Below are 56,203 nucleotides of genomic sequence, written 5' to 3' on the forward strand. Positions count from 1 at the left end.
CCCCGGGTCGCTCATGGCTGCGTACGGCGGCAGGTGTCCCCATCACGGCCTGCCGACTTGACTGCTCGCTGAGACACTAACGCACGCACGCGCAAAACTCTTCCCATTTCCCCGGCGGAAAGCCCCCTCGGGACCGTAGCGATGCAGGTGAAAGCGCAGATTGTGGCGGTCGCGGGGTTCTCGGCGCGCCGTCACGGGGCATATGCGGCCTGTAATGGACCCAGGTTGTTTGCCGTGCCGCGAAAGGGGACCTATGCTGCCCGCACTGCCTGTCGAGGAGACCAGCGCGAGGGGGGCCGACATGGCCGGCGCGGGGAGAGGCGAGCATCCGGTCGCCCGCGTATCCAGCTCCCAGAGCACAGCCGCCGCGACGAACACGTCCGGCCCATCCGGCACGTCTGGAACGTCCGGCGCGCCGGACACCGCCCCCGCCGCCAAGCGCGCCAAGCCCTCCGACAAGCCGGCCAAGGAGGCCGCCAAGCGCGCCAAGCCCGCGGCGAAGACGCCGGCGGCCAAGCGCGCCAAGCCGTCCCGCGGCTCGTCCGCGCGCGGCACGGAGGCCGAGAAGGCCCCCGCGGGCCGCTCCGCGGAGGAGGGGGCCACCGAGCACCACGTCCGGAGGGCCGCGCCGGCCGGTACCGCGCGGCCCGGCGGCGGGGCGGCGGCCAAGGCCGCGACGCTGCCCGTCCGCGAGGGCGAGGACCGCTGGACGGCGGCCGAGCTCGCCGAGGTGCGGGCCGGGCTGGAGCGGCAGATCGCCGCGCTGGAGGCCGAGATCGCCGCCTCGACGAGCCAGATCGCCGAGGGCGACGCCGCCGACGGCGCGGGCGACGACCAGGCCGACACCGGCGCCAAGACCTACGAGCGCGAGCACGAGCTCGCCTTGACCTACAATTCGCGTGACCTGCTCGCCCAGTCCGAGCGGGCCGTCCAACGGATCGACGCGGGCACGTACGGGATATGCGAGTCCTGCGGGAAGCCGGTAGGCAAGGCGCGCCTGCAGGCCTTCCCCCGTGCGACGCTATGCGTGTCATGCAAACAACGCGAGGAACGTCGCTGAACGACGAAGACAACCCCAAGAGCGAGTCCGGGGGATCCGCCGGATCACCTCGGCCGCGCCGTGTCGGAGTACTGATCGCGGTCGCCCTGGTCGCGCTGTCCCTGGACGTCGTGACCAAGGTCACCGTGGTGGCCACGCTCCAGGACCGCGAGCCCATCCGGCTGCTGGGCGGCCTGCTGACGCTGCACGGCGCCACCCGCAACAGCGGCGCCGCGTTCTCCATCGGCACCGGCTACACGGCCGTGTTCACGCTGATCGCCACCGGAGTGGTGATCGCCATCCTGCGCACCGCCCGCAACCTGCGCTCGGCGCCCTGGGCGGTGTGCCTGGGCCTGATGCTGGGCGGCGCGGTCGGCAACCTGATCGACCGGATGCTGCGCGCCCCGGCCCCGCTGAAGGGCCACGTCGTCGACTGGATCGAGGTGCCGAACTGGCCGGTGTTCAATCTGGCCGACTCGGCGATCGTCTGCGGCGGTGCGCTGGCCGTGCTGCTGGCCGCCCGCGGCCTGCAGATCGACGGCACCCGGGTCACCGGCAAGGAGGGCGAGCAGGACGCCGACGAGCCCGGCGAGACGAGTGACACCGGCGAGCCCGGCGAACCCGGCAGACCCGGAGAGCCCGCCGAGCCCCGCGGGGACGGCGGGAAGGGCGACGGCGCGGACGCAGATCCCGATTCCGCCCCGGCATCGGGGGAGAAGGGCTGATGGCGGACATGCGCAGCCTCCCGGTCCCCGACGGCCTGGAGGGCGAGCGGGTCGACGCGGCGCTGGCGCGGCTGTTCGGCCTCTCCCGCAGCCGGGCGGCCGAGATCATCGCGGCCGGTGACGTCCTGCTCGACGGCGGCACGGTGGCCAAGTCCGACCGCGTGCACGGCGGCGCCTGGCTGGAGGTGACGCTCCCGCCGCCGCCGACCGCGCCCGCCCCGGTGGCCGAGCCGATCCCGGGCATGGCCGTCCTCTACGAGGACGACGACATCGTCGTGGTCGACAAGCCGACCGGCGTCGCCGCCCACCCCACCACCGGCTGGAACGGCCCCACCGTGCTCGGCGGGCTGCTCGGGGCCGGGCACACGGTCGCCACCAGCGGCGCCGCCGAGCGGCAGGGCATCGTCCACCGGCTGGACGCCAACACCACCGGGGCGATGGTCGTCGCCAAGAGCGAGGTGGCCTACTCCCGGCTGAAGCGGGCGTTCAAGGAGCGCACCGTCGACAAGCGCTACCAGGCGCTGGTGCAGGGGCATCCCGACCCGTTCCGCGGCACCATCGACGCCCCCATCGACCGGCACCCCTCGGGCGACGGCAGGTTCGCCGTCGTGGCGGGCGGCAAACCGTCGGTCACCCACTACGACACGGTCGAGGCGTACCGGGCGGCGACACTGCTCGACATCGACCTGGAGACGGGCCGCACCCACCAGATCCGCGTGCACATGTCCGCCGTCCGCCACCCGTGCGCGGGCGACCTGGCGTACGGGGCCGACCCGACGCTGGCCGCCCGGCTGGGGCTGCGGCGGCAGTGGCTGCACGCGGCGCGGCTGGGCTTCGAGCACCCGACCACGGGTGAACGGGTCGAGTTCGTGAGCCCCTACCCCGACGATCTCGCCCGCGCCCTGGAGATCATCCAGGCCGAGTCGTAGCCGGCGAGGCCGGGCGGCCGCTCAGGCGAGCAGGCGCAGCCCGGCCGCGACGGCGGCGGCCGCGGCGAGCACGACCAGGAACGGCGCCCGCAGCAGCAGCGCCGCGACGGCCGCCGCGAGCCCGGCCAGCCGCGGGCCGTCGAACTCCAGCGTCCGGCCGTCCGGGGCCAGCGCCTGGACGGCGATCAGCGCGGTCAGCAGCGCCACTGGGACCAGGTCGGTGAACCGGCGCACGCGCGGGTCGTCCAGCACCCGCTGAGGGGTGACCAGGCCGCCCAGCTTGAGCAGGTAGCAGCCGACCCCGGTGGCGATCACCGCGATCCACACGCTCATGACCCCGCCCTCTCGCCGGGCCGGACGACAGCGATCAGCGCCGCCACCGCTGCGAGCATCACCGGGACCCCGGCGGGCAGCAGCGGGGTGGTCGCCAGCGCGATCACCGCGGCGGCGCCGGCGACCCGGCCCTCGGTACGGCCCGCGGTGAGCCGCGGCCACAGCAGCGCCAGGAAGACCGCGGGGCCGAGCACGTCCAGCCCGAGCGCCTCGGGGTCGCCGAGCCGGGCCGCGCCCAGCCCGCCCAGCAGCGTGGTCAGGTTCCAGGTGAGGTAGATGCTGATCGCGGTGACGTAGAAGCCGATCCGCGCGGTGGCCCGGTCGGGCTGCGCACCGGCGACCGCGGTGGTCTCGTCGATGACCACGTGCGCGGTGAGCAGCCGCCGCACGCCCCGTACCCGCAGCAGCCCGGCCAGCCGCAGCCCGTACAGGGCGTTCCGGCCGCCGAGCAGCACCGCGCCCAGCGCGCCGGTCGCCAGGTTGCCGCCGGCGCCGATCACGCCGACCAGGGCGAACTGCGAGGCCCCGGTGAAGGCCAGCAGGCTGAGCGCGCACGCCTGCGCCACCGTCAGCCCGGCGGTGATCGCCGCCGCCCCGAAGGCCAGGCCGGAGACCCCGACCGCCAGCCCCACGCTCAGGCCGTCCCGTACCGCCGCGGACTCCCCCGAACCGGCCGATTCCATCACTTCCATGCCGGGGACGCTAGCCGCCGGCCCCGGCCGGGTCTTGAACGTTCTTGCACTCCGAATGCGACGGGCACAGCTCTCCGGCGCCGGCGCGCTCGCGTTCGGCGGCGTCCAACCCCGCCTCGATGACCGCGTTCATGATCCGCGCGAGATGGCCGGGGTCGAGCGAGGGCGCGTGCGGGGACATGGCGGCGACGATCCGGCGCTCGCGGTCGGGGTCGCGGCCTGCGAAGCCGCCGACGGGCTTGAGCCGCTGGACGACCCCCGCCACCGCGGCGCGGCGCTCCAGCAGGGCGGCGAGCACGGTGTCGATCCCGTCGATGGCGGCGCGGGCGTCGTCGACCGTGGCCAGGTCCTCGGTACGGGGGAGCGCCACGGTCAGCTCGTCCCGGGCGGCCGTCGGCCCGCTGGGGGCCCTGTGGTCGGTGGTCATGGCGGGTGTCCCTCTCTCGGGGCGGCCCCGCCGGAGAGGGTGGTGCCCGTCCATGCCCGGGGCCGCGGTCTCGAACGCGAAAGGCGGAGCCCCTCGCTGAGGGCTCCGCCTTTGGCCGGCTCCGGGGTCGTCGCTCAGGTCGCGCCGACCGGCTCGCCCGGAGCCGGCTGCGTAAACCTGGGATAGCGACGTTCCACGCCCTCGATCTTAGGCCCCGGGGCCGCCCGCCGCCGACCAACGGGACGATCGTCCCACTCCATGAGACGGCGATGGGGCGGCGACGCGCCGGGCCCGGTGGCTACGATGACCGGCATGACCGGCGAGGTCGCGCATTATTGGAGCAACTCGGCGCTGCCCGGGGTCGACCTGCTGCGCGCCCGCTTCGTGACCCACCGGTTCAGCAGGCACGCCCACGACGGGTACGCCATCTTCCTGATCGAGTCCGGGGTGGAGGAGTTCGAGCACGGGGGGAGCGTCGAGCGCGCCGGGGCCGGGGCGCTGGGGGCCGTCAACCCCGGCGTCGTGCACACCGGGTACGCGGGGGTGCCCGAGGGCTGGGCCTACCGCGTGCTGTACCCGTCGATCGAGGTGATGAGCGGCATCGCCGCCGACCTGGGCGCGCCCGCGGGCACGCCGTTCTTCCCCGACCCGGTCGTCCGGGATCCGGAGGCGGCCAGGCTGCTGCGCGCCGTGCACCGGTCCGGCGAGCACGGGGACGCGCTGGCGACCTCCTCGCTGTTCCGCGCGGCCGTCGCGGGCCTGCTGCGCCACGCGCGGCCCCGCACGGGCATCGGCGGGGAGGCCGGGGGAGTGGCCGAGCGGATGCCCGCGGCCGTCCGGGCCGCGCGGGAGATCCTGCACGCGGACCTGCTGGACCCGCCCTCCCTGGAGGCGCTGGCCGAGGCGGTCGGCGCCGGCGCGTTCCCGCTGCTGCGGGCGTTCCGGGCGGCCACCGGCCTGCCGCCGCACGCGTACCTGAACCAGGTCCGGGTGCGGGAGGCGCGGCGGCTGCTGGACGCGGGGCTGCGTCCGGCGGAGGTCGCGGCCCGCACCGGGTTCGCCGATCAGGCCCATCTGACCAGGCATTTCAAGCGGACGGTCGGTGTCCCTCCCGGCGCGTACCGGGAGGCCCGCGCGCCGTGGTGACCGTCCGGCCGGCGCATTTCCGAGGGACCGAAACCGGACACGAATCGTATCTGCGTATGAGCCACATGTAACGGTCCGTCGGGGTTCAACCGGGCATCGGAGTGTCGGGGCCCGAGGGCTCGACCCGGAGGGTTAGGCTCTCAGGACCGCGTCATCCCGGACGCCGATCCGGGGTGGCGATCTTCCCCCGGGACCGGATACCGCCGCACGTGCCAGCCGCACGTGGGCGGTCGCATGCGACGACGCAGCACGACGCAACGGAGGCGCACGAGGCATGGCCGACTCGTTTGTCCATCTGCATGTTCATACGGAGTACTCGATGCTGGACGGTGCCGCCCGGCTGAAGCAGATGTTCGAAGAGGTCGGCCGGCAGGGCATGCCCGCGATCGCGATGACCGACCACGGCAACATGCACGGCGCCTACGACTTCCACAAGCAGGCGATGGCGGCCGGGGTCACTCCGATCATCGGCATCGAGGCGTACATGGCGCCGGAGTCGCGCTTCCACAAGAAGAAGGTCCAGTGGGGTGAGCCGAGCCAGAAGCGCGACGACGTCTCCGGTGGCGGCCTGATCAACCACAAGACGCTGTGGGCGCGTAACAAGGACGGCCTGCACAACCTGTTCAAGCTGTCCAGCCGCGCGTTCACCGAGGGCTTCGTCTTTAAGTACGCGCGGATGGACGAGGAGCTGCTGGCCGAGCACGCCGAGGGGCTGATGGCCACGACCGGCTGCCCGTCCGGCAAGGTCCAGACCCGGCTGCGGCTGGGCCAGTTCGACGAGGCGCTCAAGGCCGCCGCCACCTTCCAGGACATCCTCGGCAAGGAGAACTACTTCCTGGAGCTGATGGACCACGGCCTGGACATCGAGAAGCAGGTCCGGCAGGGCCTGATCGACATCGGCAAGAAGCTGAACATCCCGCCGGTGGTCACCAACGACTCCCACTACACCCATGAGAGCGAGGCCACCGCGCACGACGCGCTGCTGTGCGTCCAGGTGGGCAAGCAGCTGGCCGACCCCGACCGGTTCCGGTTCAACGGCAGCGGCTACTACATCAAGACGGCCGACGAGATGCGCGGCATCGACTCCTCCGACATCTGGGCCGAGGGCTGCCGCAACACGATGCTGATCGCCGAGCGGGTCGACGCCAAGGGCATGTTCGAGGCGCACGACCTGATGCCGCGGTTCCCGGTGCCCGAGGGTGAGACCGAGGAGACCTGGTTCCGCAAGGAGGTCTGGAAGGGGCTGGAGCGGCGCTTCCCCGGCGGCATTCCCGACGAGTACCGCAAGCAGGCCGAGTACGAGATGGGCGTCATCCTCGGCAAGGGCTACCCGTCGTACTTCCTCGTCGTGGCCGACTTCATCATGTGGGCCAAGGAGAACGGCATCCTGGTGGGCCCCGGGCGCGGCAGCGCCGCGGGCTCGCTGATCGCGTACGCGATGGGCATCACCGACCTCGACCCGCTCCCGCACGGGCTGATCTTCGAGCGGTTCCTCAATCCCGAGCGCGAGTCCATGCCCGACATCGACATCGACTTCCCTGAAGACCGGCGGGCCGAGGTCATCCGCTACACGACCGAGAAGTGGGGCGCCGACAAGGTCGCCTTCATCGCCACCTTCGGCACCATCAAGGCGAAGGCCGCCATCAAGGACGCGGGCCGCGTCCTGGGCTTCCCGTACGCGCTGGGCGACAAGATCTCCAAGGCGTTCCCGCCCGCCGTGATGGGCAAGGACATCCCGCTGTCGGGGATCTTCGACGACAAGCACCCCCGCCACGGCGAGGCCGGGGAACTGCGCAAGCTGTACGAGGAAGAGCCCGACGTCAAGCAGATCATGGACCTGGCGCAGGGCCTGGAGGGGCTGATCCGGCAGACCGGCGTGCACGCCGCGGGGATCATCATGAGCGGCGAGACCATCACCGACCACGTCCCGATCATGCGTCGGGACGCCGACGGCGCGATCATCACGCAGTTCGACTACCCGACCTGCGAGACGCTGGGCCTGCTGAAGATGGACTTCCTGGGCCTGCGCAACCTGACGATCATCGATGACGCGCTCAAGGGGATCAAGCAGAACAAGGGCATCGACGTCAACCTGCTCGAACTGGAGCTGACCGACCCGAAGACCTACGAACTGCTGGGCCGCGGCGACACCCTCGGGGTGTTCCAGTTCGACGGCGGCCCGATGCGGTCGCTGCTGCGGCTGATGAAGCCGGACAACTTCGAGGACATCTCCGCGGTAGGCGCCCTCTACCGGCCCGGCCCGATGGGCGCCAACTCCCACACCAACTACGCGCTCCGCAAGAACGGCCAGCAGGAGATCACCCCGATCCATCCCCAGCTCGAGAAGCCCCTGGAGGAGATCCTCGGCACGACCTACGGCCTGATCGTCTACCAGGAGCAGGTCATGTCGATCGCCCAGAAGGTCGCGGGCTACACGCTCGGACAGGCGGACCTGCTCCGCCGGGCGATGGGCAAGAAGAAGAAAGAGGTCCTCGACAAGGAGTTCAAGCCGTTCTCCGAAGGCATGCGCGAGAACGGCTACAACGACGAGGCCATCAAGACGCTGTGGGACATCCTGGTCCCCTTCTCCGACTACGCGTTCAACAAGGCGCACAGCGCCGCCTACGGCCTGGTGTCGTACTGGACGGGCTACCTCAAGGCCAACTACCCCGCCGAGTACATGGCGGCGCTGCTCACCTCCGTCGGCGACGACAAGGACAAGAGCGCGCTCTACCTCAACGAGTGCCGCCGCATGGGCCTCAAGGTGCTGCCGCCCGACGTCAACACCTCCGCCGCCGACTTCACCCCGATGGGCGACACCGAGATCCGCTTCGGCCTGTCGGCCGTCCGCAACGTCGGCACCAACGTGGTCGAGGGGATCATCGCGGCGCGCAAGGAGAAGGGCGCCTACACCGACTTCAACGACTTCCTCAACAAGGTCCCGCCGATCGTGTGCAACAAGCGGGTGGTGGAGTCGCTGATCAAGGCCGGGGCGTTCGACGAACTGGCGCACAAGCGCAAGTCGCTGCTGATGGTGCACGAGCAGGCGATCGACTCGGTCATCGACATCAAGCGCAAGGAAGCGATCGGCCAGGACTCGCTGTTCGGCGCGCTGGAGGACGACGGCGGCGAGGACGCCTTCGCGGTCGCGATCCCCGACGGCGACGACTGGGACAAGTCCACCCTGCTGGCCTTCGAGCGGGAGATGCTGGGCCTCTACGTCTCCGACCACCCGCTGCTGGGCGTCGAGCACATCCTCGACAAGGAGGCCGACGCCGGCATCGGCACCCTGACCGAGGGCGGCGCGGCCGACGGCACGATCGTCACGGTCGCGGGCCTGCTGTCGGGCCTGCAGCGCAAGGTGACCAAGACGGGCAACTCGTGGGCGATGGCGAGCCTGGAGGACCTGTCCGGCGTCATCGAGGTGATGATCTTCCCGTCGTCGTACCAGCTGTGCTCCACCCTGCTGGCCGAGGACGCGATCCTGGTGGTCAAGGGCAAGCTGGACCGGCGCGAGGACGTGCCCAAGCTGATCGCGATGGAGGTCACCCAGCCCGACCTCACCATCACCGACGCCCAGGGCCCGTTCTCGGTCACCCTCCAGATCGGCCGCTGCACCCCGCCGCTGGTGTCGCGGCTCAAGGAGGTCCTGGTCACCCATCCGGGCACGTCCGAGGTGCACCTGCACCTGCAGAACGGGCCACGGACCACAGTGGTCCGCCTCGACGACAGGCTGCGCGTCGCACCGTCCCCCGCACTGATGGGCGACCTGAAACAACTCCTCGGCCCATCCTGCCTGAGCTGAAAGTGCCGCGTCACCTGGGGGCTGTGTCTATCCGGGGGGCCACCCCCCAGCCCCCTGCAACCCCCGGCAGGGGCTCCGCCCCCACACCCCCGTGGGGCTTCGCCCTTTAGAACACATCCATCCGTAAGGGGCCCAGCCCTTCGCATCCTGGCGGGGCGGGGTCAGAGGCCGGCGGGGGTGAGGTGGGCCTGCCAGTCGATGAACCGGCCCAGGCCGTCGAAGAGGGCGCGGGCGGTGCCGCCGCCGGGGAGCCGGATCTCGGTCACGCCGTCGCCCTCGCGGTAGGCCACCCGGTGCCGGCTGAGCAGCCGGGCCAGCGTCAGCCGCGGCTCGTGCGGGAACAGGCTGACCGCGTTCATCAGCAGGCGGGGGACGGGGACCGGGTCCCACGCGGCGGGCGGCGCCTGCGGGTCGTCCACGTGCAGGTAGGCCGAGCCGCCGTCGTATCCGGCGCCGATGTAGCCGCTGCCGCCCAGCACGCCGCCGGCCGCCATCGCGATCAGTTCGCCGCCGTGCCCGGCGGGCCCCTCGTACCAGCTGAGGTCGACCTCGGGCGTGGTGAACTCGGGGATGCCCAGCCGGCGGCCGAGACCGCGGATGGCCAGGGTCGGCTCCACCGCGGGATGGTCGTCGCCGAACTGCGGATTCGCCCAGCCCCACAGCCAGGTGCGCTCGCGCGCCGCGTAGCTGCCCAGCAGCGACACCCGCACCGTGACCCCGCCGCTGGAATAGGTGCGGGCGGTCAGGTCGGCGCTCCAGTCCTCGCGGGGCAGGAACTCGGCGAGGGTCTCCTGCTGCTGGAGGACGACCGCGGCCAGGGCGGCGCCGAGGCGTTCGAACGCGGGACTGAATCCGGACATGTCGGGCACATTATCTCAGAGAATCGGGCCGCTCTGCGGCGTGAATCGGGCACCATTCGGTTGTCGATGGGCTGACCCGGTCAGGTTAGGCTTTCGCTGTCCCGGCCAACCGTCAAAGGAGCGAACGAAGTGCGGCGACCGACATGAGGCCCGTGTGGACCTGGGCGGTCACCACTCTGATCATCGCACTTCTCGGGCTCCCGGCCGGGCTGTTGTGGACGGAGATCTCCCCGAAGGTGACCTACATCGTCGTCCAAGGTCAGGCGCTTCTGGCCGAACCGGAAGGCCAGGGCCCGATCGGGGTGGACGGCCGGTTCGCGCTGATCGCCGTCGTGGCGGGCGTGCTGTGCGGCGCCGCGGCCTACTTGGCCGGCGGACGCGGCAACGACCTGCCGCTGGTCCTCGGGCTGGCGGCCGGCGGGCTGGCGGCGTCCCTGCTGGCCTGGCGGCTGGGCCACCAGATCGGCCTGGACGCCTTCCAGCGCGCGGTGCGGCGGGCGCCCGACGGCCGCACGGTCACCGGCGTCGCCCAGCTGCGCGCGACCGGGATCCTGGTGTTCTGGCCGCTGCTGGGCGTCGCCGTGTACGGGGTGCTGGAGGCGCTGGTGAAGCGGCTACCCGCGGGCGACCGGGGCGAGGCCGGCATCGGTCAGCCGGACCAGATCGGCGGGGGCCAGTTCGATCTGCAGGCCGCGCCGGCCGGCCGAGACGTAGACGGTCGGGAAGGCTGAGGCGGAGGAGTCCAGCACCGTCGGCAGCCGGCGGCGCTGCCCCAGCGGGCTGATCCCGCCGACCACGTACCCGGTGGCGCGCTCGGCGTCGCGCACCTCGGCCATCCGCGCCTTCTTCCCGCCCGCCGCCGCGGCGAGCGCCTTCAGGTCCAGCGACCCCGACACCGGCACGACCGCCACGGTGAGCGTCCCGTCGACGTCGGCCACCAGCGTCTTGAACAGCCGCTCGCGAGGGACGCCGAGCGCGTCGGCCGCGGCCTCACCGTAGGACTCGGCGGCGGCATCGACCTCGTACGGATGCAGCGCGTACTCGATCCCCGCCTTGGCCGCCGCCACCGTCGCGGGCGTCCCCTGCCCCTTGCCGTTCTTCGCCATGCCCCTCAGTCTGCAGTCAGTTGGGGTGGAAGGCGGCATCCAGGAACTGGCCCGCCGGGACGGTGGGCATCGCGTTGAGGAGGCGGTTCTCCCGGATCAGCAGGTGGTGCTCGGCGCGCAGCCGCAGCGCGGCGTCCTCGGCCTCCAGCAGGCGCTGCTTGTCGTGGCCGTCCAGCACGACCGCCGCGGCGATGAGGTAGGACAGCCGCACCGGGTCCTCGGGCAGCTCCACCGGCTCGGTGACCTCCGCGCCCGCGGCCGCGAGCCGGTGCCGGTACAGCTGGAACAGCAGCCGCACCCGGTGCGCCACCGGACCCGGGTCGGTACCCGGCTGCTCCGGCAGGAACTCCACCTCGCCGCACAGGTACGGCCGTGCCCGGTCCAGCTCCTTGATCCGGAACCGGGAGGCGCCGACCGTGACGAGGTCGTACCGGCCGTCGGGACGGCGTTTCACCCCCTGCAACTCGGCCACGCAGCCCACCTCCGCCAGCCGCAGCCCGGCGGTGTCGCCGACCTCGTGGCCCAGCTCGATGCCCACGACGCCCAGCCGCCGCGGCTCGGGCCGCTCCAGCAGGTCGCGCATCATCAGCAGGTAGCGGTCCTCGAACAGGTGCAGCGGGAGCACCAGGCCCGGGTACAGCACCGTGCCAAGCGGGAACAGCGGAAGCCGCTCGGTCACCGCATCCCCCACCCTCGCCTTCTGGCGTGCGTTCTTCGAAAGAGCGCTTCGCGGTCAGGGTACGTCCGCCGCGGCGATCTCGGTGGACGGGAATTCTCATAGTCTGAAGGAGGCATCGCGCATGGTCACCCCGGGCCAGATCGCCGCAAGCCGCCCGCCAGGCGGCCGGGAGCCCGTTAGCGTCGGCCCGAAACACACTGGAGGCCGCCGTGATGTGGCTCAACCTGATCTTCCTGAGTGTGGCGAGCCTGACCGTCGGATTCGTGCTCGGCTGGTTCGTCGCCTCCCCACGCCGCTGGACCGACCGCTTCGAGCCCGCGGAGCAGACGGACGACCTGTCGTCCTTCACCCGGCGCGCCTGACCCCGACCGGGCCACTCGCTCCGATTGGCCATGTTGCGCGAGATGCCGCCGGGCTAGCGTCGGCGGCATGCGAATACTCGTCGTCGACGCCTTCACCGACCGGCCCTTCGCCGGGAACCCCGCGGGGGTCTGCCTGCTGGACGTGCCCGCCGACCCCGCGTGGATGCAGCGGGTCGCCGCTGAGATGCGCCACTCGGAGACCGCCTTCGTCCGTCCCCTGGATGACGAGTTCGAGCTGCGCTGGTTCACCCCGACCGTCGAGATCGAGCTCTGCGGCCACGCCACCCTGGCCGCGGCGCACGCCCTGTACGAGACCGGTACCGTGCCGGACGGCCGCCCGATCCGTTTCCGTACGCTGCACAGCGGCGTGCTGACCGTGCGCACCGGGGCGACCGGCCTGCTGGAGATGGACTTCCCCGCCACCCCGCCCGAGCCGGTGCCGGTACCGGAAGGGCTGGCGGACGCGATCGGCGTCCCACCCGTCTGGACGGGCCGGAGCGCCCAGAACGACCTGCTGCTTGAACTCCCCGACGAGAAGACCGTACGGGAACTGGCCCCCGACATCCCAGCCCTGGCCGCCCTGGACGCCCGCGTTGTGATCGTCACCGCCCGGCCGGACCACCCGGCCGGCGGAAGCGACTTCGTGTCGAGGGTCTTCGGCCCGCGGGTCGGCTCCGATGAGGACCCGGTGACCGGCTCGGCGCACTGCGCCCTGGCCCCGTACTGGACAGGCAAGCTCGGCCGCCCTGACCTGCAGGGCCACCAGGTGTCCGAACGCGGCGGCCTGGTCCGCACCGAGCTGCGCGGCGACCGCGTCCTCCTCTCGGGCGACGCCGTCACAGTCCTGGACGGAGAACTAAGAGCCACCCCCGATACCAACAACACATGAACCCCGGGGTGGGTGTGCCCTGGAGCGAGCTTCCAGGCGAGCGCAGGGGTGCGCCCGCCCCGCCCGGGTGGTGTGGAGGGTCGCCCCTCCACAATGAATAGACTGTCCTGGTGATTTCCCGTATCGACCTGCGCGGGTCACTGCCCGGTGACCTGCGCTCCGTGCTGCCACGCGCCGAGTTCGACGTCGAGGCCGCCCTTGAGAAGGTGCGGCCGATTTGCGAGGGCGTGCGGCATAGGGGCTCGGCCGCGGTGCGGGAGTACACCAAGGACTTCGACGGCGTGGAGCTGGAGCGCGTCCGGGTTCCGGTCCAGGCGGTTCACGAGGCGCTGTCGGGGCTGGACCCGGCGGTGCGGGACGCGCTGGAGGAGGCGATCCGGCGGACCCGTGCCGTGCACCGCGATCAGCGCCGCGCCGATGTGACGACGCAGGTGGTGCCGGGCGGCACGGTGACCGAGCGGTGGGTGCCGGTGCGGCGGGTGGGCCTGTACGTGCCCGGCGGGCGGGCGGTCTACCCGTCCAGCGTGATCATGAACGTGGTGCCGGCGCAGGAGGCCGGGGTGGAGTCGCTGGCCGTGACGTCGCCGGCGCAGGCCGAGTTCGGCGGGCGGCCGCACCCGGTGATCCTGGCGGCGTGCGCGCTGCTGGGCGTGGACGAGGTGTACTCGGCGGGCGGCGCGCAGGCGGTGGCGATGTTCGCCTACGGCACCGAGGAATGCCCGCGCGCGGATCTGGTGACCGGTCCCGGCAACGTGTACGTGGCGGCCGCCAAGCGCCTGCTCAAGGGCGTGATCGGGATCGACTCCGAGGCGGGGCCGACCGAGATCGCGATCCTGGCCGACGGCACGGCCGATCCGGTGCACGTCGCCGCCGACCTGATCAGCCAGGCCGAGCACGACGTGCTGGCGGCGGCGGTGCTGGTGACCGACTCGCCGGAGCTGGCCGGGGCGGTCGAGCGCGAGCTGGCCGAGCAGGTCGCCCGGACCAAGCACGGCGAGCGGATCACCGCGGCGCTGGCGGGACGGCAGTCGGCGATCGTGCTGGTCGCCGACCTGGAGGACGGCCTGAAGGTGGTGGACGCCTACGCCGCCGAGCACCTGGAGGTCCAGACGGCGGGGGCGCGGGAGCTGGCGGCGCGGGTCCGCAACGCGGGCGCGATCTTCGTGGGGCCGCACGCGCCGGTGTCGCTGGGCGACTATCTGGCCGGGTCCAATCATGTGCTGCCCACGGGCGGGTGCGCGTGCCATTCGTCGGGCCTGTCGGTCCAGTCGTTCCTGCGCGGCGTCCATGTCGTGGAGTACGACGAGGCCGCGCTGGCCGAGGCGACGGCCCGCGTGGTGACGCTGGCCGAGGCCGAGGACCTGCCCGCGCACGGCGCCGCCATGAAGGCCCGCTTCGACTGGGAGATCCCGACCCGATGACGTCCCTGGACGACCTGCCCATCCGCGACGACCTGCGGGGGCGTGAGCCGTACGGTGCGCCCCAGCTGGAGGTGCCGGTCGCGCTCAACACCAACGAGAACCCCTACCCGCCGTCCGAGCGCCTGGTGAAGGCGCTGGGCGAGGCGGTCGCCGACGTGGCGGGTTCGCTGAACCGCTACCCCGACCGCGACGCCGTGGCGCTGCGCGAGGACCTGGCCGCGTTCCTGAACGAGGACACCCCGGGTGCGGGGCTGACGTCCCGCCAGGTGTGGGCGGCCAACGGCTCCAACGAGATCATCCAGCAGATCCTGCAGGCGTTCGGCGGTCCGGGCCGCGCCGCGATGGGGTTCGAGCCGTCGTACTCGATGCATCCGATCATCACCCGGGTGTCGGGCACCCGGTGGATCGACGCGCACCGCGACGAGGACTTCGGTCTGGAGCCGGCGCGGGCGGTCGCGGCGATCGAGGAGCACCGTCCCGACGTGGTGTTCCTCACCTCGCCGAACAACCCGACCGGCACGGCGCTGCCGCTGGAGTCGATCGAGGCGGTGCTGGCGGCCGCACCCGGGATGGTCGTGGTGGACGAGGCGTACGCCGAGTTCCGCCGGGCCGGCACCCCGTCGGCGCTGACGCTGCTGCCCGGCAACCCGCGGTTGATCGTGACCCGGACGATGTCCAAGGCGTTCGCGATGGCGGGCACCCGGCTGGGCTACCTGGCCGCGGACCCGGCCGTGGTCGACGCGCTGCTGCTGGTGCGGCTGCCGTACCATCTGTCGGCGGTGACCCAGGCGGTGGCCCGCACCGCCCTCGCGCACGGCGCCGAGCTGCTGGGCACCGTCGACCGGTTGCGCCGCGAGCGCGACGATCTGGTCGGCTGGCTGCGCGGCGAGGGCTTCACGGTGGCCGACTCCGACGCCAACTTCGTCCTGTTCGGCCGGTTTCCGGACCGCGGGAGGATCTGGCGCGGCCTGCTCGACCGGGGCGTGCTGATCCGGGAGGTGGGCCCGCCCGAGTGGCTGCGGGTGAGCGTCGGCACCGCCGAGGAGATGGCCGCGTTCCGAACCGCGATGAAGGAGAGCGTGTGACGCGCAAGGGAAGGATCGAACGCGGGACCAAGGAGACCCAGGTCCTGGTCGAGATCGACTTGGACGGCACCGGCACGGTCGACGTGGCCACCGGTGTCGGGTTCTTCGACCACATGCTGGCCCAGCTGGGCAAGCACGGCTCGTTCGACCTCACCGTCAAGACCTCCGGCGACCTGTACATCGACGCCCACCACACCATCGAGGACACCGCGATCGCGCTGGGGCAGGCGTTCCGGGAGGCGCTGGGCGACAAGGCGGGCATCCGCCGGTTCGCGGACGCGTCGATCCCGCTGGACGAGGCGCTGGCGCAGGTGACGGTGGACGTGTCCGGCCGGCCGTACCTGGTGCACACCGAGCCCGAGGGCATGGCGCCGATGATCGGGCCGGAGTACGACATCACGATGACCCGGCACATCTTCGAGTCGTTCGTGTCGAACGCGCAGGTCGCGCTGCACGTTCACGTCCCGTACGGGCGCAACGCGCACCACATCGTGGAGGCGCAGTTCAAGGCCCTCGCCCGGGCGCTGCGGGACGCGGTCGCGTTCGACCCGAAGGTGCACGGCATCCCGTCCACCAAGGGGGCGCTGTAACCGTGAACATCGGCGGCCTGGAGTTCACCTACGGCAACGTGCTGATGTTCGGCCTGGCGGTGTTCCTGCTGATGGGCGTGATCAGCTTCATCAAGCAGGGCCTGAAGATCGCCGCGGTGGTGGTCTTCGTGCTGACGGCCCTGGCGTTCACGGCGGGGGTCATGCTGCTGTGACCAAGAAGATCGTCATCTTGGACTACGGCTCGGGCAACCTGCGGTCGGCCGAGCGCGCGGTGGCGCGGCACGGCGCCGAGGTCGAGGTCACGTCCGACTGGGACGCCGCGCTGGACGCCGACGGCCTGGTGGTGCCGGGTGTGGGCGCGTTCTCGGCGTGCATGGAGGGCCTGCTGTCGGTGCGCGGCGCGCAGATCATCGGGCGCCGGCTGTCCGGGGGTCGTCCGGTGCTCGGGATATGCGTGGGCATGCAGATCCTGTTCGGCGAGGGCATCGAGCACGGCGTGACCACCGAGGGCTGCGGGGAGTGGCCGGGCGTCGTCGACCGGCTCGAGGCGCCCGTCGTCCCGCACATGGGCTGGAACACCGTCGACGCGCCCGAGGGCACGGTGCTGTTCCGCGGCCTCGACCCCGGCACCAGGTTCTACTTCGTGCACTCCTACGCCGCGCGCCGCTGGGAGCTGCGGCCCGACCCGACCGGCACGATCAAGCCGCCGCTGGTCACGTGGGCCGAGCACGGCGACCGTTTCGTCGCCGCCGTCGAGAACGGCCCGCTGTGCGCGACCCAGTTCCACCCTGAGAAGTCCGGCGACGCCGGCGCCGAGGTCCTCCGGAACTGGCTCTCCACTCTCTCCTGACGCTTCGCGACCCCTGGATAAGGTTCTTCATATGACACTCACTCTCCTTCCGGCCGTCGACGTCGCCGACGGCCAGGCGGTGCGCCTGGTGCAGGGCGAGGCCGGCACCGAGACCTCCTACGGCGCGCCCCTGGACGCCGCGCTGGCCTGGCAGGACGCGGGAGCGGAGTGGATTCATCTGGTCGACCTGGACGCGGCGTTCGGGCGCGGCTCCAACCGGGAGCTGCTGGCCGAGGTCACCGGCACGCTGAAGGTCAAGGTCGAGCTGTCGGGCGGCATCCGCGACGACGCGTCCCTGGAGGCGGCGCTGGCGACCGGGTGCGCGCGGGTCAACATCGGCACCGCCGCGCTGGAGGACCCCGCCTGGTGCCGCAAGATCATCGCCGAGTACGGGGACCGGATCGCGGTCGGGCTGGACGTGCGCGGCACCACGCTGGCCGCCCGCGGCTGGACCCGTGAGGGCGGCGACCTGTGGGAGGTCCTCGCCCGGTTGGAGGACGACGGCTGCCCCCGCTATGTCGTCACCGACGTCACCAAGGACGGCACGCTGCGCGGCCCCAACACCGAGCTGCTGCGGGAGGTGTGCTCCCGCACCGACAAGCCCGTGATCGCCTCCGGCGGTGTGTCGTCGCTGGACGACCTGCGCACCCTGGCCACCCTGGTCCCTGAAGGTGTCGAGGGCGCGATCGTCGGGAAGGCCCTGTACGCGCAGGCGTTCACGCTCGAAGAGGCGCTCGAGGCGGTCAAATGATCCAGCGGATCTCCTCGGGCGGGCCCTGGGAGGAGCGGTTCGGCTATTCCCGCGCCGTCATGGCCGGGAACCTGGCGCTGGTGGCCGGCTGCACCGCGACCGTGGACGGCGAGGTCGTCCACGTCGGCGACGCCTACGAGCAGACCCGTACCGCGTTCCAGGTCGCGCTGTGGTCGCTGGAGCGGCTCGGGCTGTCGGCGAGCGACGTCGTCCGCACCCGCATGTACCTCACGCGGGCCGACGACGCAGGCGAGGTCGGCCGGGCGCACGCGAGCCTGTTCAAGGACGTGCGGCCCGCGGCGAGCCTGCTGGTGGTGGCCGGGCTGCTCGACTCGCGGATGCTGGTCGAGGTCGAGGTCGAGGCGTATCGGGGGAGCGCATGAGCGGGGTGGCGGTCCGAGTGATCCCGTGCCTGGACGTGGACGCCGGGCGCGTGGTCAAGGGCGTGAACTTCCAGAACCTGCGGGACGCCGGCGACCCGGTCGAGTTGGCCCGCCGGTACGACGCGGAGGGCGCCGACGAGCTGACCTTCCTCGACATCACCGCGTCCAGCGGCGACCGCTCCACCACCTACGACGTGGTGCGCCGCACCGCCGAGCAGGTGTTCATCCCGCTGACGGTGGGCGGCGGCGTCCGCACGGTCGAGGACGTGGACCGGCTGCTGCGCGCGGGCGCCGACAAGGTGTCGATCAACACGGCCGCCATCGCCCGGCCGGAGTTCCTCCGCGAGGCGGCGCACCGCTTCGGCTCGCAATGCGTGGTCCTGTCGGTGGACGCCCGCCGCCAGGAAGGCACGGCCTCCGGTTTCGAGGTCACCACCCACGGCGGGCGCAAGGGCACCGGCATCGACGCGGTCGAGTGGGCGCGGCGCGGCCAGGAGCTGGGCGTGGGGGAGATCCTGCTCAACTCCATGGACGCCGACGGCACCAAGGGCGGCTTCGACCTGGAGATGCTCGGCCGGGTCCGGGCGGCCGTCTCGGTGCCGGTGATCGCCAGCGGTGGCGCGGGCGCGCTGGAGCACTTCCCCCCGGCGGTCGGCGCGGGCGCGGACGCGGTGCTGGCCGCCAGCGTCTTCCACTTCGGCGAGCTGAAGATCTCTGAGGTCAAGGACGTCCTGCGCGCCGCAGGCCACCCCGTTCGCTGAGGAGCCCCCCGAATGCCCGTCGCCCTCGCCACGTTCTCCGGGCTGCTCGAGGGCAGCCCGGACGCCCAGGCCCTCCGTAGGGCCCTGCTCGCCCTCGGCGTCGAGACCACGGTGGCCGCTTGGAACGATCCGTCCGTCGCCTGGGACGCCTTCGACCTGGTCGTCGTCCGCTGCACCTGGGACTACACCGAGTACCGCGATGACTTCCTGGCCTGGGCCGAGCGGGTGCCCCGCGTCTGCAACGCCCCCGACGTGCTGCGCTGGAACACCGACAAGCGCTACCTGCGCGACCTGGCGGACGCGGGCGTGCCGGTCGTCCCCACCCTCTGGGACCCGGACGGCCTGCCGTCCCACTGGCCCGAGTACGTGATCAAGCCCGCGGTCTCGATCGGCTCCCGCGACACGGCCCGCTGGGGCCCGGGCGAGGAGGACCAGGCCCGCGCCCACCTCCGCGATCTCCGCGCCCGCGGCCGCACGGTGATGCTCCAGCCCTTCCTGACGGCCATCGAAACCGCCGGCGAGACCGCCCTGGTGTTCCGCGACGGCGAGTTCAGCCACGCCGCCCGCAAGGCCCCCATCCTGAGGGCGAACGCCGGCATCGAGGGCCCCGTGACCGGTGACGACTCCAGGGGCCAGATCACCCCCGCGACCGCCACGGACGACCAGCTCGCCCTGGCCCGCCAGACCCTGGCCGCGGTCCCGGGCGCCCCCCACCTGCTCTACGCGCGCGTGGACATGGTCCCCGGCCCGGACGGGTCCCCGGTCGTCCTGGAACTGGAACTGACCGAGCCCAACCTCTTCCTGGACAAGTCTCCTGAGGCCGCCCAGGCCTTCGCCCAGGCGATAAGCACCCGCCTCTGAACAGGATCTTCCAGCCGCTCTGGGACGAGATGTCGATCTCCGCGGGCAGGTACGAGACAGCGGTCTCCACCGGGCGGCCGTCGATGAGATACCGGCGTCGGCGGACGAACACGCCGCGTCCGTGCTCGGCCACCCTGATCGACGCGGTCAGCAGACGCTGTCGCGGGGTTTGGGGTTGGGGAGGTCGAAGAGGGTGCGGGCGCGCAGGCCCACGTAGGTGCCGCCGATGGCGGCCAGGCCCCACAGCCAGCCGTGCAGGCTGCCGGAGGCGATGCCGGCCAGGTAGGCGCCGATGTTGCAGCCGCCGGCGAGGCGGGCGCCGACGCCCATGATGATCCCGCCCAGGACGGCGGCGGCGGCGGTGCGCCACGGGATGCCGCGGTGCAGCGTCCAGGCGCCGCTCGCGGCGGCGGCGACGGCGGCGCCCAGCATGATCCCGATGTCGGTCAGGCTGGTCTTGTCGGCCAGGACGGGGCCGTTCAGCATCGCGGCCTGCCTGGGCTGCTCCCAGAACGACCACGTCTCCGGGTGCAGCCCGAGCAGCTGCAGGAACTTGGCGCCCCACAGTGCGAACGCGCTGGTGATGCCCCAGGCGCCGCCGGAGACCAGCAGGACGGCGCCGCCGAGGACGGCCAGCACGACCGCGCCGGCCGCCAGCGGCCAGGAGCCCCGGACGATCCGCAGCGCCCCCCGGGCGGACGGGGCGGTGCCGACGGGCGGCGGGTTGCGCCGCTTCTGGATCACGCGGGTCAGCGCGACCACGCCGAGCAGCGCGGCGATCGTGACGGCCCAGGAGCCGAACCAGCCGATGTGGTCGGCCATGACTACGCTCGGAAGGGCCGGAAGGTCCTTCACCAGGTCGAACTGCCAGGTGTAGAGGACCGAGCCGGCGATGAAGCCGCCCAGCGTCAGGACGATCGTGGACTGGCCCGACCCGATCGCGAACAGCGTGCCGGACGCGCAGGCGCCGCCCAGCTGCATGCCGATGCCGAACAGGAAGGCCCCGGCCAGCAGGGCGACGCCCAGGTCGCCGTCGGACGGCGCGGGCGTGGAGCCGAACAGGCCGGTGCCGGTGCCGATGATCAGGGCGAAGAGGGTGGCGGTGGTGCCGAGGAGGAGGGCGTGGGCGCGCAGCCCGGTGCCGTTGCCGACGGCCGCGAGCTGCCGCCAGGCGGAGGTGAAGCCGAAGCGGGAGTGGAACAGCGCCAGGCCCAGGCCGAGGCCGAGCAGCAGCAGGACGCCCTGCTTGGTGCCGTGCTGCGTCCACACGTAGGCGGTGAGGGCGACCGAGCCCAGGGCGGCGACCAGCAGCGGAACCCGGTTGACGGGCTTGAGGTCCTCGGCGGGCGGAGCGGGGGAGGAGGTGGCGGACGGGGCGAGCAGGCGCGGGCGCGCAGGCAGCGTCGCGGACAAGGGTTCTCCAGGGAAGCAGGGGCGTGGCCGCCCGCAGGAGCAGGGGTATCGGCGGGGTCAGCCGTGACAGAGGCCGTCGTCGACACAGGTGAGCGCCATGGTGAACAGCACCATGCGCAGCCCGGCCGTGGAACCTGATCCGCTCATAACCCGGACACTCTACCTGGTGAGGTGGGAAACCTCCCAGTCCTCCTCTTCTGGGGCGGATCGGGCGGCCTCGGGGGAGCGTTCGACGACCGGGAGCAGGACCGCCGAGGGGTGGTCGGGGTCGTGGAAGACCTCCTGCCGGGCCGGGACGGAGGCGCGGGCGGTGGCGAGCGGTTCGCCGGTGCCCGGGTTGGCCGCCACCTTGGGGTAGGCGCCGCTGGTCACGTGCACGCGGACGCGGTGGCCGCGGCGGAACCGGTGCCCGGTGGGCCACAGTTCGATGGCCAGCCGCCTGACGCCCTCGGCGTCGGCCGCGGGACGCCCCGGGGCCAGCCGCAGGCCGCCCTCGCACACGTTGCGGGACGTCCCGTCCGGCGCCACGTCGCACAGCCGGACGATGAAGTCGGTGTGCTCGCGGCTGGACCGCACGAACAGGTCGGCGGCCACCGGGCCGACGAGGTCGAGGTCCGCGGAGAGCGCGGGCGAGGTGAAGACCAGGACGTCGGGGCGCCGCTCCAAGGGGCGGTTGTCGACGGGCTTGGAGCTGCCCAGCAGCGTGGGGCCGCCCAGGGCCGGGGTGGGTGCTGCCGGTTCGAAGACGTAGCGGCTGGCGGGAGCGTCCTGCGGGCCGTCCTCGCCCAGGCCGCCGCCGGCGTGCAGGTGCCAGCGCTCCTGCCGCATGCCGGGCGGCGGCCAGTCGGCGTAGTCGCGCCACTCCCGGGCCCCGGTGACGTAGACGCGGACGGGGGCGGCGCGCAGGCCGGAGGTGTCGCCCAGCAGGTGCGCGCGGAACCAGGCGAGCGACTCCCGGAACGACACCAGGCCGTGGCGGGCGTCGGTGTGCCACCACGGCCCGACGGTGAGGTACGGGCTGTGCCCGGCGGCCCGGAGCGCGAGATAGTCCTTGACCTGCCACGGCAGGAACACGTCGTACCAGCCGCCCAGGAGGGAGACGGGCGCGGTGACCTCGCTGACCCGTCCGCTGAAGTCGCGATTGAGCCAGTACGCCGAGGCGGGGTCGTGGTGGGCGGCGAGGAGGTCCTGGTAGAAGCGCATGGGGGCGCCGCCGGTCAGGACGTCCAGTTCCGACAGGGGCCGTCCGCTGCGCGCCGCCCGGACGGCCCGGCGCCGCGACAGCAGCGGTCCGGTGAGCAGCCCGAGCGGCTGCTGCTGCCGGTGGGTCAGGGTGGTCCAGGACAGCGTGGACTCGAGCGCGAACGAGCCGCCTACGTATGCCGCGTCCCGGAACGAGGAGGCGGTGATCTGCAGGGACATCGCCTTGAGCGCGGGTCCGGCGTCCGCCGCCAGGGCCCACGCCGAATAGCCGAGGTAGCTGGCCCCGTAAGCGGCGAACGATCCGTTGAACCACGGCTGGTCCCGCAGCCACTCGACGGTGGCCAGGCCGTCGTCGCGTTCGCTGCCGAGGGGGTCGAACTCGCCCTCCGAGCCGAACGTCCCGCGCGCGCTCTGCACGAGCAACTGGAAGCCGAACGGCACGAAGGGAAGGCCGTTGAGCACGGCGGCGGGGCCCCGGCGCCCGTACGGCGTCCGGACCAGGATGGTGGGCGGGGGACGGCTCGCCCAGGCGGGCGCGTACCGGTCGGCGAGCAGCGTCGCGCCGTCGTGCATGGGAATGCGCAGGTCGCGCTCGACGCGGTAGCGCATGAACGCGCTGGCCCAGAGCGTGCGAGCGCCGGGTATCCGTAGGGGGGCGACGTGCAGGCGGTCCCTGAGGGCCATGCTGCCTCCAGTGCGCCGTGTGACCCCGGCGGGGGACGGGTGTCCGTCGGCCGGTTCGGCTACTACTTAGTAACAATAGCCGTTCAGGCGTCCGGCGGCACCTTCGCCTATATTTACTGCTACAAGTGAAATATCGCGGGGGAGAGCATTATGTGGCCAGGATCCGATCTGCCCATGGGGCCGCCGCCGCACCAGCCGCAGGCGCGCCCGGCTCCCCCGCCCATCCGGCCCGGCGCCGGCTGGTACTCGCTGCCGCTCACGCTCATCCTGCTGCCCCTGCTCCTGTTCGTCGTGGTGTTCGCCCTCAACTGGAGGGACTCGGAGGCCGCCGACGGCCCGAGCGCGGCGGGCGACGCCCGCGCCGGGGTCAACGTCGAGCTGACCTCCGGCCACACCTACTTCCTCTACGTCCGCACCGGCGCCGCGTCTCCGACGTCCTGCGCCCTCGCCGCCGGCGGCGATCCCGTTCCCGTCCCGCTGACCCGCGAGCACGGCTGGAGCGCCAGCGACCGGGCCGGGTACCGGTACGCCTCGACCTTCGAGGCCCCGCTGTCCGGACGCTTCCGGCTGGTCTGCGCGGGCGTCGACGGGCAGGTGCTCATGCAGCCCGACGACACCTCCTACGGCTACCTGGGGCTGGCGTTCCTGGCCGTCGTGGTGGCCGGCGGCACCGGGGCCGTCATGTTCATCGTGATCGCGGTGATGCGCAGCAGCAGCGCCAAACGCCGCCGCGCCGCGCTCAGCGCGCCCCCGGCAGGGCCGTACGGCACCCCGTACTGAGTCGTAACGGGCCCTTTTACCGGACGTCCCGCTCGGCGTCGCGGGCCAGGTGGCGGCCGATCACCATCCGCTGGATCTGGTTGGTGCCCTCGAAGATCTGCATGACCTTGGCCTCGCGCATGTACCGCTCGACGGGGAAGTCGCGGGTGTAGCCGTACCCGCCCAGCACCTGCACGGCGTCGATCGTCACCTTCATCGCCGCGTCCGTCGCGACCAGCTTGGCGATCGACGCCTGCCGCCCGAACGGCAGGCCCCGGTCCTTGCGCCGGGCCGCCTCCAGGTAGGTGGCGCGGGCCGACTCCACCGCCGCGGCCATGTCGGCCAGCAGGAACGACAGCCCCTGGTTGGCGATGATCGGGCGGCCGAACTGCTCGCGCCCGGCCGCGTACGCCACCGCGTGGTCCAGCGCGCCCTGCGCCAGTCCCACCGCGCACGCCGCGATGCCCAGCCGGCCCGAGTCCAGCGCCGACAGCGCGATCGGGAAGCCCTGGCCCTCCTCGCCCAGCCGGCTCCCGGCCGGCAGCCTGGCGTCCTCGAAGATCAGCTGTGCGGTGGTGGAGCCGGTCAGCCCCATCTTCCGCTCCGGCGGCCCGAACGTCAGCCCCGGCATCGCGCCGTCGACCAGGAAGCAGCTGATGCCGCGCCCGCCCTCGTCGGACGTCCGCGCGAACAGCACGTAGAAGTCGGCCTCGCCGCCGTGGGTGATCCAGGTCTTGGTACCGGTCACCCGGTAACCGTCGCCGTCCGGCACCGCCCGGGAGCTCAGCGCGGCCGCGTCGGAGCCCGCGTGCGCCTCCGACAGCGCGTACCCGCCGAGCAGCTCGCCGCCCAGCAGCTCGGGCAGCCGCTTGCGCTGCTCGTCGGTGCCGAACGCGGCGGCCGGGTAGCAGGACAGCGTGTGCACGCTGACACCGACCGCGACCGACGCCCACACCGCGGCGATCTCCTCCAGGACCTGCAAGTACACCTCGTACGGCTGCCCGCCGCCGCCCTGCTCCTCGGGGTAGGGCAGGCCCAGCAGCCCGGCCCGGCCGAGCAGGCGGAACATCTCGCGGGGGAACGCCTCGGCCTCCTCCGCGGGAGCGGCGCGCGGCGCCAGCTCCTTGCGCGCGATGTCGCGGGTCAGCGCGATGAGGTCCTCGGCTTCGGAGGTGGGGAGCATGCGTTCTGCGGGCATGCCCTCATCTTCGCCGATGCGCGGGCGGCCCCGCATCGGCGGCCGGGTCAGGACGCCAGCTCGCGTTCCAGCGGGGTGCGGAACCGCGGCGTGACGCGCACGTCGCCGCACCAGGCGGCGATCCGCCCGGCCTCGGCCGCGATCGCCGCCTCCGCGTCCGCGCCCACGTCCTCCAGCAGCCGCACCGCGACCTCGCCGTCGGCGCGCTGTGCCCAGCCGCCCACGACCCGGCCGTCCCACCACACGGTCGGGCCGATGTTGCCGGACCGGTCGAACAACCGCGGCGCGTGCCCGCCCAGGAACCAGCCGCGCTCCTGCCAGCCCATCGGGGTCGGATCGAGGGCGGGCAGCAGCGCCGCCCACGGCCCGTCGGCGGGTTCGGGAGGGGCGTCGAGGTCGTCGGCGAGCACCAGCCCGGTCGTGGTGCCGGCGTGCTCGTCGCGCAGCTCGACCTCGCCCACGTCCAGCAGGGTCAGGGCCTTGCGCACCTCGGCGGCCGTCCAGCCCGTCCACCACTTGAGGTCGGAGACCGGCGCGGGCCCGAACGCCCGCAGCCAGCGGCCGGCCAGCTCGGCCCGCGCCCGGTCGGCCGGCATCGGCGCGATCCCGCCGGGCAGCCACGCCTCGACCGGGGACCAGCGGTACTGGCTGCTGATCCACGACCCGTTGGGACGGCCCCGCACGATGCGGCCCTTGCAGCCGAGCGTGACCAGGACCCAGGTGGTGATGCCGGTGGGCCGGGAGTACGGCTTGCCCGGCGATGCGTCGATCTTGGTGCGCAGTCGCGGCTCGGCGGCGCTGACCTGCGCCCCGGTGGCCTCGCCGCGCTCCAGCAGGACGCGGTGGGCGGACTCCTCCACCTCGTCCAGCCACGCGGTCAGGCCGGCCCCGGGAGCGTCGATCTGCTCGAGGATGCCGCCGCGTTCCATCAGCCGCTCGTAGGTGCGGCGCTGCCGGACGGCCAGCGCGTCGGCGCAGCCGGCCTGCAGCGCCGGAACGAGCTCGACCGGGACGACGAACATCGTGCGGCGCATGGCGAGCATCCGCAGCAGGGCGCGGTCGTCGTAGAGGGCGGTCTCGATGTCGGCGGGCGTGATCCCGTCGCCGCGCGCCGCCACCGACAGGAACACCGTGGCCGGGTCGGTCGCGTGCAGGGCCACCATGGAGCGCGCGACGGCGGCGGCGTCGCCGGTCCGGGCCGAGGGCGCCAGCCGGTGCCGCAGCGCCAGCCGGGTCCGCCGCTCGGCGGCATCGATCGAACGCATGGTCGAATCCTACGCGTCCGACCGGCCCCGCGCGGCCCGCTCCGGCACTTCCGGGAGCGGGCCGCGCGGGTGTGGCGATCAGCCGCCGTTGGAGATCTTGACGACGACGTTGTCCTTGGTGACGGACTGGACCGAGACGTCGAAGCCCTCGGCCTGCTCGCCCTGGCCCACCGGGACCGTGATCTGCTGCCCGGCGACCTTCATCGTCACGTTCTGCCCCTGCACGCTCACCAGCTCGGCCTTCACGCCGAGGATGGACGCGCTGGCGTCGACGCCGCGGTCGAAGGTCACGGTGCACGCGTTGACGGTGCAGTCGGTCTCGGCGTTCTCGGCGCTGCACGCCGCGGCCGCGCCCAGGGGCAGCAGGACCAGCGGAAGCACGGCCAGTTTCCGGCGAACGGAGGAGATCATGACTGCGAGTCTAGAGTGCGTGACAGCCCTGGGACCCCTCCCGCAGGTGGAACCGCGCGTGACGAATGTAGTACCCGGCGGTGATGGGCTCTCAGCCGCCCTGATGGTTCCCGTTGCCGCCCTGGTGGTTCCCGTTGCCGTTCTGGCCGCCTCCGCCGCCGCCGTGGTCGTCCCCGCTGACGATCTTGCCGCCGACGTCCTTGCGGAGCGTCTCCAGGATCTGCGGGGTGGCGACGGCCACCCAGCGCGGCCCGACCAGGTACGAGCCGCCCCACGGCTTGGCCTCGGTGAGCCAGGCGTCGCGGCCCTTGTCGTTGGTGAAGCTGACCAGCGTGTAGCGCCCCTTGGCCGTCTTGCACGCGCCTTGGCGCAGTTCCGCGGCGTTGCGTGTGCCGGTCAGCGTGCAGCCGGTCTGCTGTGCGAGCTGCTCGATGGTGGCCGGTTTGGCCTCCGGCCCGCCCGCGCCGTCCTGCGACGACTTTTCGGACCCGCCGCATCCTGCGGCCAGCGGCAGCACGATGGCGGCGCCGCACAGCAGCGCGGCCTTGACCGGGGTCATCTGGTTCAGGGAGCCCATGGGCCCGTCCTCCCGCGATGTTTTACGTGATCGAGGGAAGGTACGCAGCGGCGCGGCCGGGGGTTCAGCGCCCGGGAGGCGAATCGGCCGGGGCCTGAACGAGGGCTACATGAGGCGGCCGGCGGCGGTGGCGCGCACGCCGGGTTCTTCGGCGTCGTCGTGGTGCAGCCGTTGCAGGCGGATGCGCGTCTCGGAGGTGAGGGGGGCGGTCTGGGAGGCGACCTGCCGCACGCCCTCCTCGCAGTCCCACAGGCCCTCGACGGTGTAGGACTCGGCGGTGTGGGGGGCGGTACGGGTCAAGGCGGTCAGCACACGCGGTCGTAGGAAGGAGTAGGTCGACTCGGTCCAGGCGGTCTTCAGCAGCGGCACGGCCTCGCCGGCGCGCAGCCTGCCCAGCCCCTCGATGGGCCCGGCGCTGCCGCGCCAGTCGCGGTGTTCAAGGGCGTCGCGCAACTCGGTCATCAGCAGGGGGATGTCCTGGTGGGTCCCGTACCGGGCGAGGATGCTCAAGCCCATGTCCGCGCACCCGCCGCGTGTCGTGGCCCACGACCGGGCCCGTGGGAGGGCCTCAGGGCCGTACTGGCGCAACGCCCGGCACACCGCGCCGCCCCATCTGTTGGGACGCTGCGGCAGGATCTCCTCCGCCAGGTCGAGCAACTCGGGGGCGCGCCTGCGGCCCAGTTCGAAAATGGCCGCGACCGCGCCGTCGTCGCGCCGCCGGGCCATGTCGAGCAGTTCGGCCTCGGTCCGCTCGCCGCGGTCGCCGCGGTCGCCCGTCCCGCCGCCGGGACGCCGCGGCCGGCCGGTCTCCCGGACCCGGGTCAGCGCCGCGGCGATGCGCGGCTGGCGGGCCGCCCAACTCTCGATCACCGGATTGTGCGGATCGGAGATCAGACTGACCAGGGTGGCCTCGTCGCAGCGCGCGGCGACCAGCGCGTCCATGCCGGCGGCCAGCGCCGGGTCGCCCAGCTCGGCCAGGGCGTACAGCGCGTCGAACCAGTGGTCGCCCTCCTCGGCGTACCGGCGAAGCGGGGCGGCGGCCTCCCGGCGGCTCAGCCGCACCAGCTCGGTCAGCACGTCCAGTGCCAGCTGGATCCGCCGCTCGTCGTCGGCCACGGAGAGGCCGTGGTCGGCCGGGGCGAAGAGGTGCTCGGCGACCGGGCCGACCGGCAACTCCAGGTCCACCATGAGGCGGGCGTAGTAGAGGCCCCGCGACTCGCATTGGGGATCCCAGCGCGGATCGCGGCGAATGCAGTCGTAGACGTACTCACCCGCGCCCGGCTTGTCGGCCGCGCGCCGCGCAGCCCTGCCCAGACCCCGCTGCAGCTGCCCGTGCAGCGTGCCCGCTGATTGCATCATGACCTCGTTCTTCACCACGCCAGAATGCGCACTCGACCAGATATCGGGCAAGTGCTTTACCCCTGATCGGCCGGTCTCCTTCCCCGGCAGGGAGCCGCCCAAGCATCTCCGGCCGATACAGGAGTCACCGGGACACCAGTGGTACACGAACGGCACACGCGTCAGAGGGCCCGCTGGGCGATCCAGGAGTCGTGGAGATCGGCGTACACCCCCGGTTGCGCCACCAACTCCGCGTGCGGGCCGCGCTGGACGATCCGCCCCGCGTCGAAGACGATCACCTCGTCGGCCGACTCCGCCGTCGACAGCCGGTGCGCGATCGAGATCGCGGTACGCCCCCGCGTCACCCCGTCCAGGGCCCGCTGGATCCGCACCTCGGTGGCCGGGTCGACCGCCGAGGTGGCCTCGTCCAGCACCAGCAGGTCAGGGTCGGCGATGTAGGCGCGGGCCAGCGCCACCAGCTGCCGCTCGCCCGCCGACAGCGACTCGCCGCGCTGCCCGACCGGCGTCTCCAGGCCCCGCGGCAGCCCCTCCAGCCAGTCGGCCAGCCCCAGCTCGGTCATCGCCAGCAGGAGGTCCTCGTCGGTGGCGCCCGGCCGGCCGTACCGGATGTTGTCCGCCAGGGACGCGTCGAACAGGAACCCGTCCTGCGGCACCATCACGATCCGCTCCCGCAGCGACGAGAAGCGGACGCGGTCCAGCTCCACCCCGTCCACCAGGACGCGGCCCGACACGGGGTCCATGAGGCGGGTGAGCAGCTTGGCGAACGTCGTCTTGCCCGACCCCGTCTCACCCACGACGGCCACGCGCGAACGCGGCGCGATGGACACGTCCACCTCGTGCAGGACGGGCGGGCCACCCGGGTAGGCGAACCCCACCTTCTCGAAGCGGACCTCGATCGGCCCGCGCGGCAGCACTTCCCCGTCCTCGGCGGGGTCGGCCACGTCCGGCTCGGTGTCGAGCACGCCCAGGACGCGGCGCCAGCCGGCGACGGCGTTCTGCGCCTCGTTCAGGACCTCGGTGGCCGTCTGCATGGGGCTGACGAACAAGGTGACCAGGAACAGGAACGCGACCAGCTTCCCGGCCGACAGGTGACCGCCCACGCCCAGCAGCGTCCCGGCCACGACAACCCCTGCCGTGGCCAGCGCCGCGACCAGTTCGCTGGTGGGGAAGGTGAGCGCGACCAGCCCCTGCGCCTTGGTCTGCGCGCGCTTGGTCGCGTCGACGGACTCGTCCACGCGCTGCGCGGTGCGCTCCTCCGACCCGTACGCGCGGATGACCGGCGCGCCCACCACCGACTCGCTCACAGCCGCCAGCAGGTCCCCTGTGCGCTCGCGCACCCGGGTGTAGGCGGCCGACACCAGCCGCTGGAACCAGCGCAGCGCCAGCGCCAGCGGCAGGAACGCCGCCCACACCAGCAGCGTCAGCTGCCAGGAGTAGACCGCCATCAGCACGCTGGCCACCACCAGCTGCCCCAGCGACACGATGATCATCAGCCCGCCCCACTGCATGAACTGGCTGATCTGGTCCACGTCGCCGGTCACCCGCGACACCAGCGCGCCGCGCCGCTCTCCGCTCTGGGTCAGCATCGACAGGTCGTGCACGTGCCGGAACGCCTTCACCCGCAGCGTCGCCAGGCCGCTCTCGCTGGTCTTGTAGAGCCGGACGTTCATCGCGTACGCGCTCAGCGCGGTCAGCAGGACCGCCACCGCGCACAGCAGCACCGCGTTCCGGATGAACCCGACGTCGGGGCCGCCCGCCGCGCCCAGCCCCCGGTCGATCGTCTGCTGGACCGCGATCGGCACCACCACCCGGCCCGCCGTCGCGGCCAGGGCGAGCGCCACCGTCCCCGCCAGCCCGGCCTTGAACTCCGGGCTCAGCCGCAGGCCGCGCCGCAGCGTGCTGAGGGCGCCCTCGCCCACGGCCACCTCGTTGAGCGTGGTCACGCGCCCTCCCTAACGCCGGTCTTCATCCCGGCCCTCATGCCGGCTCTCATGCCAGGGCCTCCTGCTCTTCGCCCTCTCCGGTCTCCCCGTCCGCCCCGAGGGCCTCCTGCTCGGCCTCGGCGCGCTCGTAGGCGTTCACGAGGTTGCGGTAGCCCTCGGACCGAGTCAGCAGCTCGGCGTGGGGGCCGCGGTCCAGGACGCGGCCGTGCTCCATGTAGACGACCTCGTCGGCCAGCGAGATCGTCGCCTTGCGGTAGGCGACCACCACGACCGTGGCCGCGCCCCCGCCGCTCTCCTGCGCGTCCCTGATGCCCTGCAGGATCCGCGCCTCCACCTGCGGGTCGACGCTGGAGGTCGCGTCGTCCAGCACCAGCAGGCGCGGACGCCGCACCAGCGCGCGCGCCAGGGCGAGCCGCTGCCGCTGGCCGCCGGACAGGGTGGCGCCGCGCTCCCCGACCTTGGTGTCGAGCCCCTCGGAGAGGGCGGCCACGAAACCGTCCGCCTGGGCCAGGCGCAGGGCCTCCCACACGCGCTCGTCCGGGACGTCCAGGCCGAGGGTGACGTTTCCCCGTACGTCGTCGTCGAACAGGAACGTCTGCTGGGGGACGAGCGCCGCGGTCTCGGCGACCCCTCCGCGCTCGACGTCGCGCACGTCCACGCCGTCCAGCAGGACGAGGCCGTCCTCGGGGTCGACCAGCCGCACCAGGAGCGCGGTCAGGGTGGACTTGCCCGAGCCGGTGGGCCCGACGATCGCGATCGTGCGGCCGGGATCGGCCGAGAAGGTCACATCGTGGAGCACCGTGGTCCGGGCGTGCTCGGGCTTTTCCGGGGGCTCCGGGATCTCCGGGGGTGCGCCGCCGTCCCCGGCGGGGTCGCCGAGGTCGGCGTCCTGCGTCGTCGTCTCGTAGGCGAAGCGGATCTCGCGTACTTCCAGGGACGCCGCCCTGCCACCGTCCCCGCCCCTCTCGCCGTCCAGGGTGTGCTCCCCGTATGGCAGCGACCCTCCGGCGTCCAGCACGCCTCGCACGCGCCGCCAGCCCACGACGCTGCGCGGCACCTCGGCCAGCACCCAGCCGAGGGCGCGGATCGGCCAGGCCAGCAGCGTGAACAGGTAGGCCACGTGGACCACGTCGCCGGCCGTCATGGCCCCCGCCTCCAGCCGGATCGAGCCGACCCACAGCACGGCCAGCACGCCCAGGTTGGGCAGGGCCTCCAGGACAGGGTCGAACAGCCCGCGAACCCGGCCGACGGCGATGTTGGCGTCCCGCAGCGAGTTCGCCGCCCCGGCGAACCGCTCGGTCTCCGACCGCTCCCGGCCGAGGGTCTTGACCACCAGGCCGCCCTCGAAGCTCTCGTGCGCCACCTCGCTGACCTCCGCGCGCAACTGCTGCGCGCGGGTCGCGACGGGCGCCAGGCGGCGCTGGTAGAGGACGTTGAGCAGCGCGATGGCGGGGAACACCAGGAACCCCACGACCGCCGCCGTCACATCGGTGAGCAGGATCGACACGGCCGCGATCACCAGCATGAACACCACGCCGACGGCCATCGGCAGCGGTGCGATCGGCGCCCAGGTCGCCTCGACGTCGGCGTTGGCGTTCGAGAGCAGCTGGCCGGTGGGGTGCCGGTGGTGCCACGCCAGGGGCAGCCGCAGGTACTGGCGGGTCACCGCCCGGCGGTACCGCGCCTGCATCCGGTACTGCATCAGCCCGGCGTAGAACCGGCGGCCCGCCACGCCCAGCGCCTTGAACAGCGCCACCGCCAGGATCGCCGCCGCGGCCGCGCTCAGCGCCCCCGCCGTGGTGTCGCCGGAGCGGAAGGCCGGGAGGATCACCTCCTCGGTGGCCCATCCGAGTACCTGGGCCGTCCCCACGGTCATCGCGGCGTACAGGCCGCTGGCCGCGACCGACAGCGCGAAGACACGCGGCTCGGCGCGGACGGCGACCCCCAGGACCCGCATCCCCTCTCGAAGGATGTGCGAGTTGGCACGTGTCGACCCAGCTGGCACGGACTCTCCTCCACCACGTTGGTGCATAAGACGCGGACCCGGACGACCCCCTCCCGGGGCTAAGGAAGGGGACGTGGGCGTGCACATGCCTACCATCCGGAGAGACCGCTTATTCCCGGCATAGCGCGCGAGCCCTACCATCACCGGGTGAACTGGCCAGGAGGTGAGGGGGCTGTGGGCCTTCCGCGCGGGGCGGGGCCGCACGGTAGGGCCGATCACCTTGGGTGAGGGTCCGACCGGATCCCGGCGGCCGCGGAGCTGATGCCGAGCGGATGCCGAGCGGATTCGGGAGCGGGCCTCCGAAGTGGTCGCCGTACGTGGTTCCGGTCATGGACATAAACGCGACGCGGTCGAGTTCTTTGTCCATCATGAGGACGGTAGGCGGACCCGCCCCGACTGGACGCCCGGGTCGCTGAGCCCGGGCCTGGAGCAACTTCTGCGGTGGCGGATAAAAATTGCCCGCTTTGCCCTCAGAAAAGTGCGGGTTGAGGTCACCTTGATCCGGCCGGACGGATGCGGCGGGCGGCTCTCGTCCGGATGGTCCCGCCGAAACCCCGGCGGGACCGGGCTTCGTGCCGCGAAGCCCGGCGGCGCGGGCGCCCCCGACCCCTCCGGTGCCGCCGCGCGGGGGCCCGGACGGGGGCCGAATTGCTGTCGCGGGCGCTCTGCCGCACCGATGTGGCGCCGATACGGGTCACCCGGCCGCCGCGAACCCTCAACGTCCTCGAGGAGACGGGTCGGCGCCTTTAACGGGTCGGTAACGGGAAGGTTCGCCGACAGGTGAATCGGGAGGGTTGTAGCTCCTCCGCTTTACGCGGAAGCGGTGATACGGTGGGGCCGTCGGTTGCAGTCGTGGTTCTCGATCGTTTGTCAGACGCCCGCGGACTGATGGCAGCGGGCGTTTTGGCTTTTCCGGGACCGTACCGGGAGGCGAGAGCGTTCCGCAGCGACCGCGCTGGGCCCGCGAGGTGTGGGCCCATGTTTTGCCGCAAGGAGAAAGACATGCCCCAGCAGGGCACCGTGAAGTGGTTCAACGCCGAGAAGGGCTTCGGTTTCATCGCCGTTGACGGCGGTGGGCCGGACGTGTTCGTGCACTACTCGGCGATCCAGAGCTCCGGGTACCGCACGCTGGACGAGAACCAGCGCGTCCAGTTCGAAGTGACGCAGGGTAACCGGGGTCCGCAGGCCGACCAGGTCGTCCCCCTGTAACACGCGTTACACCCTAGTCCTACAGTAGGGCCCGCATTCCATACCAGGGATGCGGGCCCTGCCGTTTCCAAGGGCGAATTCCGGCGGCCGCCTCAGGGACGCACGTGCGGGGGCGCACGGCGGGGCCTGTGCGGGGTCGCGCGGGGGAGCGGGCACAATGGATCGCATGTCCGCTAGCGCGTCCAACCTGGACCCCAAGATCGCTGACCGTCTCAAGCGCACCGAGGACGGCCTCGTCCCGGCCATCGCCCAGCAGTACGACACCGGTGAGGTGCTCATGCTCGGCTGGATGGACGACGAGGCCCTGCACCGCACGCTCACCACCGGCCGCTGCACCTACTGGTCGCGCAGCCGCCGGGAGTACTGGGTGAAGGGCGAGACCTCCGGACATCAGCAGTGGATCAAGTCGGTCGCGCTCGACTGCGACGGCGACGCCCTCCTGGTGAAGGTCGACCAGGTCGGCGCCGCCTGCCACACCGGCGACCGCACCTGCTGGGACGCCGACGTGCTCGATCCCGTCATCGGGGAGCGCCCCGCCGAGGGGCCGGGGGGTTCGGCGAGCCCGTGACCCCCAGCCGTGAGCGCGGCCTGGCCGCGCTGCTGTGCGCCGCCGGCGCCGGGCTCGCGCTGCTGGCCGCCGGGCGCCCCTGGGCGACCGTCCGGGCACGGGACGCGATCACGCCGTTCGCCCAGGACCTCACCGGCCGTGACCTGGGCGGCGCCGCCGGGGCGCTCGGCTGGGCCGCGCTGGCCGGCCTGGCGGCGCTGTTCGCCACCCAGGGCCGTGTGCGCGCGGGCGTGGGCGTGCTGCTGGCCCTGTTCGGGGTCGGGATCGGCTACGGCTCGGTCACCGTCGTCCAGCGTGCGGACCTCGTGGCGGCCGCAGGGGAGAAGAGCGCCCTGCTGCGCCTGGGAGGGAGCCTCGCGGTCGAGGTCGGCCCCTGGTGGGCCGTGTCGGCGGCCGGGGGCGTGCTGCTGGTCGCGGCCGGGGTGCTGACCGTCCTGCGCGGGACGCGCTGGCCGGGCATGTCGGCGCGCTACGACCGTACTCCGTCGTCCGCGCGCCCCGGCGCCGAGGCCGGGGATCGTCCGGAAACGGAACCCGCGGACGGGAGCCGTCCGGCTGATGCACCCGCCGCGCAGCCGCCCGAGGCCGAGGTGGCCGATGACCCGGCGAGCCTCTGGAAGTCGCTCGACCGGGGAGAAGACCCCACCGCCCCAACCGCTTCAACCGCCCCGACCGCGGCCGAAGAACGCCGCCCGTGAACGCCGAGGGCGGTGGCGGCCTGGTCCTGGTCGTCGAGCACGACGGTGCCGTCGCCGAGCTGGAACGCCGCTACCTCGCCCGCGAGGGATACGAGATCGAGATCGAGTCCGATCCGGCGCGCGCCCCGTCCGCGGCGGCGCGGCTGCGGCCGGATGTGGTCGTCCTGGACCTGTCCACCGCCGCGCTGCCCGCCGACCTCTACCGCCGTGTCGCGGACGCGGTGGCCGGCGCCCCCGTCGTGGCCGTGACCGGACCGGTCGACCCGGGGGTCGCGCGGGCCCTGGGGAAGCACCAGGTGACCCGGCCGTTCAGCCCCCGCGTGCTGGTGAGCACCGTGGCGGAGGCGCTGCGCAGCGGCGCGCCGGGCACGCCCCTGGGAGTGCTGCGGGCCGGCCGCGTGGCGATGGACCCGCGCGCCCGCACGGTCGTGGTCGGGGACCGTTCGGTGTCGCTGACCGTCACCGAGTTCGACCTGCTGGAGTTCCTCATGGGGAACTCGGGGCGGGTCTTCACCCGCGAGCAACTCCTGGAGGCCGCCTGGGGGCCGGGTGCGGGGGCCGGGAGCCGCACCGTGGACGTCCACATCGCCCAGCTGCGCTCCAAGCTGGGCGAGGGCAGCCCCATACGGACCGTGCGCGGCGTCGGATACGTCCTGGACGCCTAAGGTGGAGGCGTGACCGGCGCACCCGTGCAAGGCCCTCCGCCCGCCGCTTCGCGTCCCCAGGGGCGCACGCCACGGCGCGGGCTCGCCCTGCTGGGGCCTCTGGGGTTCGGGGCCGCGGCGGCCGTGGGAGCGGTCGTGGTCGCGTTCGTGGACCCCCACGAGCCCGGGCATTACCCGACCTGCCCGTCCCTGGGGCTGACCGGGTGGTACTGCCCTGGCTGCGGCGGGTTGCGGATGACGTACTCGCTTCTGCACGGGGACGTGGCGCAGGCGTTCGGGATGAACCCCCTCATCATGCTGATGCTGCCGGTCTTCGCCTATCTGTGGGTGCGCTGGACGGTGAGCGCGGCCCGCGGCGTCCCGATGCGCTCCGCGCTGCTGCGCCCCCGGGTGCTGTACGCCTTCATGGGCGTCCTGGGCGTGTACTGGATCGTCCGGAATCTTCCCTTCGCACAGGCCCTGGCGCCCTGACCCCTGCGCGATTCGCCCGGCGCCGGGAGCCCTGGCCCTGCTTCCCGGGCCGGAGCCTCAGGGCGGGTGCGAGAGGTGTCGGAGGGGCCGGATACGATCGGGGCACGGAACGACGTGAACATTGGGGGCCCCGCGTGTGTGAGCCGGAGGTGCGCGGCATCGGCCGGGTCGGCCTGAACGGCCGGACCGGCGGGAACGGCCGGGTCGGCCGTCCCGAGGTGCCGGACCCCGGCGACCCGGGCGGCCGCGGCCGCCGGGCGCACCGCAGGCGAGCGGCGGGAGGTGCAGCGTGAGCGGGCAGACCGGCAGCGTGCTCGACGAGATCATCGAAGGCGTCCGGGCCGACCTCGCCGAACGGCAGCGGGAGGTGCCGCTCGCCGCCCTCAAGGAGAAGGCCGCCGCGGCGCCGCCCCCGCGCGACGCGCTGGGCGCCCTGCGCGGCCCCGGCGTCTCGGTGGTCGCCGAGGTCAAGCGCAGCAGCCCGTCCAAGGGCGCGCTGGCCGCCATCGCCGACCCCGCCGCGCTGGCCCGCGACTACGAGTCCGGCGGCGCCAAGGTGATCAGCGTGCTGACCGAGCGCCGCCGCTTCGGCGGCAGCCTGGACGACCTGGCCGCGGTGCGCGCCAACGTCGACATCGCGGTGCTGCGCAAGGACTTCATCGTCTCCTCCTACCAGCTGTGGGAGGCGCGCGCCCACGGCGCCGACGTGGCGCTGCTGATCGTCGCCGCGCTGGAGCAGGACGCGCTGGTCTCGCTGGTCGAGCGGGCCGCGTCGATCGGGCTGCTGCCGCTGGTCGAGGCGCACACCGAGGAGGAGGTGGCGCGCGCCCTGGAGGCGGGCGCCAAGGTCATCGGGATCAACGCCCGCGACCTGAAGACCCTCCAGGTGGACCGGGGCGTGTTCGCCCGGCTGGCGCCGCTGGTCCCCAAGGACGTCGTCAAGATCGCCGAGTCCGGGGTGCGCGGCCCGCACGACCTGCTGGCCTACGCCTCCGCCGGCGCCGACGCCGTGCTGGTGGGGGAGAGCCTGGTCATCGGCAAGGACCCGCGTACCGCCGTCGCCGACCTGGTGGCCGCCGGCGCCCACCCTGCGCTGCGCCAGAGCGGCTGACCCCGGTAAAGTACGGGCATGCACACCGAGTCATCCGAGCGAGTGGCCCCCGGACGGGGTCCGGCCGTGTCCCTGCGCGAACGATGGCGGGCCGATTCGACGTCGCGCTGAGCCGCGGCACCGACCGGATCGCCCACCCGTACGACAGGACTGGACTCTGATGACCACCGACACAGCGGCCGCCGCTCAGCACCCGGGCATGGCCGCCGTCCCCGACCCCGCCGGCCACTTCGGCCGCTTCGGCGGGCGGTTCGCGCCCGAGGCGCTGATGGCCGCGCTGGACGAGCTGACCCGCGAGTTCGAGGCCGCGCGCAACGACCCGGCCTTCACCGCCGAGCTGGACGACCTGCTGAAGAACTACGCCGGTCGGCCCAGCCTGCTGACCGAGGCGAAGCGGTTCGGCGAGCGGGCCGGCGGCGCGCGGATCCTGCTCAAGCGCGAGGACCTCAACCACACCGGCTCACACAAGATCAACAACGTGCTGGGGCAGGCGCTGCTCACCCGCCGGATGGGCAAGACCCGGGTGATCGCCGAGACCGGCGCCGGGCAGCACGGCGTCGCCACCGCCACCGCGGCCGCCCTGCTCGGCCTGGACTGCACGGTCTTCATGGGCGAGGTCGACACCGAGCGGCAGGCCCTCAACGTCGCCCGGATGCGGATGCTGGGCGCCGAGGTCGTCCCGGTCCGCACCGGCAGCCGCACCCTCAAGGACGCCTGCAACGAGGCGTTCCGCGACTGGGTCGCCACCGTCGAGCACACCCACTACTGCGTCGGCTCCACCATGGGCCCGCACCCGTTCCCGATGATGGTGCGCGAGCTGCACCGCGTCATCGGCGTCGAGGCGCGGGCCCAGGTACTGGAGCTCACCGGCCGGCTGCCCGACGCCGTGGCGGCGTGCGTGGGCGGCGGCTCCAACTCCATCGGCACCTTCCACGCCTTCATCGGCGACGCGGCGGTCCGCCTGTGCGGCTTCGAGGCCGCCGGCGACGGCGTGGAGACCGGGCGGCACGCCGCGACGATCTCCGCCGGCCGGGTCGGCGTGATCCACGGCATGCGCACCTACCTGCTGCAGGACGAGGACGGCCAGACGGTCGAGTCGCACTCGATCTCCGCCGGGCTCGACTACCCCGGCGTCGGCCCCGAGCACTCCTGGCTGCACGACTCCGGCCGCGCCGAGTACCGGCCGATCACCGACGCCGAGGCCATGGAGGCCTTCGCGCTGCTGTGCCGCACCGAGGGCATCATCCCGGCGATCGAGTCGGCGCACGCCCTCGCCGGCGCCCTCAAGCTCGGCCGGGAACTGGGACCGGAAGGGATCGTCCTGGTCTGCCTGTCAGGCCGCGGCGACAAGGACATGCACACCGCCGCCGAGCACTTCGGCCTGATGCCCGAAGGAGCGGCGGAATGAGCGGGCCCAGTGCGGTGCGGGCGGCCTTCGACAAGGCCGGGACCGAGGGGCGGGCCGCCCTGGTCGGCTACCTCCCCGCCGGATTCCCCACCTACGACGGGGCCGTGGAGGCCGTCAAGGCCATGGTCGACGCCGGCTGCGACGTCATCGAGATCGGCCTGCCCTACTCCGACCCGATGATGGACGGCCCCACCATCCAGGACGCCGTCCACCAGGCCCTGGTCGGCGGGATCCGCGTCGCCGACGTGCTCCGCACGGTCGAGGCGGTGGCCGGCACCGGCGTCGCGACCCTGGTCATGACGTACTGGAACCCGGTCGACCGGTACGGCGTCGACGCCTTCGCCCGCGACCTGAGTTCGGCCGGCGGCGCCGGGCTGATCACCCCGGACCTCACCCCCGAGGAGGCCGGCCCCTGGCTGGAGGCGTCCGACGCGCACGGCCTCGACCGCGTCTTCCTGGTCGCGCTGAGCTCCACGGACGAGCGCATCGACAAGATCACCAAGGCGTCCCGGGGGTTCGTGTACGCCGCCTCGCTGATGGGCGTCACCGGCGCCCGCAGCGCGGTCGACACCGGCGCCCCGCGGCTGGTCGAGCGCACCCGCGCCGCCCTCGCCCGGGACGGCTCCACGCTGCCGGTCGGCCTCGGCCTGGGGGTCGGCACCGGTGCCCAGGCCGCCGAGGTGGCCGCGTTCGCCGACGGCGTCATCGTCGGGTCGGCCTTCATCCGCCGGCTCCTGGACGCCCCCGACCTCTCCACCGGCCTGAAAGACCTGCGCGTCCTGACGGCGGAACTGGCCGAGGGCGTCCGCCGCGCGGCCGTCCCCGAGCCTTCCTGAGGGCCCGCCGTCCACGCGGCCTGCCCTGCCCGGGCGGAGCAGGCCGCGGCGGGACGAGGGGTCGGCAGGCCGGGCTCGCCGGTCTATGCTCGGCACAAAAGCGGCCGGACGGGACGCGCAGGGGTTCGCGCCGTGTTCCGAACGCGGATCTTACGCGTCGTCCCCTAAGGTTGAGTCCCGCCGGAGGCGTGTCCCGCCCTGGGCGGCCTCCCGGTGACACGCGCTCGCGGAAGGATCAGTGATGGTGCAGCACGCCGAGGTGCGAGACGGCGAGGACGCGTCCCCGCCCGAGCGGCCGCGGTGGTTCGCGATCGTCGCGTGGGTGCTGACGGCCGCGGGTCTGGGCCTGTCGGCCTACCTGACGGTGGCGCACTACCAGGAGAACGCCCTGGTCTGCACCACCACCTCGACCGTCGACTGCCACTCGGTCACCAGCAGCAAGTACAGCGAGCTGCTGGGGATACCGCTGCCGCTGCTGGGCCTGGCCTTCTTCATCGGCTTCGCCGCGCTCATCACGCCGCCCGCGCTGCGGACCGGGCGGCCGCTGATCCGCTGGGCGCGGCTGGGCAGCGTGTGCGTCGGGCTGCTGTTCGTGGTCTACCTGGTGACCGCCGAACTGGCGATCCTGCACAAGATCTGCCTGTGGTGCACCGGCGTGCACGTCATCACTATCCTGCTGTTCGTCCTTGTCCTGTTCGATGAGTTCCGGCGGATCGGCCATGTCGAGTAGGGCCCTGCCGACCATGACCATGTCGACTCGGGCCCTGCCGACCCAGGCTCGGCCGGTTACGGCCGCGCGGCGTCGAGCCCGCGCGGCGTCCCCATAGGAGAGATCCACATGAGCAAGGCCGCACGAGAGCGGACCGCGCGCGAGCGGCTGGCCTCCGAGCGCAAGCGCCAGGCGGCCCGCGCTAAGCAACGGCGGCTGCTGGCCGCCGTGCTCGGCGCGGTGGTCGCGGTCGCGCTGGTCGTGGTGGTCACCGTGATCGTCCTGGACCAGCGGGGCAAGCGGGACCAGACCGCCGCCCCCTACACCGGTCCGCAGGCCCCGCTCAGCCGGCAGGCCGACGGCTCGATCGTGATGGCCAAGCCGGGCGTCACCGCCCCGGTGCTGGAGATCTTCGAGGACTTCCAGTGCCCGGCCTGCAAGCAGTTCGAGGACTCCACCGGCAAGACGGCCAAGGAACTGGCCGCCGAGGGCAAGGTCAAGGTCGTCTACTACCCGTTCCACCTGTTCGGCGAGCAGCGCGACCCGATCAAGACCAACTCGCTGCGGTCGGCGGCGGCCGCGCTGTGCGTCCCGGCCGACAAGTGGCTCTCCTACCACGACGCGCTGTTCAAGTTCCAGCCGCAGGAGGGCTCGGAGGGCTTCGCGCCCAAGGACCTGGTCGCCTGGGGCAAGGACGTCGGCGTGACCGACGCCGGCTTCGAGAAGTGCGTCACCGACCAGCAGAAGAAGCCGCAGGTCGACTCGATGACCAAGTACGCGCTGGAGACCCGCAAGGTCAACAGCACCCCGACCGTCTTCCTGGACGGCCGCAAGCTGGAGAACGAGCTCGGCGACCCGGCGTCACTGCAGAAGGCCGTCAACGACGCCAAGGGCGCCAAGTAGCGCACGGCCGGTGCTCGCCGGGCGCCGCGGATCCGCCGGACGGGTCCGCGGCGCCCGGCGTTTTGCGCTCTCTTCACCGGCGGATGCCTTCCGCAGCGGGCCCGCTTCGTTAGCCTCGACCTGCGTGCACGCGCATCGATCGGGGGGACGATGAGCACGTTGCCGCCACGCGCGGGCCATCGGTCGCGGCCCGCCAGGGAGGGCCGCCGCCGGCTGTTCGCCGTGCTGGCGGCCGCCGTGGTGATCGCGACCGTTCCGGCCGTCCTGGCCGGGCTGCGCGGCCCGGACGGCGATCCCGGCGCCGCGGTCGAAACCGGGTTCGACGGGCCGCCGCCGCCGGTGACCCGCGCCGCGGACGGCTCGTCCGTGGTCGTCTGGGGCGATGAGAGCGCGCCGCTGCTGGAGGTCTTCACCGACTACCGGTGCCCGGACTGCAAGGCCGTGGAGGACGCCGTCGGTCCCACGATCAAGCGGCTGGCCTCGCGCGGCCGGGTCCGGGTCGTCTACCGCGCGATCGAACTGCCGGCCGAGGGGAACGGCGAGCCGCAGCCGACCGGCGTCGACCCCGGGTCGCTTCCCGTGACGCCCGCCGCGTCCGCCGATCCCGGAGTGCCGGACGCTCCCGCCGCGCCGGACGGCGCCGCCGGGTCCGGCGCCGCGAACGCGGCGCTCTGCGCCCCCGCGCGGACCTGGTACCCGTACCATGACGCGCTCTTCGCCCATCAGCCGCCGCAGGGCACGCCCGCCATCCCCTCGCGGCGGCTGGTCGAGCTGGCCGCCGGCACCGGCATCACCGGACGCGCCTTCACCTCCTGCGTCATCGGCGGCGAGCGGGCGGGCCTGGTCGCGCGGATGACCCGTTACGCGATCGACACCCGCGGTGTCCGGAACGTTCCAGCGGCCTTCCTCGACGGCATGCCGCTGGATCCGTCCACCCACCTCCGCCGTCCGGTGCTGCTGGAACGCGCGATCCACGACGCCCGTCACGGCTGAAATGTGATCGCCGCTCTGCCCGTCCGTGGAGCAAGCGCCCCGCCGGAGACGGTAACGTCATCGCCCATGCAGCCGGTGGCCTTCATCCCGAGTCCGTCCCAGGGCGTCTGGCATCTGGGCTTCGTCCCGATCCGCGCCTACGCCCTCATGATCATTATCGGCATCGTCGTCGCCGTGTGGCTGGGCGAGCGGCGCTGGGCCGCCAAGGGCGGCACCCCCGGTGTGATCATCGACATCGCCGTGTGGGCGGTCCCGTTCGGGCTGATCGGCGGCCGGCTCTACCACGTGATCACCGACTACCAGCGGTACTTCGGCGACGGCAGGAACCCGGTGGACGCCCTGAAGATCTGGGAGGGCGGCCTGGGCATCTGGGGCGCCGTCCTGCTGGGCGGGGTCGGCGCGTTCATCGGCTGCCGCCGGCACGGGGTGTCGGTGGCCGCGCTGGGCGACGCGGTGGCGCCGGGCATCGCGCTCGGACAGGCCATCGGCCGCTGGGGCAACTACTGGAACCAGGAGCTGTACGGCCGGCCGCTGGACACGTTCTGGGCCCTGGAGATCGACCAGGCGCACCGGCCCCGGCTCGAGGACGGCAGCCTCGACCCCAAGTACGCCGACATCGCCACCTACCACCCGGCGTTCCTGTACGAGTCGCTGTGGTGCGTGGGAGTCGCCGTCCTGGTCATCTGGGCCGCCAAGCGCTACAAGCTGACCCACGGCCGCGCGTTCGCCCTCTACGTGGCCGGCTACACCGTCGGACGGTTCTGGATCGAATGGCTGCGCATCGACGACGCGCACCAGATCCTGGGCATGCGCCTGAACGACTGGACCGCGCTGATCGTCTTCCTCGGCGCGGTGGGCTACATCTACTGGGCCCGCAACCGGACCGGCCCCGAGAAGGTCGGCGCGGGCGCCGGCGAGACGCCCGAGCCCGAGGAGCCCAAGGCCGAGGAGCCCAAGGCCGAGCCCGAGCCGGCGGCCGCGAGCGAGGCCGCGGGGTCGTCCACGGGCGCGTCCGAGACCAAGGTCGACGTGAGCAAGGCCGACGTGAGCAAGGCCGCCGAGGACGAGCCGGTCGCCGAGGAAGAGCCGAAGCCCGAACCCGACCAGGCCCCCGGGAACGAGCCCGGGAACGAGCCGGAAGACGAGGCGAAGAGCGAAACCGAGGCCGAGCCGGGGGACGAGCCGGGGGACGAGCCGGAGAGCGAGCCGAAGGGCGAGGCGAGCACCGCCGACGACCCCGCTCCCCAGGACGACCCCGCGGACGACCCTGCCGACCGCCCTGCCGAGGACCCCGGTGCCGACCCGGCCCCGGCGACCGGTGAGAATGGCACTCGGGTGGACTCCGCCGCCGAGGACGGCGGCGCGGACGGCGCCGCCGACGAGGACCGGGCCGGTGCGGGCGAAGAGGAGCCCGTCAAGGACCCGAAGTAGCCGCAGCGGCGGCGGGACGAGGGGGCCCGGATGACCGCGGAGAGGCATCACCAGCACCGTGACGTCACCGGCGGCTGGCTGCGGCCCGCGGTGTTCGGCGCCATGGACGGGCTGGTGTCCAACTTCGCGCTGATCGCCGGTGTCTCGGGCGGCCAGCCGGGGCAGCGGGTGGTGCTGCTGGCCGGGCTGGCGGGCCTGGCCGCGGGCGCTTTCTCGATGGCGGCGGGGGAGTACATCTCCGTCGCGTCCCAGTCGGAGCTGGCCGAGGCCGAGATCGAGGTGGAACGGCTGGAGCTGGCCCGGCATCCGCGCGCCGAGCAGCAGGAGCTGGCCGAGGTCTTCGTCGGCCGCGGCGTCGACCCCGAGCTGGCCGCCGAGGTCGCCCGGCAGCTGTCGCGCGACCCGGACGAGGCCCTGGAGACGCACGCCCGCGAGGAGTTGGGCGTGGCGCCGGGCGAGCTGCCTTCGCCGGTGCTGGCGGCGGGGGCGTCGTTCCTGTCGTTCGCGGCCGGGGCCGTGCTGCCGGTGCTGCCCTACCTGTTCGGCTCCGGGTCGCTGTGGCCCGCGGCGGTGATCGCCGCGCTCGGGCTGTTCCTCGCCGGGGCGCTGGTGTCCAAGGTGACCACCCGCCCGTGGTGGTTCGGCGGGCTGCGGCAGCTGGCGTTCGGCGCCGCGGCCGCCGCCATCACCTACGGTGTGGGCTCGCTGATCGGCTCCAGCGGCGTGTGACCTCGGCAAAGCCGTACGGTTTCCCAGGAATCTGGGCGAAACGGCCTTTTGGCCGCGCGAGGGGGACCGGGACCGCTAAGCTCCCGGACTGTGATCGAGGCTCGTGACACAGGTGAATCACAGGCATCGCGCCCCGACGGCGGGCAGGACTTCTGGCCGGAGGACAAGAAGGACGGCAAGGACGGACCCGGCCGGCGCGCCAAGTCCAAGTCCTCGTCCTCCCGCTCCCGGACTCCGCTCATCATCGCGGTGGTCGCCGTGGTGGTCCTGGCGGCGGCGGGCGTGGCCGGATTCCTCGTCCTCGGCGGCGGCGACGAGAAGGCGTCCGGCGCCCCCGGCAACGGGGCGCGGCTCTCCCCGGTCGCCTACACGCCGCAGATGGCCGACAAGGACATGGCCAAGCTGGCCCAGCGCAGCGCCGACCAGCGGCCGATCACCCAGGGCGAGGCGTTCCCCGGGGACGTCAAGACCGTCGCCTACCAGAAGTACTCCTTCACCCTGGCCGCCTCGCAGCTGGCGAACGACTGCAAGTCCGTCACCTGGGGGCAGCGCCTGCAGGGCGACCTGGCCAAGTACCAGTGCTCGCAGATCGCGCGCGGCGCGTACGTGAGCCAGGACCGCGGGCACGTCGGCCAGTTCATCGCGATCAACCTGGCGAGCCAGGAGGGCGCCGAGCAGATCGTGCGCGACCTCGACCCGGGCGTCGGGGCGGGCTTCGTGTTCCCGCTGACCGCGAAGGGCGCCCCCGAGTTCCGCTCCGGCTTCAGCGCCGCCTACGCGCAGGCCTACGGCCACTACGCGATCGTCACGTGGGTGCAGCGCGCGGGCGGCGCCCAGCCCGCCTCGCTCAACGAGATGATCGACGCGAGCCTGGCCATCGAGAAGCCCGCCGACTTCGTCTGGGGCCGGCTGGAGCTGGCCGACGGGACCCCGCGTTGATCGCGCCCGCCCCGCCCGCCGCGCCGGCCCCGCCGGGCCACCGCCAGAGCGTGCGTTAGCCCGCGCCCCCGTGGACCGGAACGAACCCCGCCGACGCGGCCCACAGGAAGAACGCGGACAGGCCCCCCGCCGTACGGGCCCCAGGCCCCAGGCGGGCCGTGGCGCGCCCCAGCAGCGCCGTAGAGGGCCGGTGGACCCCCGGGCGGCCGCTCCCGAGCCCGGCCCGCGAGACCGGAACGAGCCGCCGCGCGGGCGCGTCCCGCGGCCCCGCACGTCCGAGGGGCGAGGCGGCGGGCCCAAGGGGCCCCAGCGTCCGGGCGTCCCGAGGCCCCGTGCGCCCGAGCCGGAGGCTCCCGAGCCGCGGGGTCCTCGGCCGCGCGGCCAGGATGTGGATCGTTCCGCCGGGCCGCGGGACGGCGGGCCGCAGCGCGCGCCCCGTCCGCGGGCCAGGCTGGGCGGGCCCCGGGGCGGCGGTCAGGGCACGCCCGACGGTGGCCCGAAGCGGCCGGCGCCGCAACCGGGCGGCCGCGACCCTCGCCGGCGCGGCGGCCCACAGGAGCCGTCCAAGCCGCCGAAGGCCCCGAAGAGGCCGAAGCCGAAGAAGCGCAAGTCCGCGGCCCCGCCGCCCCCCGCTCTCGCCGAGCACCCCGCCGAGGCGCCCCCCGGCACGACCGGTCCGCGTGAGTTCGACGAAGCGCGCGGCGATCGTGGACGACCTCGCGGGGGACCGTCCAAGCGCGCCGCCGGCAGGCCTGGACGCGGCCCCGCGCGCCCGTCCGGGCAGGGCGGGCCGGGACGGCCGGGCAGGCCGTTCCGGTCCGACGACCCCGGTACGCCAGGTAAGAAGGGGACGTTCTCGAAGTTCCCAGGCGTGCTGAGCGGGGTGAGCGGGCTGTCGCCCAAGATCTACTTTTTCGCGGCCGGCGGGCTCGGGCTGGTGCTGGCCCTGGTCCTGCTGGTCGTGCTGGTCACGGGCGGCGAGGAGCCGCCGGCGCGCCCGGCGGGCGGGACGGCCGCCGGACGGCCCGCGGAGAGCGGCCTGTCGCCGTCGTCCTACTCTCACTCGCCGTCCACCGCGGCGTTCGCGGCGATCGAGCAGCGCGCCCGGGACTCCGCGCCGCTGACGATCCAGGAGGCGTTCCCGGAGTCGGCCCAGGCGCTGACCGTCCAGGCGCCGGACGCCGAGGTGAAAATCTCACTGAAGGGCAAGCGGCTTGACGGTGACTGCGCGGCGGCCGTCTGGGGTTCGGGCATCGGCCAGGAGTTGCGCCGCGGCCAGTGCACGCAGGCGGTGCGGGGGATGTACGCCTCCTCCGGCGGTGACGCGGCAAAGGGCTACGCGCTGACGGTCGCGGTGTTCAACCTGGCCGGCAAGCAGGACGCGGACCGCCTGGTCGGGGCGCTGGGCACCGGTGGCGGGTTCGTCCGCCCGCTGGAGGCGGAGGCGCCGCTGGACCGGTTCGGCCAGGGCTTCTCGATGGCGCGCGGCCTGGCGGTGGGGCACTACGCCGTGCTGGCGTGGACGCAGCGCCTGGACGGCCAGGGCGACGCGCAGGACGAGACGCTCCTGTCCCTGCTCATCGAGGGCGGGAAGGCGCGGTCGGCGCTGGGACGCGCGGCCAAGGCCACCCCCGAGCGCTCCTGAGGACCGCCGCCGGCGGGCGGGACGAGGTCCCTCCCGATTGCGCGCATGTTTCGTGCGTAACGGGGTAAACATGCCCTCACCGTGAGGATGATCACCGAGGTCAGGGCGATTTGGCGAAAAATATGCCCGGTATCCTGGTCTAAACCACTCAAGGGCTCGTTGCTCCGGGGTTGACGCGGGAAGTTTCGCGAACTGGTGCACTCGGGCATGTTCCCGACAGTGGGGTAATGTCTTCACGCCGCAGTAGGGCCAGCGTCGTCCCGAGACTGCACTGACATCGACATTGACATCAAGTCATCGAAGCAGTGACACGAACGACGACGGGAGGGTTGATGGCTGCTGCTGCCCTCGGACCGGGCCTGCCTCAGAACCAGGGGCTCTACGACCGGGCCAACGAGCACGACGCCTGCGGTGTAGGCATGGTGGCCGACCTGCACGGTCGCAAGAGCCACGACATCATTCAGAACGCCCTGACCGTCCTGAAGAACCTGGACCACCGCGGCGCGGTGGGCGCCGAGCCCGACGACGGCGACGGCGTGGGCATCATGGTCCAGGTCCCCGACGCCTTCTTCCGCGAGGTCTGCGACTTCGCACTGCCCCAGGCGGGCGGGTACGCGGCGGGCATCGCCTTCCTCCCGGCGGACGCCGGCGAGCGCGTCGCCACGGTCGCGCACGTCGAGCTGCTGTGCGCCGAGGAGGGCCTGGCGGTCCTGGGCTGGCGCGAGCTGCCGCACGACCCGCACTTCTCCGGCCCCGCGGCGCGCAGGGCCATGCCGCACTTCGCGCAACTGTTCGTCGCCCCCGCCGAGGACGGCCCGCACGCCGGCAAGGCCGGGCTGGAGCTGGACCGCGCGGTGTTCTGCATGCGCGAGCGCGCCGAGCAGGACGTCGCCGTCTACTTCCCGAGCCTGTCGAGCCGGACGATGGTCTACAAGGGGATGCTGACCACCCCCCAGCTGGAGCCGTTCTTCCCCGACCTGTCGGACCGCCGGTTCACCAGCGCGATCGCGCTGGTGCACTCGCGGTTCTCCACCAACACCTTCCCGGCCTGGGAGCTGGCCCACCCGTACCGGTTCATCGCGCACAACGGCGAGATCAACACCGTCAAGGGCAACCGGAACTGGATGCGGGCCCGCGAGGCGCTGCTGAAGTCGGACCTGATCCCCGGCGACCTGTCCCGGATCTACCCGGTGATCGACATCGAGGCCAGCGACACCGCCTCCTTCGACGAGTGCCTGGAGATGCTGCACCTGGGCGGGCGGTCGCTGCCGCACGCGGTGCTGATGATGATCCCGGAGGCGTGGGAGAACCACACCGAGATGGACCCGGCCCGCCGGGCCTTCTACGAGTTCCACTCCACGCTGATGGAGGCCTGGGACGGCCCCGCCAGCGTGACCTTCACCGACGGCACCGTCGTCGGCGCCGTCCTGGACCGCAACGGGCTGCGCCCCGGCCGGTACTGGGTGACCGACGAGGGCTTCGTGGTGCTGGCCAGCGAGGCCGGCGTGCTGGACATCCCGGCCGGCAAGGTCGTCCGCAAGGGCCGCCTGCAGCCCGGCAAGATCTTCCTGGTGGACACCGCGGCCGGCCGGATCGTCGAGGACGACGAGGTCAAGGCCGAGCTGGCGGCCGCGCACCCGTACGAGGAGTGGCTGCACGAGGGTCTGGTGCGGTTCGAGGAGCTGCCGCAGCGCGAGCGGGAGATCCCCACCCACGAGACGCTGGTCAAGCGGCAGCAGGCGTTCGGCTACACGCTCGAAGAGCAGCGGATCATCCTGACCCCGATGGCGCGCAGCGGCGCCGAGCCCATCGGGTCGATGGGCACCGACACCCCCATCGCGGTGCTCTCCGAGCGCCCCCGGCTGCTGTTCGACTACTTCAAGCAGCAGTTCGCGCAGGTCACCAACCCGCCGCTGGACGCGATCCGGGAGGAGCTGGTGACCTCGCTGCAGTCCACGCTCGGCCCGGAGGGCAACCTGCTGGAGCCGGGGCCGGAGTCGTGCCGGCGGCTGGTGCTGCCCACCCCGATCCTGGGCAACGACGAGCTCTCCAAGATCATCCATATCGATGACGAGGGCGACCTGCCGCACCTGCGGGCCCACGTGGTGCAGGGCCTGTACGACGTCGCCGGCGGCGGCGAGGCCCTGGAGCACCGGCTGGAGGAGATCTGCGCCGAGGTGTCCCGCGCGATCGCCGGCGTCGACGGGCAGGGCGCGCGGATCATCGTCCTGTCGGACCGCGGCTCGGACGCCTCCCGCGCCGCGATCCCGTCGCTGCTGCTCACCGCCGCGGTGCACCACCACCTGATCCGGGAGAAGACCCGCACCCAGGTCGGCCTGGTGCTGGAGACCGGCGAGGCCCGCGAGTGCCACCACATGGCGCTGCTGATCGGGTACGGCGCGTCCGCGATCAACCCGTACCTGGCGCTGGAGACCATCGAGGACCTCATCGCCACCGGCGCCGTCGAGGGACTGGACCCGGCCGCCGCGGTCCGGAACCTGATCAAGGCGTACGGCAAGGGCGTGCTGAAGGTCATGTCCAAGATGGGGGTGTCCACGGTCGCCTCCTACACCGGCGCGCAGATCTTCGAGGCCATCGGCCTCGGCGAGGACGTCGTCGGCCGCTGCTTCACCGGCACCACCTCCCGGCTGGGCGGCGTCGGCTTCGACGTGCTGGCCCGCGAGGTCGCCGAGCGGCACCGCCGCGCCTACCCGCCGGGCGGCAACGAGGCGCCGCACCGCACCCTGGAGGTCGGCGGCGAGTACCAGTGGCGGCGCGAGGGCGAGAAGCACCTGTTCAACCCGGACACGGTGTTCAAGCTCCAGCACGCCACCCGGACCCGCCGGTACGAGATCTTCAAGGAGTACACCTCCTTGGTGGACTCCCAGGCCGAGGCGCTGATGACGCTGCGCGGCCTGTTCGAGCTGCGCGAGGGCGAGCGGCCGCCGGTGCCGATCGAGGAGGTCGAGCCGGCCGCGGAGATCGTCAAGCGGTTCTCCACCGGCGCGATGTCCTACGGGTCGATCTCGGCGGAGGCGCACGAGACCCTCGCGATCGCGATGAACCGGCTGGGCGGCAAGTCCAACACCGGCGAGGGCGGCGAGGACGCCGAGCGGTTCAGCCCCGACGAGAACGGCGACCTGCGGCGCAGCGCGATCAAGCAGGTGGCCTCCGGCCGGTTCGGGGTGACCTCGGAGTACCTGACCAACTCCGACGACATCCAGATCAAGATGGCGCAGGGCGCCAAGCCCGGCGAGGGCGGGCAGCTGCCCGGCCACAAGGTCTACCCGTGGATCGCCAAGACCCGGCACTCCACCCCGGGCGTGGGCCTGATCTCGCCGCCGCCGCACCACGACATCTACTCGATCGAGGACCTGGCGCAGCTCATCCACGACCTGAAGAACGCCAACCCGGCCGCCCGGGTGCACGTGAAGCTGGTCGCGGAGGTCGGCGTCGGCACGGTCGCGGCCGGGGTGTCCAAGGCGCACGCCGACGTGGTGCTGATCTCCGGGCACGACGGCGGCACCGGCGCGTCCCCGCTGACCTCGCTCAAGCACGCCGGCACGCCCTGGGAGCTCGGCCTGGCCGAGACCCAGCAGACGCTGCTGCTCAACGGCCTGCGCGACCGGATCGTGGTGCAGACCGACGGGCAGATGAAGACCGGCCGGGACGTGGTCATCGCGGCGCTGCTGGGCGCCGAGGAGTACGGCTTCGCCACCGCGCCGCTGGTGGTGTCCGGCTGCGTGATGATGCGGGTCTGCCACCTGGACACCTGCCCGGTCGGCGTGGCCACCCAGAACCCGGTGCTGCGCGAGCGGTTCACCGGCAAGGCCGAGTTCGTGGTGAACTTCTTCGAGTTCATCGCCGAGGAGGTCCGCGAGTACCTGGCCGCGCTGGGGTTCCGGTCGCTGGACGAGGCCATCGGGCACGTCGAGATGATCGACACCCGGCGCGCGGTCGAGCACTGGAAGGCGGGCGGGCTGGACCTGGCGCCGATCCTGCACCGTCCGGACCTGGCACCGGGCGCGGCGCTGCACCGCACCACCGTCCAGGACCACGGGCTGGAGAAGGCGCTCGACAACACGCTGATCCAGCTCGCCGAGGGCGCGATCGCGTTCGGCGACAAGGTCCGGCTGGACCTGCCGATCCGCAACGTCAACCGCACCGTCGGCACCATGCTGGGCCACGAGGTGACCAAGAAGTGGGGCGGCGAGGGTCTGCCCGACGACACCATCGACGTCACCTTCACCGGGTCGGCGGGCAACTCCTTCGGCGCGTTCGTGCCGCGCGGCATCACGCTGCGGCTGGTCGGCGACGCCAACGACTACGTCGGCAAGGGCCTGTCGGGCGGGCGCATCACGGTGCGGCCGCAGGCGGACGCCGCGTTCGCCGCCGAGGAGCAGATCATCGGCGGCAACGTGATCCTGTACGGCGCCACCTCGGGCGAGCTGTTCGCCCGCGGCGTGGTCGGCGAGCGGTTCTGCGTGCGCAACTCCGGCGCCACCGCCGTCGTCGAGGGCGCCGGCGACCACGCCTGCGAGTACATGACCGGCGGCCGCGCGGTGATCCTGGGCGGCACCGGCCGCAACCTGGCCGCGGGAATGTCCGGCGGCATCGCCTACGTTCTCGACCTGGTCGCCGAACGGGTCAATCCCGAGATGGTCGACCTGGAGCCGCTCACCGCCGCGGACGCCGCCTTCGTCCGCGGCCTGGTGGAACGGCACCTGGCCGAGACCGGGTCCACGGTCGCCGAGAAGCTGCTGGCCGACTGGGACGGCGCCGCCGGCCGCTTCACCAAGATCATGCCGCGGGACTACCGGCGCGTCCTGGAGGCCAAGGCCAAGGCCGAGGCCGAGGGCCGGGACGTCGACGAGGCCATCATGGCCGCCGCGCAGAGCTGAAAGGGGGGACTCCAGATATGGCCGACCCGAAGGGTTTCCTGACCGTACAGCGTGAGCTCCCCAAGCGGCGCCCGGTCGACGTGCGCATCAAGAGCTGGTCGGAGGTCTACGAGGACTTCGGCAAGGACCGGCTGGAGAAGCAGGCGAGCCGCTGCATGGACTGCGGCATCCCGTTCTGCCACCAGGGCTGCCCGCTGGGCAACCTCATCCCCGAGTGGAACGACCTGGTCCACCGCAAGGACTGGGCCGAGGCGATCGAACGGCTGCACGCCACCAACAACTTCCCCGAGTTCACCGGCCGGCTGTGCCCGGCGCCGTGCGAGAGCGCGTGCGTGCTGGGCATCAACCAGGACCCGGTGACGATCAAGCGGGTCGAGGTCGAGATCATCGACCGGGCCTGGGCGGAGGGCTGGGTGCGGCCGCAGCCGCCCCGCGTCCGCACCGGGAAGAAGGTGGCCGTGGTCGGCTCCGGGCCCGCGGGCCTGGCCGCCGCGCAGCAGCTCACCCGCGCCGGGCACGACGTCCGGGTGTACGAGCGCGCCGACCGCGTCGGCGGCCTGCTGCGCTACGGCATTCCCGAGTTCAAGATGGAGAAGCGGCACGTCGACCGGCGGGTCGCGCAGATGCGCGCCGAGGGCACCGACTTCAAGACCTCGGTGAACGTCGGCGTCGACATCACCGCCGACGAGCTGCGCGAGCGGTACGACGCGGTCGTGCTGGCCGGCGGCGCCACCGCCTGGCGCGACCTGAACGCGCCCGGCCGCGAGCTCGACGGCATCCACCAGGCGATGGAGTACCTGCCCCCGGCCAACAAGGTGCAGGAGGGCGACCTCGCCGAGTCGCCGATCTCCGCCGAGGGCAGGCACGTGGTGGTCATCGGCGGCGGCGACACCGGCGCCGACTGCATCGGCACCGCGATCCGGCAGGGCGCGAAGTCGGTCACCCAGCTGGAGATCATGCCGCAGCCGCCGCGGACCCGGCCCGGCTCCCAGCCGTGGCCGACCTATCCGATGCTGTTCAAGATGGAGAGCGCCCACGAGGAGCTCGCCGACCTGGGCGGCGACCGGGTGTACGCGGCGTCCACCACCGAGTTCCTGGGCGACGCGGACGGCCGCGTCCGCGCGCTCAAGCTGGTGGAGGTCGGCGGCCCCGAGACCGGCTTCAAGCCGATCGAGGGCACCGAGCGGGAGGTCCCGGCCGAGCTGGTCACCCTCGCGATGGGCTTCCTCGGCCCGGAGAAGGAGGGGCTGCTGGACCAGCTCGGGGTGGAGCTGGACCAGCGCGGCAACGTCGTCCGCGACGGCGACTACCGGACCAGCGTCGAGGGGGTCTTCGTCGCCGGCGACATGGGCCGCGGCCAGTCGCTGATCGTCTGGGCCATCGCGGAGGGACGCGCCGCCGCGCACGGCGTCGACAAGTTCCTCGGCGGTGACACCGCGCTGCCCTACCCGATCCCGCCCACGGCCCGTCCCATCGGCTGACCCGGCACCCGCCACCGGCCGGGTTCCAGTAGCCTGGCCGGAGATCAGCCGACCCTGGACCGTACTCACCCCGCCGTGACTCCGGCGCGCCCGCAGCGGGCGCGCCGGAGTCACGGCGGCTTTTGTTCGTGGGGGGACCGCATGCCGATCAGGCACGTCGACGTGACCACCTGGTACCTGGAGCAGCGCGACCGGGCCGAACTGACCCCGCCGCGGCGCGAGCCGGAGGTCGCGGTCGAGATCGTCCGCGCGGAACCGGCCGGGCCCGAACTGAACCGCTTCCTCTACACGGCGGTCGGCGGGGACCTGTACTGGCTCGACCGGCTCGCCTGGACCTACGAGCAGTGGCAGAACTGGCTGGCGAGGCCCGGGGTGGAGACCTGGATCGCCCATGTCGGCGGCACCCCGGCCGGGTACGCCGAGCTGGACCCGCAGGCCGCCGGGCAGGTCGAGATCGCCTACTTCGGCCTGCTGCCGGCCTTCCGGGGCCGCGGCATCGGCGGCCACCTGCTGGCCGGCGGCGCGGCCCGCGCCTGGGACCTGGCCGGCCGCTGGCCCGGCCGCGAGGCCACCACCAGGGTCTGGGCGCACACCTGCTCCAACGACGCGCCCGCCGCGCTGGGCAACTACCAGGCCCGCGGCTTCCGCGTCTACGACACCAAGGTCGAGACCGAGGCCGTCGAGCACACCCCGCCCGGCCCCTGGCCCGGCGCCCGCTGACGGGGCCGGCTGACGCGACTACAGGCGGGAGCCCAGGTCGCGGAGCACCTCCACCAGCAGTTCCACATCGGCCTCGGTCGTGCGCCAGTTGAGCGTCGCGGGGCGGAACACCGTCATGCCGCGGTAGGTGGAGGTACCCGCGTACACCCGTCCGTCGGCCAGCAGGGCCTCGCCCAGACGCGCGTTCAGGTCGTCCAGGCGCTCCTCGGGCACGCCCGGCGGACGGTAACGGAAACACGTGATGCACAGCTGCGGGGGAGCGAGCAGTTCCAGGTCGGGCGCCTCCTCCACGAGCCGGCCCAGGTGCGCGGCCACGTCCAGGTGCCGCTCGACCATCTCCCGGTAGCCGTCGCGGCCGTAGGCGCGCAGCGTCGCCCAGATCGGGAACGCCCGCGCCCGCCGTGACGACTCCGGCCCCAGCATGTTGTAGTTGATCCGCTCGGCCCCGGGGTCCTCGGCGCCCGGCAGGTAGGCCGCCCCCCAAGCGCCGAAAGCCGAGCCCAGCGCGGCCGGATCGCGGACGAAGGAGAAACCGCTCTCGTACGGCACGTTCAGCCACTTGTGCCCGTCCGCGGTGACCGAGTCGGCCCGCTCGACGCCCGCCGCCAGATGCGCGGTACGCGGCGACAGCGCCGCGAACATGCCGAACGCGCCGTCCACATGGAGCCATGCCCCGTACCGCTCCGCCAGGTCGGCGAGGTCGGCCAGCGGGTCGGAGGCGCCGGTGTTCACCTCGCCCAGGTTGGCCACGATCACCGCGGGCCGCCCGTCCAGCCCGGCCAGCGCGGACTCCATCGCGGCCAGATCCACCTGGCCGCCGTCATCGCGCGCGAACGTGCGGAGGGTGTCGCGGCCGCAGCCGAGGATCTGCAGGGCCTTGCGCGTGCTGACGTGCACCAGCCCGCTGGACAGCACGGGCATCGGCGGCAGCCCCGCCAGACCCTGCGACGCGACGTCCGCCCCGTGCCGCCCCGCCCACCAGTGCCGCGCGCACGCCAGGCCCGTGACATGGGCGAACGTCGCGCTCGGCGTGAGCACGCCCCCGAACGAGGCGGGCAGCCCGAACAGCTCCTTCAGCCAGCGCAGCACGACCGTCTCCACCCGTGCGGACAGCGGCGAGGCCGGCCACAGCCCGGCGACCTGGTCCAGCAGCGACGCCGTCCAGTCCCCGGCCATCGCCGCCGGGGTGGAACCGCCCACCACGAAATGGAAGAAGCGCGGCCCGGAGGAGTGCGTGGCCGCCTCCGTCCCCACGCGCAGCAGCCGCTCCACCGCCGCGGTGCCCCCGTCGCCCTCCGCCGGCAGCGGGCCGTCCAGCTCGGCGATCAACTCGTCCTTGGACCGGTCGTGCACCGGACGGTCCGCCAGGCCGTCCAGATAGGGGCCCGCGGCCCGGGCCACCGCCTCCAGGGCCGCGCCGGCCCGGTCATGCTCGTGCAGAGGGTCGCTCATGGCGGCCAGTGAAACAGTGACGATCATGGTTCGTACATGCCCGCGGGTGTCCGTTTCCTTCAAGAACGCCGCGCCCGGCCCCACTAGCGTGAGGCCCATGAACGCCAGAACGCCGCACGCCAGAACACTGCACGCCGAGGACCTGGACGCCGCCGAGGAGTTCCTCCGGCTCAACGCGCGGCTCATCGACCGGCACCGCTTCGCCTACCACTTCCGCGGCGGCCCCGTCGAGGCGGTCGCGGCGGCGCTGCGACCGTACGAGAACCCTGACGGCGGCTACGGCCACGCTCTCGAACCCGACCTGCGCGGCGAGGCCAGCCAGCCGGTCCCCGCCCAGCACGCCCTGGAGATCCTGCACGAGGCGGGTCTGGACGGCGACCCCGCCGTCCAACGGATCGGCGACTTCCTGACCGCCATCACCCGTCCCGACGGGGGAGTGCCCTTCGTGCTGCCGACGGTACGGGACGCCCCGCGCGCCCCCTGGTGGCAGACCCCGGACGACCCGCCGTCCAACATCAACCCCACCGCCACCCTGGCGGGCCTGCTGCACCTGATGAAGGCCGACCACCCGTGGCTCGGGCCCGCGACCGAGTACTCCTGGGCCTACCTGGAGAAGGAGGGCAACGAGCCCGGCCCCTACGACGCCCTCGCGATCTGGACCTTCTTGGAGCACGTGCCCGACCGCACACGCGCCGAGACCGTTCTCGAACGCGTCCGCGACGCACTCCTCCCCCACGTCGCCCTCGAACCGGACGGGGAGGGCCACTCGCCCCTCGACTTCGCCCCCGCTCCCGGCGGCCTCGGCCCCCGCCTCTTCGACGGCGCCCTGATCGAGGCCCACCTCGACGCGCTGATCGACGCC

54 protein-coding genes (1 of these 54 cut by a window edge) are annotated in these 56,203 nt (G+C 73.0%); 38 read left to right on the forward strand and 16 right to left on the reverse strand.

What is annotated here, in order from left to right; genetic code table 11:
- The first annotated feature begins 679 nt into the window (after nt 1-679).
- Genes ABD340_RS07625 through ABD340_RS07635 form a run of 3 tightly spaced genes read left to right on the forward strand, consistent with a single transcriptional unit; the run spans nt 680 to nt 2,693 of the window.
- Nucleotides 680-1,060: a TraR/DksA family transcriptional regulator gene (locus ABD340_RS07625; protein WP_344588088.1), complete on the forward strand. Its 381-nt coding sequence runs from the start codon at nt 680-682 to the stop codon at nt 1,058-1,060.
- Nucleotides 1,033-1,764: a signal peptidase II gene (gene lspA, locus ABD340_RS07630; protein ID WP_344587865.1), complete on the forward strand. Its 732-nt coding sequence runs from the start codon at nt 1,033-1,035 to the stop codon at nt 1,762-1,764. The genes ABD340_RS07625 and lspA overlap by 28 nt, the downstream gene beginning before the upstream one ends.
- Complete coding sequence (locus ABD340_RS07635; protein ID WP_344587866.1) at nt 1,764-2,693, forward strand: RluA family pseudouridine synthase; 930 nt, start codon at nt 1,764-1,766, stop codon at nt 2,691-2,693. Before lspA ends, ABD340_RS07635 begins: the two co-directional genes overlap by 1 nt.
- Nucleotides 2,694-2,714: 21 nt before the next feature.
- Here ABD340_RS07635 and ABD340_RS07640 read toward each other — a convergent pair whose 3' ends face one another.
- Genes ABD340_RS07640 through ABD340_RS07650 form a run of 3 tightly spaced genes read right to left on the reverse strand, consistent with a single transcriptional unit; the run spans nt 2,715 to nt 4,145 of the window.
- On the reverse strand, nt 2,715-3,026 hold the full coding sequence (locus ABD340_RS07640; RefSeq protein ID WP_344587867.1) for an AzlD domain-containing protein: 312 nt from the start codon (nt 3,024-3,026) through the stop codon (nt 2,715-2,717).
- Nucleotides 3,023-3,718: an AzlC family ABC transporter permease gene (locus tag ABD340_RS07645; protein WP_425547323.1), complete on the reverse strand. Its 696-nt coding sequence runs from the start codon at nt 3,716-3,718 to the stop codon at nt 3,023-3,025. Before ABD340_RS07645 ends, ABD340_RS07640 begins: the two co-directional genes overlap by 4 nt.
- 10 nt (nt 3,719-3,728) lie before the next feature.
- Nucleotides 3,729-4,145 (reverse strand): chorismate mutase, encoded by a 417-nt coding sequence (locus ABD340_RS07650; protein WP_425547324.1) that lies wholly within the window; start codon nt 4,143-4,145, stop codon nt 3,729-3,731.
- Between the two features lie 312 nt (nt 4,146-4,457).
- On the opposite strand from ABD340_RS07650, the gene ABD340_RS07655 reads away from it, so the two are divergent.
- Nucleotides 4,458-5,291, forward strand: coding sequence for an AraC family transcriptional regulator (locus ABD340_RS07655; RefSeq protein WP_344587868.1), 834 nt, complete (start codon nt 4,458-4,460; stop codon nt 5,289-5,291).
- A gap of 274 nt (nt 5,292-5,565) precedes the next feature.
- Nucleotides 5,566-9,096: a DNA polymerase III subunit alpha gene (gene dnaE, locus ABD340_RS07660; RefSeq protein ID WP_344587869.1), complete on the forward strand. Its 3,531-nt coding sequence runs from the start codon at nt 5,566-5,568 to the stop codon at nt 9,094-9,096.
- 161 nt (nt 9,097-9,257) lie between these two features.
- On the opposite strand, the gene ABD340_RS07665 is transcribed toward dnaE, so the two are convergent.
- Nucleotides 9,258-9,956, reverse strand: coding sequence for a DUF6882 domain-containing protein (locus ABD340_RS07665; protein WP_344587871.1), 699 nt, complete (start codon nt 9,954-9,956; stop codon nt 9,258-9,260).
- 143 nt (nt 9,957-10,099) lie between these two features.
- On the opposite strand from ABD340_RS07665, the gene ABD340_RS07670 reads away from it, so the two are divergent.
- Complete coding sequence (locus tag ABD340_RS07670; RefSeq protein ID WP_344587873.1) at nt 10,100-10,687, forward strand: hypothetical protein; 588 nt, start codon at nt 10,100-10,102, stop codon at nt 10,685-10,687.
- Here ABD340_RS07670 and ybaK read toward each other — a convergent pair.
- Nucleotides 10,571-11,062, reverse strand: coding sequence for a Cys-tRNA(Pro) deacylase (gene ybaK / locus ABD340_RS07675; RefSeq protein WP_344587875.1), 492 nt, complete (start codon nt 11,060-11,062; stop codon nt 10,571-10,573). The two genes, ABD340_RS07670 and ybaK, sit on opposite strands and share 117 nt — an antisense overlap.
- A gap of 16 nt (nt 11,063-11,078) precedes the next feature.
- Complete coding sequence (locus ABD340_RS07680) at nt 11,079-11,741, reverse strand: LON peptidase substrate-binding domain-containing protein (protein ID WP_344587877.1); 663 nt, start codon at nt 11,739-11,741, stop codon at nt 11,079-11,081.
- A 209-nt stretch (nt 11,742-11,950) separates the two neighbouring features.
- Between ABD340_RS07680 and ABD340_RS07685 the strand changes: the two genes are divergently transcribed.
- The 11 genes from ABD340_RS07685 to ABD340_RS07735 all read left to right on the forward strand — a co-directional run bounded on the left by ABD340_RS07685 (nt 11,951) and on the right by ABD340_RS07735 (nt 19,655).
- On the forward strand, nt 11,951-12,103 hold the full coding sequence (locus ABD340_RS07685; protein ID WP_344587878.1) for a hypothetical protein: 153 nt from the start codon (nt 11,951-11,953) through the stop codon (nt 12,101-12,103).
- A gap of 67 nt (nt 12,104-12,170) precedes the next feature.
- The gene (locus ABD340_RS07690) at nt 12,171-12,992 is read left to right on the forward strand and encodes a PhzF family phenazine biosynthesis protein (protein WP_344587880.1); all 822 of its coding nucleotides are present in this window, start codon (nt 12,171-12,173) and stop codon (nt 12,990-12,992) included.
- A gap of 110 nt (nt 12,993-13,102) precedes the next feature.
- The gene (hisD, locus tag ABD340_RS07695) at nt 13,103-14,413 is read left to right on the forward strand and encodes a histidinol dehydrogenase (protein ID WP_344587882.1); all 1,311 of its coding nucleotides are present in this window, start codon (nt 13,103-13,105) and stop codon (nt 14,411-14,413) included.
- Nucleotides 14,410-15,498, forward strand: a complete 1,089-nt coding sequence (locus ABD340_RS07700) for a histidinol-phosphate transaminase (RefSeq protein ID WP_344587884.1) — start codon at nt 14,410-14,412, stop codon at nt 15,496-15,498. The genes hisD and ABD340_RS07700 overlap by 4 nt, the downstream gene beginning before the upstream one ends.
- Nucleotides 15,495-16,088 carry an imidazoleglycerol-phosphate dehydratase HisB gene (gene hisB / locus ABD340_RS07705; RefSeq protein ID WP_344587886.1) on the forward strand — a complete coding sequence of 198 codons (594 nt, stop codon included), beginning with the start codon at nt 15,495-15,497 and terminating at the stop codon, nt 16,086-16,088. Before ABD340_RS07700 ends, hisB begins: the two co-directional genes overlap by 4 nt.
- 2 nt (nt 16,089-16,090) lie before the next feature.
- Nucleotides 16,091-16,261: a hypothetical protein gene (locus ABD340_RS07710; protein WP_344587888.1), complete on the forward strand. Its 171-nt coding sequence runs from the start codon at nt 16,091-16,093 to the stop codon at nt 16,259-16,261.
- Nucleotides 16,258-16,899: an imidazole glycerol phosphate synthase subunit HisH gene (hisH, locus tag ABD340_RS07715; protein ID WP_344587890.1), complete on the forward strand. Its 642-nt coding sequence runs from the start codon at nt 16,258-16,260 to the stop codon at nt 16,897-16,899. The genes ABD340_RS07710 and hisH overlap by 4 nt, the downstream gene beginning before the upstream one ends.
- 31 nt (nt 16,900-16,930) lie before the next feature.
- Complete coding sequence (gene priA, locus ABD340_RS07720; RefSeq protein WP_344587892.1) at nt 16,931-17,650, forward strand: bifunctional 1-(5-phosphoribosyl)-5-((5-phosphoribosylamino)methylideneamino)imidazole-4-carboxamide isomerase/phosphoribosylanthranilate isomerase PriA; 720 nt, start codon at nt 16,931-16,933, stop codon at nt 17,648-17,650.
- Nucleotides 17,647-18,033 carry a RidA family protein gene (locus ABD340_RS07725; protein WP_344587893.1) on the forward strand — a complete coding sequence of 129 codons (387 nt, stop codon included), beginning with the start codon at nt 17,647-17,649 and terminating at the stop codon, nt 18,031-18,033. Before priA ends, ABD340_RS07725 begins: the two co-directional genes overlap by 4 nt.
- Nucleotides 18,030-18,794 carry an imidazole glycerol phosphate synthase subunit HisF gene (gene hisF, locus ABD340_RS07730; RefSeq protein ID WP_344587894.1) on the forward strand — a complete coding sequence of 255 codons (765 nt, stop codon included), beginning with the start codon at nt 18,030-18,032 and terminating at the stop codon, nt 18,792-18,794. The genes ABD340_RS07725 and hisF overlap by 4 nt, the downstream gene beginning before the upstream one ends.
- A 12-nt stretch (nt 18,795-18,806) precedes the next feature.
- Nucleotides 18,807-19,655, forward strand: coding sequence for an ATP-grasp domain-containing protein (locus ABD340_RS07735; RefSeq protein ID WP_344587895.1), 849 nt, complete (start codon nt 18,807-18,809; stop codon nt 19,653-19,655).
- Between the two features lie 147 nt (nt 19,656-19,802).
- Here the strand turns inward: ABD340_RS07735 and ABD340_RS07740 are convergent, their stop codons facing one another.
- Nucleotides 19,803-21,068, reverse strand: a complete 1,266-nt coding sequence (locus ABD340_RS07740) for a YeeE/YedE family protein (protein WP_344587896.1) — start codon at nt 21,066-21,068, stop codon at nt 19,803-19,805.
- Nucleotides 21,069-21,227: 159 nt separating this feature from the next.
- Nucleotides 21,228-22,955 carry a CocE/NonD family hydrolase gene (locus tag ABD340_RS07745; RefSeq protein ID WP_344587897.1) on the reverse strand — a complete coding sequence of 576 codons (1,728 nt, stop codon included), beginning with the start codon at nt 22,953-22,955 and terminating at the stop codon, nt 21,228-21,230.
- A gap of 174 nt (nt 22,956-23,129) precedes the next feature.
- Between ABD340_RS07745 and ABD340_RS07750 the strand changes: the two genes are divergently transcribed.
- A complete protein-coding gene (locus tag ABD340_RS07750; RefSeq protein ID WP_344587898.1) occupies nt 23,130-23,735 on the forward strand; it encodes a hypothetical protein in 606 nt (201 codons plus the stop codon).
- A 16-nt stretch (nt 23,736-23,751) separates the two neighbouring features.
- On the opposite strand, the gene ABD340_RS07755 is transcribed toward ABD340_RS07750, so the two are convergent.
- From ABD340_RS07755 to ABD340_RS07785, 7 genes are all read right to left on the reverse strand, one after another.
- Nucleotides 23,752-24,912, reverse strand: a complete 1,161-nt coding sequence (locus ABD340_RS07755; RefSeq protein WP_344587900.1) for an acyl-CoA dehydrogenase family protein — start codon at nt 24,910-24,912, stop codon at nt 23,752-23,754.
- Nucleotides 24,913-24,959: 47 nt separating this feature from the next.
- Nucleotides 24,960-26,177 (reverse strand): winged helix DNA-binding domain-containing protein, encoded by a 1,218-nt coding sequence (locus ABD340_RS07760; RefSeq protein WP_344587901.1) that lies wholly within the window; start codon nt 26,175-26,177, stop codon nt 24,960-24,962.
- A gap of 78 nt (nt 26,178-26,255) precedes the next feature.
- Nucleotides 26,256-26,588 carry a hypothetical protein gene (locus ABD340_RS07765; RefSeq protein WP_344587902.1) on the reverse strand — a complete coding sequence of 111 codons (333 nt, stop codon included), beginning with the start codon at nt 26,586-26,588 and terminating at the stop codon, nt 26,256-26,258.
- A 91-nt stretch (nt 26,589-26,679) separates the two neighbouring features.
- Complete coding sequence (locus ABD340_RS07770) at nt 26,680-27,165, reverse strand: hypothetical protein (protein ID WP_344587903.1); 486 nt, start codon at nt 27,163-27,165, stop codon at nt 26,680-26,682.
- A 105-nt stretch (nt 27,166-27,270) separates the two neighbouring features.
- The gene (locus ABD340_RS07775; protein ID WP_344587904.1) at nt 27,271-28,524 is read right to left on the reverse strand and encodes a hypothetical protein; all 1,254 of its coding nucleotides are present in this window, start codon (nt 28,522-28,524) and stop codon (nt 27,271-27,273) included.
- Nucleotides 28,525-28,685: 161 nt separating this feature from the next.
- Nucleotides 28,686-30,467, reverse strand: a complete 1,782-nt coding sequence (locus ABD340_RS07780; RefSeq protein WP_344587905.1) for an ABC transporter ATP-binding protein — start codon at nt 30,465-30,467, stop codon at nt 28,686-28,688.
- Nucleotides 30,468-30,513: 46 nt separating this feature from the next.
- On the reverse strand, nt 30,514-32,499 hold the full coding sequence (locus ABD340_RS07785; RefSeq protein WP_425547325.1) for an ABC transporter ATP-binding protein: 1,986 nt from the start codon (nt 32,497-32,499) through the stop codon (nt 30,514-30,516).
- A 975-nt stretch (nt 32,500-33,474) separates the two neighbouring features.
- Between ABD340_RS07785 and ABD340_RS07790 the strand changes: the two genes are divergently transcribed.
- The 19 genes from ABD340_RS07790 to ABD340_RS07880 all read left to right on the forward strand — a co-directional run bounded on the left by ABD340_RS07790 (nt 33,475) and on the right by ABD340_RS07880 (nt 53,889).
- Nucleotides 33,475-33,681 carry a cold-shock protein gene (locus ABD340_RS07790; RefSeq protein WP_018657218.1) on the forward strand — a complete coding sequence of 69 codons (207 nt, stop codon included), beginning with the start codon at nt 33,475-33,477 and terminating at the stop codon, nt 33,679-33,681.
- Between the two features lie 166 nt (nt 33,682-33,847).
- Nucleotides 33,848-34,249, forward strand: a complete 402-nt coding sequence (hisI, locus tag ABD340_RS07795; protein WP_344587907.1) for a phosphoribosyl-AMP cyclohydrolase — start codon at nt 33,848-33,850, stop codon at nt 34,247-34,249.
- Nucleotides 34,246-34,947 carry a Trp biosynthesis-associated membrane protein gene (locus ABD340_RS07800; protein WP_344587908.1) on the forward strand — a complete coding sequence of 234 codons (702 nt, stop codon included), beginning with the start codon at nt 34,246-34,248 and terminating at the stop codon, nt 34,945-34,947. The genes hisI and ABD340_RS07800 overlap by 4 nt, the downstream gene beginning before the upstream one ends.
- Entirely contained in the window at nt 34,944-35,612 is a 669-nt protein-coding gene (locus ABD340_RS07805; protein ID WP_344587909.1) for a winged helix-turn-helix transcriptional regulator, read from the forward strand. Before ABD340_RS07800 ends, ABD340_RS07805 begins: the two co-directional genes overlap by 4 nt.
- A gap of 9 nt (nt 35,613-35,621) precedes the next feature.
- On the forward strand, nt 35,622-36,083 hold the full coding sequence (locus ABD340_RS07810) for a DUF2752 domain-containing protein (RefSeq protein ID WP_344587910.1): 462 nt from the start codon (nt 35,622-35,624) through the stop codon (nt 36,081-36,083).
- Nucleotides 36,084-36,217: 134 nt separating this feature from the next.
- Entirely contained in the window at nt 36,218-36,376 is a 159-nt protein-coding gene (locus ABD340_RS07815) for a hypothetical protein (RefSeq protein ID WP_344587911.1), read from the forward strand.
- Nucleotides 36,373-37,194, forward strand: coding sequence for an indole-3-glycerol phosphate synthase TrpC (trpC, locus tag ABD340_RS07820; RefSeq protein ID WP_344587912.1), 822 nt, complete (start codon nt 36,373-36,375; stop codon nt 37,192-37,194). Before ABD340_RS07815 ends, trpC begins: the two co-directional genes overlap by 4 nt.
- Nucleotides 37,195-37,354: 160 nt before the next feature.
- Nucleotides 37,355-38,602, forward strand: a complete 1,248-nt coding sequence (gene trpB / locus ABD340_RS07825; protein WP_344587913.1) for a tryptophan synthase subunit beta — start codon at nt 37,355-37,357, stop codon at nt 38,600-38,602.
- Nucleotides 38,599-39,438: a tryptophan synthase subunit alpha gene (gene trpA, locus ABD340_RS07830; RefSeq protein ID WP_344587914.1), complete on the forward strand. Its 840-nt coding sequence runs from the start codon at nt 38,599-38,601 to the stop codon at nt 39,436-39,438. Before trpB ends, trpA begins: the two co-directional genes overlap by 4 nt.
- 241 nt (nt 39,439-39,679) lie before the next feature.
- Entirely contained in the window at nt 39,680-40,168 is a 489-nt protein-coding gene (locus ABD340_RS07835) for a vitamin K epoxide reductase family protein (protein ID WP_344587915.1), read from the forward strand.
- Nucleotides 40,169-40,276: 108 nt separating this feature from the next.
- Nucleotides 40,277-41,050, forward strand: coding sequence for a DsbA family protein (locus tag ABD340_RS07840; protein WP_344587916.1), 774 nt, complete (start codon nt 40,277-40,279; stop codon nt 41,048-41,050).
- A 150-nt stretch (nt 41,051-41,200) separates the two neighbouring features.
- Complete coding sequence (locus ABD340_RS07845) at nt 41,201-42,043, forward strand: DsbA family protein (RefSeq protein WP_344587917.1); 843 nt, start codon at nt 41,201-41,203, stop codon at nt 42,041-42,043.
- A 66-nt stretch (nt 42,044-42,109) separates the two neighbouring features.
- Nucleotides 42,110-43,474 (forward strand): prolipoprotein diacylglyceryl transferase, encoded by a 1,365-nt coding sequence (lgt, locus tag ABD340_RS07850; protein WP_344587918.1) that lies wholly within the window; start codon nt 42,110-42,112, stop codon nt 43,472-43,474.
- Between the two features lie 30 nt (nt 43,475-43,504).
- Nucleotides 43,505-44,203, forward strand: coding sequence for a VIT1/CCC1 transporter family protein (locus tag ABD340_RS07855; protein WP_344587919.1), 699 nt, complete (start codon nt 43,505-43,507; stop codon nt 44,201-44,203).
- A gap of 90 nt (nt 44,204-44,293) precedes the next feature.
- A complete protein-coding gene (locus ABD340_RS07860; RefSeq protein WP_344587920.1) occupies nt 44,294-45,142 on the forward strand; it encodes a hypothetical protein in 849 nt (282 codons plus the stop codon).
- Nucleotides 45,143-45,530: 388 nt separating this feature from the next.
- The gene (locus ABD340_RS07865) at nt 45,531-46,787 is read left to right on the forward strand and encodes a hypothetical protein (protein WP_344587922.1); all 1,257 of its coding nucleotides are present in this window, start codon (nt 45,531-45,533) and stop codon (nt 46,785-46,787) included.
- A 332-nt stretch (nt 46,788-47,119) separates the two neighbouring features.
- Nucleotides 47,120-51,688 (forward strand): glutamate synthase large subunit, encoded by a 4,569-nt coding sequence (gene gltB / locus ABD340_RS07870; protein WP_344587923.1) that lies wholly within the window; start codon nt 47,120-47,122, stop codon nt 51,686-51,688.
- A 17-nt stretch (nt 51,689-51,705) separates the two neighbouring features.
- Nucleotides 51,706-53,169, forward strand: a complete 1,464-nt coding sequence (locus ABD340_RS07875; protein ID WP_344587924.1) for a glutamate synthase subunit beta — start codon at nt 51,706-51,708, stop codon at nt 53,167-53,169.
- 141 nt (nt 53,170-53,310) lie between these two features.
- Entirely contained in the window at nt 53,311-53,889 is a 579-nt protein-coding gene (locus ABD340_RS07880) for a GNAT family N-acetyltransferase (RefSeq protein WP_344587925.1), read from the forward strand.
- Between the two features lie 18 nt (nt 53,890-53,907).
- Here the strand turns inward: ABD340_RS07880 and ABD340_RS07885 are convergent, their stop codons facing one another.
- Nucleotides 53,908-55,341: a pyridoxal phosphate-dependent decarboxylase family protein gene (locus ABD340_RS07885; RefSeq protein WP_344587926.1), complete on the reverse strand. Its 1,434-nt coding sequence runs from the start codon at nt 55,339-55,341 to the stop codon at nt 53,908-53,910.
- Between the two features lie 97 nt (nt 55,342-55,438).
- Between ABD340_RS07885 and ABD340_RS07890 the strand changes: the two genes are divergently transcribed.
- Nucleotides 55,439-56,203 carry the 5' portion of a hypothetical protein gene (locus tag ABD340_RS07890; RefSeq protein WP_344587927.1) on the forward strand. The gene runs 129 nt beyond the window's last position, so 765 of the gene's 894 nt are visible here — the first part of the coding sequence; its start codon is at nt 55,439-55,441; its stop codon lies off the right edge, out of view.

The organism is Actinomadura vinacea (genome assembly GCF_039532545.1).
Taxonomy (GTDB): domain Bacteria; phylum Actinomycetota; class Actinomycetes; order Streptosporangiales; family Streptosporangiaceae; genus Spirillospora; species Spirillospora vinacea.

Coding starts and splice junctions, on each gene's coding strand:
- lspA (WP_344587865.1), top strand. CDS start 1,033: ATGCAAACAACGCGAGGAACGTCGCTGAACGACGAAGACAACCCCAAG.
- ABD340_RS07635 (WP_344587866.1), top strand. CDS start 1,764: ATGGCGGACATGCGCAGCCTCCCGGTCCCCGACGGCCTGGAGGGCGAG.
- ABD340_RS07640 (WP_344587867.1), bottom strand. CDS start 3,026: ATGAGCGTGTGGATCGCGGTGATCGCCACCGGGGTCGGCTGCTACCTG.
- ABD340_RS07645 (WP_425547323.1), bottom strand. CDS start 3,718: ATGGAAGTGATGGAATCGGCCGGTTCGGGGGAGTCCGCGGCGGTACGG.
- ABD340_RS07650 (WP_425547324.1), bottom strand. CDS start 4,145: ATGACCACCGACCACAGGGCCCCCAGCGGGCCGACGGCCGCCCGGGAC.
- ABD340_RS07655 (WP_344587868.1), top strand. CDS start 4,458: ATGACCGGCGAGGTCGCGCATTATTGGAGCAACTCGGCGCTGCCCGGG.
- dnaE (WP_344587869.1), top strand. CDS start 5,566: ATGGCCGACTCGTTTGTCCATCTGCATGTTCATACGGAGTACTCGATG.
- ABD340_RS07665 (WP_344587871.1), bottom strand. CDS start 9,956: ATGTCCGGATTCAGTCCCGCGTTCGAACGCCTCGGCGCCGCCCTGGCC.
- ABD340_RS07670 (WP_344587873.1), top strand. CDS start 10,100: ATGAGGCCCGTGTGGACCTGGGCGGTCACCACTCTGATCATCGCACTT.
- ybaK (WP_344587875.1), bottom strand. CDS start 11,062: ATGGCGAAGAACGGCAAGGGGCAGGGGACGCCCGCGACGGTGGCGGCG.
- ABD340_RS07690 (WP_344587880.1), top strand. CDS start 12,171: ATGCGAATACTCGTCGTCGACGCCTTCACCGACCGGCCCTTCGCCGGG.
- ABD340_RS07700 (WP_344587884.1), top strand. CDS start 14,410: ATGACGTCCCTGGACGACCTGCCCATCCGCGACGACCTGCGGGGGCGT.
- priA (WP_344587892.1), top strand. CDS start 16,931: ATGACACTCACTCTCCTTCCGGCCGTCGACGTCGCCGACGGCCAGGCG.
- ABD340_RS07725 (WP_344587893.1), top strand. CDS start 17,647: ATGATCCAGCGGATCTCCTCGGGCGGGCCCTGGGAGGAGCGGTTCGGC.
- hisF (WP_344587894.1), top strand. CDS start 18,030: ATGAGCGGGGTGGCGGTCCGAGTGATCCCGTGCCTGGACGTGGACGCC.
- ABD340_RS07735 (WP_344587895.1), top strand. CDS start 18,807: ATGCCCGTCGCCCTCGCCACGTTCTCCGGGCTGCTCGAGGGCAGCCCG.
- ABD340_RS07745 (WP_344587897.1), bottom strand. CDS start 22,955: ATGGCCCTCAGGGACCGCCTGCACGTCGCCCCCCTACGGATACCCGGC.
- ABD340_RS07750 (WP_344587898.1), top strand. CDS start 23,130: ATGGGGCCGCCGCCGCACCAGCCGCAGGCGCGCCCGGCTCCCCCGCCC.
- ABD340_RS07755 (WP_344587900.1), bottom strand. CDS start 24,912: ATGCCCGCAGAACGCATGCTCCCCACCTCCGAAGCCGAGGACCTCATC.
- ABD340_RS07760 (WP_344587901.1), bottom strand. CDS start 26,177: ATGCGTTCGATCGATGCCGCCGAGCGGCGGACCCGGCTGGCGCTGCGG.
- ABD340_RS07765 (WP_344587902.1), bottom strand. CDS start 26,588: ATGATCTCCTCCGTTCGCCGGAAACTGGCCGTGCTTCCGCTGGTCCTG.
- ABD340_RS07770 (WP_344587903.1), bottom strand. CDS start 27,165: ATGGGCTCCCTGAACCAGATGACCCCGGTCAAGGCCGCGCTGCTGTGC.
- ABD340_RS07775 (WP_344587904.1), bottom strand. CDS start 28,524: ATGATGCAATCAGCGGGCACGCTGCACGGGCAGCTGCAGCGGGGTCTG.
- ABD340_RS07785 (WP_425547325.1), bottom strand. CDS start 32,499: ATGCACCAACGTGGTGGAGGAGAGTCCGTGCCAGCTGGGTCGACACGT.
- ABD340_RS07790 (WP_018657218.1), top strand. CDS start 33,475: ATGCCCCAGCAGGGCACCGTGAAGTGGTTCAACGCCGAGAAGGGCTTC.
- hisI (WP_344587907.1), top strand. CDS start 33,848: ATGTCCGCTAGCGCGTCCAACCTGGACCCCAAGATCGCTGACCGTCTC.
- trpB (WP_344587913.1), top strand. CDS start 37,355: ATGACCACCGACACAGCGGCCGCCGCTCAGCACCCGGGCATGGCCGCC.
- trpA (WP_344587914.1), top strand. CDS start 38,599: ATGAGCGGGCCCAGTGCGGTGCGGGCGGCCTTCGACAAGGCCGGGACC.
- ABD340_RS07835 (WP_344587915.1), top strand. CDS start 39,680: ATGGTGCAGCACGCCGAGGTGCGAGACGGCGAGGACGCGTCCCCGCCC.
- ABD340_RS07840 (WP_344587916.1), top strand. CDS start 40,277: ATGAGCAAGGCCGCACGAGAGCGGACCGCGCGCGAGCGGCTGGCCTCC.
- ABD340_RS07845 (WP_344587917.1), top strand. CDS start 41,201: ATGAGCACGTTGCCGCCACGCGCGGGCCATCGGTCGCGGCCCGCCAGG.
- lgt (WP_344587918.1), top strand. CDS start 42,110: ATGCAGCCGGTGGCCTTCATCCCGAGTCCGTCCCAGGGCGTCTGGCAT.
- ABD340_RS07855 (WP_344587919.1), top strand. CDS start 43,505: ATGACCGCGGAGAGGCATCACCAGCACCGTGACGTCACCGGCGGCTGG.
- gltB (WP_344587923.1), top strand. CDS start 47,120: ATGGCTGCTGCTGCCCTCGGACCGGGCCTGCCTCAGAACCAGGGGCTC.
- ABD340_RS07875 (WP_344587924.1), top strand. CDS start 51,706: ATGGCCGACCCGAAGGGTTTCCTGACCGTACAGCGTGAGCTCCCCAAG.
- ABD340_RS07880 (WP_344587925.1), top strand. CDS start 53,311: ATGCCGATCAGGCACGTCGACGTGACCACCTGGTACCTGGAGCAGCGC.
- ABD340_RS07885 (WP_344587926.1), bottom strand. CDS start 55,341: ATGAGCGACCCTCTGCACGAGCATGACCGGGCCGGCGCGGCCCTGGAG.